This window comes from Halarchaeum rubridurum (assembly GCF_014647115.1).
GTDB lineage: Archaea > Halobacteriota > Halobacteria > Halobacteriales > Halobacteriaceae > Halarchaeum > Halarchaeum rubridurum.
This window is the reverse complement of the sequence record NZ_BMOO01000005.1, coordinates 164,219-218,526: the sequence shown is the minus strand read 5'-3', so window position 1 is coordinate 218,526 and position 54,308 is coordinate 164,219. Positions and strand designations below refer to the sequence as shown.

Below are 54,308 nucleotides of genomic sequence, written 5' to 3'. Positions count from 1 at the left end.
GGAAAGGGGGTTACCCGTCCGTAGCTCGTCGGGGGAGGCGCATCGTTCTTATTCGCGGACCGCCACGTGGGCGTATGGAGAACGTCACGGACCGGACGAGCAATCCGTTCGGGATGCACCCGGACACCGACGCGTACGTCCCCGGATACGGCGACGCGAACGCCGACTTCCACGTCGTCGGCGACCACCCGGGCGCGCACGGCGGCGCGGAGACCGGCGTGCCGTTCACCGGCACGGACGCGGCCGTCCGCCTCCAGCACGCGCTCGCCGCCGTCGGCCTCGTCGACGAACCCGGCGACGAACCCGCCGTCGACGACCTCTTCGTCTCCTACCGGCACATGGGAGTCGTCGAGGGCGACCCGAGCGCCGCCGACTACGCCGAGATGGAGCCGTTCTTCGACGCGGAGCTCCGCGCGATCACGGCCCACGTCCTCCTCCCGGTCGGGCGCGCCGCGACCGAACACGTCCTCGAACAGTACACGGCCCGCCGCGGGAAGGTCGACACGAGCGACATGGCCGCGCGCCACGGCGAGGAGGTCCACGGCAGCGGCTTCCTCGTCGTCCCCGTGCGCGACCCGCGCGAGTGGGAGGACGGCGACGACGAGGCGCTCGCCGACGCACTCGCCGACCTGCTGGCCCGCGACTACCGCCGCGAATCCGACCTCGGGCGCTTTCTCACCGGTCCCGACCCCTACCTCGTTCGGTAGGCCCGACCGGCCGGTTTTTTGTGCCACCCCGGCGGAGGGGATGGCGTGAAACGCGGGTACGCCGCGCTCTGTCTCGCCGTCGGCTGTGCGATGGCCGGCGGTCTCGCACTCGACGCCGGCGGCGCGTTCGCGAGCGCGCTCGCCTACGGCTACACCACCGGCGAACTCGTCGGGCGCGCGTTCCTCGCGTGCGCCGTCGTCGCCGGCTGTTACGGCGCGTACGTCCTCGTCGGCTCCTTCCTCGTCCGCCGCACGGCCGACAAGGTCGAGCGACACAAGCTCCGGTCCGTCCTGCGGTTGTGCGCCGTCCTCGTCGGGACGGTCGCGGTGCTCGGCGTCGTCACGGACCGCTGGGTGCCGGCGCTCGTCTCGCTCGGTGTCGCCGGCTTCGCCGTCACGTTCGCCCTCCAACAGCCCCTCCTCTCGCTGTTCGGCTGGGTCTACGTCATGGTGAAAGAGCCCTACGAGGTGGGGGACCGTATCGCCATCGACGGCGCGACGGGCGACGTCATCGACGTGGACGTCCTCGTCACGACGCTGTGGGAGGTCGACGGCGGGCTCGTCGCCTCGAATCAGCCCTCCGGGCGGCACATCACCGTCCCGAACAGCGTCGTGCTCGCGACGGGCGTGACGAACTTCAGCCGCGAATCGTTCCCCTACGTCTGGAACGAGGTGTCCGTCCAGGTCGCCTACGAGACGGACCTCGACTTCGCCACCGAGCAGATGCGCGCCGTCGCCGGCGAGCTGCTCGGCGACGAGATGGCGCGCGGCGTCGCGGACTACCGCGAGCAGCTCGCGGAGACACCGGTCGAACTCGAGGTGAACGAGCGCCCGAGCGTCAACGTCGAACCCGAGGGAACGTTCGTCACGCTCCGCCTCCGCTACCTCGTCCCGCCCAAGCGCGGCCAGCGGACGAAGAACGAGCTCTATCGGCGGATTCTCGAGCGGTTCAACGAACACCCGGAGCGCGTCGCGTTCCCCGTCGGTCGCAATCGCTAGGGGCTCGTCGGGGACGCGAAAGAAGGTGAGTGCGGGGTGAGGGCGGGTGGTTACCGCTTGCGGGCGGCGACGAGCGCCGCACCGGCGAGCGCGACGAGGGCGAGACCGGCACCGAAGCCGGGCGAGGAGCCGCTGCTCGTCTCCTCGCTACTCTCCTCGGTCGTGGACGTCTCCTCCGTCGTGGAGGTGGACGTCTCTTCCGTGGTCGACGTCGTGGACGTGCTCGTCTCCTCCGTCGTCGTGGAGGTGGACGTCTCCTCCGACGTCGTGGAGGTCGTCGTGGACGTGGTGTTCGTCTCGTTCTCCGTCGTCGTCGTCGTGGTCGTCTCGTTCTCCGTGGACTCGTTCTCGATGGTCAGCGACGCGACGGCCTCGCTCCCGCTGGACTGCGGGTTGATGTCGGTCGTGACGTTGTACGTGCCGACTTCGGGGTTCGTGACGTTCCCGTAGACGAGAACGACCTCGTCGCCCTCGTAGAGGCTGTAGGAACCGCCGAGGCTGAACGTGACGGTGCCGCCGTTGTTGCTGACGGAGACGCCCTCGAGGTCGTCGGAGGCGTTCACGTCGACGGCAGCGCCGGAGCTGTTCCCGTCGCGGTCGATACCGATGGCCTGCACGTCAGCCGCGCTGACGTTACTCGCGTCGGCGCTCGTGTTCGTGTAGTCGACGGCGAAGCCGTTCCAGGAGGACGTGTTGAGCGTGCTCCCGACGGTCTCGGTGACGGTGTGCGTCGAGACGTCGCCGGGCGTGCTCGGCTCCGCGGAGATGGTGGCCGTGTTCGCGGCGGCGGCGAGGCCCGAGGCCCCGACGACGACGGTGAGTGCGAGGAGCGCAGCGATCAGACTGCGCGAGATGCGACTAGTCATACTGTAAATTACGTTGAAAACCGGACGTCACAAAGTCGTTTCGAAGCTCGATGGTCGCCGCAGCGGCCGCAGCACTCAGGCCTCTTCGGAATCGCCGTCGCGCCACTCGGCCGCGAGCGCCAGCGCGTCCGCCTCCGTCTCGCATGTCTCGCGGCGGTACGCCTCGCCCGCCGGCGCCTGCCGGAGGCGGTCGTACGTCACCGCCCACGCGCCCGTCGCGGTCTCGCGGACCGACACCACCGCGTTGCCGTCGTCGCGCTCCCAGCGTTCGCCCACGTCGGGCGTCGTCTCGTGCCAGTCCATCTAGTAGCGGTACTCGGCCTCGCGCAGCTGCGTGTACTTGCCCTTCCGGTAGCGGAACTTCGCGCTCTTGTAGTTCTTGTAGAGGCGTATCCCGTCGAGCCCGACGCTCGCGTTCTTGCGCGTGACTATCTTCCCGGAGTCCGCGGATTCGAGCATCTGCCGGCAGACGCGGAAGGCGGTGTCCCAGTCGTCCGGTCCGTACTCCTCGACGACGTCGGCGATGGCGACGTTCCGCAGGATTTCGTCGCCGATGGCGTCCTTCCACGCGTCGTTGTAGGCCTCGAGTCGGTCGAGCGCGGCGAGCTCGCCCGCGAGTTTCCCGGTGCGGATGGCGACGTGGTCGCCGCCCTCGTGGAACGCCGAGGTGGTACCCATCGCGCCGCCGACGACGGCGATGCCGGCCGCGGTCGGGGAGTCTATCGGCCGCGTCGAGGAGATCGAGTACGTCTCCGTCCCCTTCGACTTCCCGTACCCCTCCTCGACGACCGGGAAGTCCGATTCGACGTCGTACTCGTCGCCGTAGAGGTCCTCCAGGAGCCGCCGGATGTACTCGCTGCCGTTCGGTATCGACTCGTCGTCCTCGCGGAGGAGGCGATAGTCGCTCGCGTCGATCCCCTCCATGTCCATCCCGATGGGCATCGTGAGCCCGACGCGCGCGACGTCGTCCGCGTTCGGGAACACCCACGGGTAGGCCGTCTCGCCCGGCATCCACCCCCACCAGAACTTGATGCTGCGCGAGTCGAGGACGCCCTCCGGGAACTTCCGGTACTCCTGGTAGGCGATGTGGTTCGTCTTCGGCGGGCTCAGGCGCTCGCTCGCCGACTCGTCGGCGGGGAGGAACCGGTCGAGGACGGGGATGGTGACGCGGCGCTGCGGGCCGTCCGCGAGGATCACGTACTCAGCCGTCCACTCCTCGCCGTTCGAGAGCGTGAGCGTGTGCTCGTGGCCGTCCGAGAGGTCCGTCTCGACGTCCGTGACGCTGTCCCCGACGCGGTAGTCCGCGCCCGCGTCCTCCGCGCGCTCGCGGAGCCAGTCGTCGAGTTTCGCGCGCTGGAACGTGAAGCCGAAGCCGTCGTACGACGACTCGATTCCGGTCCGGTCGACGGACACCGACTCCTCGGGACCGATGAACTCGGCGTCGTCGAGTTCGCACTGGACGACGCCCTCGGGGAGTTCGTCCACGTCGATGTCGGCGATGTCGACCCAGTAGTCGAGGAAGCCCGCGGCGTCGGTGGAGTCCGGTCCGAGGCGGTCCCGGTCCGCGCGCGGGACGCCGCTCTCGAAGACGACGGTCGAGGCACCCTCGGCGGCGGCGCGCTCGGCGGCCGACGTGCCGGCGGGTCCGCCGCCGACGACGGCCACGTCTACGTGGTTCATACCCACCCCCACTTCGCGCGCCGACTAAAAGGCTTCAACTCGCGGCGGGCCGCCCGCCGGTCGCCGCGGACCCACCGACCCGCGTCGAGTCAGAACCGCGCTCGACCGACCCGGCGAAAAGCGCCGCGACAGCGTGTATCGCGTATGAATCTTCTGCCCGCGGCCGAAAGGACTAATCCGACTCCCGTGGTGGGACCCGGTGTCATGTCGGCCGATACGGACGGCCTGCGCGAGGTCTTCGAGACCGTCGCGGGCACCGACGAAGTCGTCGAGGAACAGCACGAGGGAGTCGACCACGCAGCGGAGGTCCGCGACGAGAACGGCGCGGTCGCCCACGCCATCGACGACGGCCTCACCGAGGCCCTCGATGGCCAGGAGTCCGGCGGCGGCGCGTCCTTCGAGTGACCGCGCGACGGCGCGCACGACGAGAGTGCGTGACGCGCCGGTCCGTCACGGCCGCGGCGTAGCACTCATACGCGTTCGTGACCACGGTCGGATATGCGCGTCGAGAACTCCTTCATCGCGGTGGACGGCGTCGGCGAGCGCACCGAGCGGTCGCTCTGGGCGGACGGCGTCCGTCACTGGGACGACTTCGACCCCGACCACCTCGGCGAGAAGACCGGCCGCGCGGTCGACGACTACATCGCGGCCGCCCGCGAGCGCCTCGCCGCGGGCGACGCCGACTTCTTCGCGGAGACGCTCCCCGACGGCGAACTCTGGCGGACCTACGAGAACTTCGCCGAGAACGCCTGCTTCTTCGACATCGAGACGACGGGCCTCGACGCCGCGACGAACGACGTGACGACGGTGAGCTTCCACCGCGGCGGCGAGACGACGACGCTCGTCCGCGGCGACGACCTCACCGCCGCGAACGTCCGGGCGGAACTCGACGCCGCGGACCTCCTCGTCTCCTTCAACGGCAAGCGCTTCGACGCGCCCTTCATCGAGTCGAGTTTCGACCTCGACGTCACGACGCCCCACCTCGACCTCATGTACCCCTGCAAGCGCCTCGACCTCACCGGCGGGCTGAAGCAGATCGAGTCCGAACTCGGCCTCGACCGGGAGGGCGTCGAGGGCGTCGACGGGCGCGAGGCCGTCCGACTCTGGCACCGCTACGAGCGCGAGAACGACGAGGCCGCCCTCGACCGGCTCGTCGAGTACAACCGCTACGACACCGTGAACCTCCGCGCGCTCGCCGAGCGCGTCACCGCCGGCCTCCACGAGCGCGCGTTCCCGGGCGAATGAGTCGACCGTAGCGCTTTCGGCGGTAGCGTCCGTGGAGTCACAGTATGGCTGCTCGTCCGCCCCCGAGCGACGACACCGACGACGAACCGACGGTCGTAACGTTCGGCATCGCGGCCGTCGAGGAGTTCCTCGACGGCGCGGATTTCTCCTACCCGGTCGACCGGCAGACGGTCGTCGACACGACCGGCGACCCCGAGGTCCCGGTCGACACCGGCGGACGCACGCTCGCGCTCTCGACGGCGCTCGAACGCACCGAGCGGCGGCGCTACGAGTCGCGCCGCGACCTCCTGAACGCCCTCCACCCCGTCTTCGAGGAGGCGCGCCAGTCGAGCCCCGGCGGTATCGTGGGCTTCGTGCGCTCGCTCATCCCCTCGTTCTGACGCTCCGGCTCCGCACGCCCTACCCCTCGCACTCGAACCCCAGCCGAACGCCTCATCTCCCACGGACGCGTCCGGGACGGCGTGGTCGTCGTCGACATCCCCTGTCCGGTGTGTGCGCGTACCGATGCCGTCGAGAAACGCGGTCTCAACGCGTACTACTGTCGGGCGTGCGAGCGGGCGTTCGACGCGGACGCGATCCGATAGGCCGACCGTCACTCGCGGTCGTCGACGACGCGGTCGAACAGCGGCGCGACGGTGTCCGCGACGCCGTACTCGTCGAGGTGGAGGTGACAGCGCCCGCCGTCGGTCGTGACGTGCGAGAGGAAGGCGTGGAGGAACCGGAAGAGCGCGCGCTCGTCGTCCGCCCCGTCGAGCGGCGGCACCGCGTCGAGACAGACGTGGTACGCGGGCGTCTCGCCGACGGACGCGAGCGTGCTCGTCGCGTCCGAGACCGCGATACCGAGTTGCGAGGGCGTCATCCCGGCGAAGACGCCGTCCTCGTACCAGTCGTTGACGTCGACGACCGGGGTCTCGTCGAACAGCGCGCGTAGCCGATAATCGGCGTCGGTCGCGAGCGACCGGCACGTCCGCTCGTGGCGGTCGGCGTCGCGGCCGACGACGAGGACGGTGTCCGCCGAGCGCTCGGCGGGTCCACCGGCGTCGGCGACGTCGTCGTCCACGGCGGGTCGGTCCGAGGGGGGAGTCACGGTGGTGCACGTTCTCAACACGGTCCCAAAAAGAGCGGGGAAAGTCGCCGTCAGCCGTCCACGTCCCGCCCGGCGAGCCACGCCGCGAGGCCGTCCGGGCCCGCCGTCTCCGCGTGCGAGACGTAGTACGTCGCGCAGGCGTTGGCGAGCGTCAGCGCCTCGCCGAGCGTCCAGTCGGCCGCGAGCGCGTACGCCAACCCCGCGCTGAAGCGGTCGCCGCCTCCCGTGTAGCGGCGCGCGTCGACCGCGAGGTTCGGACACCGCGTCGTCCCTTCCGCGTCGCGCGCCACGGCCGCGTCCACCCCGTGCAACACCGCGAGGGAGAGGTCACCGCGCTCTCGGACGCGTTCGAGACGCGCGGCGTCGCTCACCTCCCCGTCCGTGCCGGCCGCGTCCGACTCACCGCCGAGCGCGTCCGCGAGGAAGTCGAGCTCGTCGTCGTTGACGCTCAACGCGACGTCGAACCCGTCGAGTGCCGCGAGCGCGTCGAGGAACGGCCCGACGGCGTCGCGCTCGCACACCGTCACGTCGCCGGGGTCGAGGACGAGCCACCGGCGGCCGTCCGCGCGCGGCGTCAGCGTGCCGGCGCCGTCGCCTCCGCACGCGTCGACCTCGGTGTCGTCGCTCGTCTCACCCGTTCCACCACCATCGCCGCTATACGCCGTTCCGTCGCCACCGTCGCCACGCTCCGCCCCGCGTTCGCGCTCCGCGAGCGCCCGCAGCGCCGCCGTCCCGTTCGCGGTCGACGCCCAGTTCGTCCACACGACCGCGTCCGCCTCGAACGGGCCCGTCTCCGCGTCCGCGTCGGCGACGGCGTCGAGGGCGTCGAGACACCAGTCGGCGACGTCCGGCGACTCCTCCGTGAACATCACGGCGTCGTCGTCGAACTCGAAGACGGCGACGTCCGCCGGGCGACCCATCGAGCGCGTCCGGAACGGGAGGCCGTCGAAGACCGCGTGGTCGAGGTGGCCGTAGAGCGTCGTCGTCGCGCCGAGCGCGTGGAGCTGTCGCGCGGCGTTCACCGCCTGGCCGCCGGGAGCCGTCCCCTCGTGGTCGACGAGGAACGACTTCGCGTGCCCCGTGGCGATACGCCGGCCGAGGTCCCGGCGCGTCTCGACGTCCCCCGCGGCGTCCTCGACCGCGTACCGACGGTCGACGCTCCCGTCCGGCAGGCACGTCACCGAGACGTCCGCCGCGCGACCGAGCGCGTCCGCGATGTCCTCCATCTCCACTTACTCCGCCCGCTCCGCGATGGCCTCGGCGGCCTCGACGAACCCGCCCGCGTACGACGCCTCGGTCACGTTGTCGGCCGCGGCGAGCGCGTGCTCGTCCGCGTTCGACACCGCGTAGCTCGTCCCCACCTCCTCGAACATGTGCGCGTCGTTGCGCGAGTCGCCGACCGCCGCGAAGTCGGTCACGTCGTAACCGAGTCGGTCCGCGACGTCGCGCAGCGCACGGCCCTTGCTGATATTCGGGGCCTTCACGTGGTAGGCGTAGCCCGTGTCGACGACTTCGAGTCCCTCGGCCTCCGCGAGGCGTCGCAGGGGGGCGAGCGGCCGGTCGCGGCTCACCGCGACCTCCGTCTCCCGCCACCGGTTCGTCAGGTCGACGCCGCCCCACCCGAGGTCGTACCCCTCGTCGCGGTAGGCGTCCGCGACGCGCTGTGCGCCCGCGCGGTCCCCGTGCACGACGAGGTCGTCGCCGACGAGCGAGACGCCGCCGTTCTCCGCGATTACCGCGCGCTCGATGGCGAGGAAGTGCGCGAGCGCCACCGGGTACGGGAACGCCTTCCCGGTCGCCACGACGACCGGCGACGCCCACGCCTGCAGGACGTCGAACACCCGCGGGTCGATAGCGCCCGCCCCATCCGTCAGCGTGCCGTCGATGTCGACGGCGAGGGGTGGAACCATGCCCGGAGGAGGGGCCCGCGGCGACAAAACCCCCGCGGATGCGCCGACGAGCGAGCGCGCTCACGTCCCGTTCGCGTGTCTGCGGCGACGAAGTCGCCGCGTTACTCGCGGCTCCCGGTTCGCCGCTCGTTCGTTCGGCGACTCCCTATCGGTCGTCCCTGCTCACGGGTCGCGTCGCTCCCCGTTCGCGTGTCCGCGGCGACGAAGCCGCCGCGTTACTCGCGGCTCCGGTTCGCCGCTCGTTCGTTCGGCGACTCCCTATCGGTCGTCGCCTACTCCCCTTTCTCGAACGCCGCCGCCCGCAGCTCCTCGTCGCGGTCCGTCTCGACGTCGAGCGCCGGCACGGACGTCGGTTCGTTCTCCTCGTCGACGGCGACGTAGACGAAGGAGGACTCCGTCGTCTGCTCGCGCTCGCCCGTCCGGGGGTCCTCGCCGAACGCCTGCAGGCGGACCTTCAGGCTCGTCGAACCGACGTCGTAGACGTACGCGCGGATGACGACGATGTCGCCGACGGGCACCGGCCGGATGAAGTTCATCCGGTCGATGCTCGCCGTCAGACACGACTCGCCGGCGTGGCGCATCGCGCTCATCGCGCCCACCTCGTCCATCCACTTCATCACGTTCCCGCCGTGGACGGCGTCGTAGTTGTTCGCGTGGTTCGGCTGCACGCGGTTCCGGTTCTCGATGTAGGTCTCGGAGACGGTCGCCATACACCCGCTGCGTGATGCACCCCCAAAAGCCGGCCGCCGCCGGTCAGATTCGCCACCCGCGCGGCGTGTCGTTCAGCCGCTCGCACCCCGACTCGGTGACGACGACGAGGTCCTCGATTCGGACGCCCCACGCGTCCTCGACGTAGATGCCGGGCTCGACGCTGAACACCATCCCGGCCTCCAGGGGCGTCTCGTTCCCGGCGACGATGGTCGGTGGCTCGTGGACGTCGAGACCGACGCCGTGGCCGGTGCGGTGGAGGAACGCGTCGCCGTAGCCCGCGGCCGCGATGACGTCGCGCGCCGCGGCGTCGACCTCGCCCGCCGGCACGCCGGGTTCGACGGCGTCCACGGCCGCGCGCTGGGCCGCCACGACCGCCTCGTGCGCCGCGGCGTACCCCTCCGGCGGGTCGCCCGCGAAGACGACCGTCCGGGTCTGGTCGCTCGGATACCCATCCATCAGCGTCCCGAAGTCGAGCGTGACCGGGTCGCCCGCCTCGATAATCCGCTCGCCGGGCTCGTGGTGCGGATTCGCGGCGTTCGGCCCCGACGCGACGATGGTCGGGAACGCCGTCCCGGTCCCGCCGTGCGCGTCGAGGCGCGTCTCGATCCGGCGCGCGAGCTCGCGCTCGGTGTCGCCGACGACGTCGTCGCCCCACTCGCGGACGTCGCGCATCGCTCGGTCGGCGGCGCGCCCCGCACGCCGCAGGGCGTCGATTTCGGCGTCGTCCTTCCGGGCGCGCAGCGGCCCGAGCACCGCGTCGGCGAGGCCGAACGTGCAGTCCGGCCGGAGCGTCTGGAGGTCGAGGACGAAGCGGGCGGCCATCTCGGGGTCGAGCAACACCTCGCCGCCCGCGACGCCGCAGTCCGCGAGCGCGTCGTCGACGACGGCGAGGGGGTCGTCCGCGTCGCCCCACGTCCGCACGTCGGCGACGGCCGCGTCGGCCCGTGCGCGCGCCCCGTCGAGTTCGGGGACGACGAGGACGGGGTCGCCTTCCGCCGGGACGAACAGGAAGGCGTGGCGCTCGCCGGCGTCGGCCGCGTAGTCGACGAGGTAGGCGGTGTTCGCGCCCGGCGTGAGCGCGAGCGCCGCCGCCCCGCGCTCGCGGAGGGCGACCCGCGCGGCACGTATCCGGTGGTCATTGGACGCTCGCATACGCCGCGCTTGGACGGGCGCGGACAAGAACCCTCGACTCGCCGGCGACTCGCGTCCCGCGACGCACGCCGCGCACCCGCGACGCACACGCTCGCCCGTGACGAGTCCGCGCCCGGTCGTCCCGTCGCTCGTCGCGCGTCGCGCGAACCGCCCGACGGCGCGCGCCCCGTCGCGTCCCATCTTAATTCAAGCAGGGAATCCCGGCCTTTAGGCCGGGAGGGAATGCGACTATCAAATGTACAACTGCCGTCGGTGGCCGGGTCGAACCCCCAACCGAAAGTCATAGTGTGTTCAAGCACCTATTAGCAGGTAACGCGGGCTGTGCCTGCGTCGGCCGACGTGGTTTCGCTGAACTATACTCGTCCGGTCCCCCGCCGGATGACCGCTTGGGTGAGAGCCGTCCCGAGAAACCGGACGGCAATGACACGCTTGCGGATGGGAGTGCCCGTGACAGCACTGCAGGGCACTCCGGGCCAAGGCAGGGACCCTGCCGTCTGAGGCTCGGAACGACGCGCCCTGAAACCTCTCTCGGCACCGTGCCGGGGTTCTCACTGTGTGGGAAGCCCCGCCGTTCACGGCGGGCGAGGATGTCACCACGCTTTTGCTCCCGCCGGACCCACTCCGCCGTAATGCGTTCCACCCTCAGCTCCCGGGTCTTCGAGGCGGTCGGGTCGCGCTCGCGCGAGTTCCTCGGCGGCGTCGTCGGCTGCGTCGGGCTCCTCCACTTCGTCGCGTGGGTCTCGGTCGGCGACGGCGTCGGGTCGCGCGCCGCGCTCGAAGCCGGCGACCTCGCCCTCGCCGGCACCGGCCTCGTCGGCTACGCGAGCGCCCACCCCGCGTACGTCCTCGCGTTCGTCGCCGGCATCGCCGTCCTCCTCTCCGCCCGGCAGTGAGCGACGAGCGCGGGTGGCGCGGCGTCCTCGTCGTCGCGCTCTGGCAGGTCGTCGCCAGCCTCTGCTACTACTCCGCGTTCCCCGCGACCGACGCCTTCCAGACCGCGTTCTCCCTCTCCGGCGTCGAAGTCGGGTTGGTCATCACGACGCTCACGCTCGGCTACACGCTGATGCTCTTCCCCGCGGGCGCGCTCGTCGACGCCTACGGCGACCGCCCCGCGATGGTCGGCGGCCTCGCCGGCCTCGCCCTCGGGGCCTTCGGCGTCTCCTTCGCCACGAGCTACGCGACGCTGCTCGTCGCCGTCTTCGTCCTCGGGGCGGCGTACGCGACCGCGATGCCGTCGACGAACGTCGCGGTCGCCGAGCGCGCCCCCCGCGGGTCGTACAACCTCGCCGTCGGCATCAAGCAGGTCGGCGTCACGCTCGGCTCCGCGCTCGCGGCGTTCGTCGTCGCCGGCCTCGCCGCCTACGCTCTCGGCTGGCAGCTCGGCTTCCTCGTCGCCGCGGCCGCCGCGGGCGTCGTCGGCGTCGGCTTCCTTCTTTCCTACGAGGGCAGCGGCGGCACCGGCTCCCTCTCCTTCCCCGACGTCGGCGCGCTCTGGGGGAACCGGCCCCTGATGGCGCTCGCCGCCGGCGGCTTCTTCGTCGGGGCCGCCGTCTTCACCACGACGGGCTACGCCGTCCCCTACCTGGAGGCCGACACGACCGCGACGGCCGCCGTCGCCAGCGTCGTCCTCGGCGTCACCCAGCTCACGGGGAGCGTCGGCCGGATCGGCGCGGGCGCGCTCGCCGACCGCGTGCGCGGGACGGCCGCCACGGCCTCCATCCGCGTCCTCGCCGCCCAGTCCGGCCTCGGCGCGGTGACGATGGCCGCCATCCCGTTCCTGGCGATGCCGGGCGCGGCCGTCGGCTTCGCCGTCCTCGGCCTCGGCATCCTCGGCGTCACCGGCCTCTACCACGGCGCGCTCGTCGCGCTCGCCGGCGAGGGCGAATCCGGCGCGGCCACCGCCGCCGGTCAGACGACCATCAACTTCGGCGGTCTCGTCGTCCCGCCCGCCTTCGGTTATCTCGCCGACACCGCGGGCTACGCCGCCGGCTGGGACCTCCTCGCCGTCTGCATCGCCCTCGGCGTCGCCTGCGCGCTCGTCGCCGGCCGCCTCGCGCTCGCGGCCGAGTGACGGGCCCGCGAGCCGCGCGACTTTTGCGCGTCGCCCCCGTCCGCTCGGGTGTGACACCCACGACCACCGGGACGTACCGCGTCCGCTCGCGGGCGGCCGACGGACGCCTCCGCTGCGTCTCCCTCGACGACGGCGAGGCGGTCGACGTCGCGTCCGCCGAGGGCCTGCGCCCCGGCTACCGCTTCGACGGCGACCTCGCGTGGGACGACGGGACGGCGCGCGTCGTCGATTACGAAATCACGGACCGCACGCTCTTCGCGTACGCGGACGGCGTCGCCAACCTCTTCGAGGCCGCCCTCGACACGTGGGAGGACGCCCGCCGCGAGAACAGCGGCGTCAACGCCCGCCCGACCTACGACCAGTCGGGCGAGCCCAACGGCGCGGTCTACACCTTCGCCGAGCAGGCCGGCGAGCGCGACGTCTACGCCGAACTCCGCGACGGCACCGCGCCGCTCGAACCACTCATCGCGCGCTTCCGCGACGGCGAGGCGGGCTTCGACGCCCCGAACGAGGTCTTCGTCCTCCGGCCCGCCACCCACGGCTTCGTCCTCGTCTACCTCGTCGCCGAGAAGGGCGGCGTCCTCGCCGACACCGTCCGCGACACCTACGGTTGTCCGCGGCCGGACGACCCCGAATCCTGAGGCCCGGCGAGGCGCACGAGGTCCGCGAGCGTCCGGTTCACCGGCGCGGGGAGGTCGTGCTCGACCGCACGCGCGACCACCGCGCCGTGGAGCGCCTCGACCTCCGTCTCCCGCCCCGCCTCGAGGTCCTGGCGCATCGAGGAGACGTTCGATGCCGTCCGCTCGGCGACCGTCACGGTCTCCTCGACCGGGTCGTCGACGGCGACGCCCTCCGCGCGGGCGACGCGCGCGGCCTCCGTGACGGCGCGTTTGAGAAGTCGTCGTCCAGAGTCGCGCTCGGCGAGCGCGCCGTTCTCGACGCGTGCGAGCGCCGTCGCCGCGTTGATGCCGACGTTCACGAGCACCTTGTGCCAGAGCGCCGTCCGCGGCGCCGCGACGACCTCGGTGTCGACGCCCGCCGCGGAGAGCGTCCCCGCGAGGCACGCGGGCGCGTCGTCGCTCGGCCCGCACCACCGCCCGAGTCGGGTGTCGCCGACGCCCGCGTGCCGGACGAGCCCCGGTTTCTCGACGAACGCACCGTGGCTCGTCGTCCCCGCCAGCACGGAGTCGAAGCGGGCCGCGAGCGCCTCGGCGTTCCCGAGGCCGTTCTGGAGCGTGGCGACGTGTGCGCCCGCGAGCGCATCGCGCCACTCGTCGGCCGCGTCCGCGGTCGCGTGGCTCTTCACGAAGACGAGCGCGGCGTCGAGCGCCGGCGCCTCCGCGGGGTCGGTGACGACGTCGATGTCCACGACCTCGCGCTCCCCGTCGGCGCGCTCGATCCGCAGGCCGCGCTCGCGGACCGCCGCGACGTGGTCGCCGCCGTGCGCGAGCAGCGTCGTCTCGACGTCGGCCGCCGCGAGCAGGCCCGCGAACAGCGATCCCATCGACCCCGCGCCGAGCACCCCGACGTGCATACCCGTCCCCTCGCGGCGTCGGCCGGTGAGCCTTGCGGTGTCCGCGCGTCCCGGCGCGCCCCGGCACGGGGCGGTCGCGGGACCGTCACGGAACCCCGTGGGGGCGCCCTCGGGGCGGGAAGCTATTTCCCGCCGGGTCGACAACGGGACGCACGAATGGACGACCGACGCGGCGACGACCGGGGCCAGCTCATCCTCATCGCCGGCGTCGGCATCGCGGTGGCGCTCGTCGCGCTCGCGCTCGTCCTCAACAGCCTCGTCTTCACGCAGTACCTCGCCACGAAACCGACCGCGGACGGGGGCGACGCCATCGCCTACGAGCACGCCGTCGAGGACGGCGTTCGCGGACTGGTGTCGGCGGCGAATGTGCGTGATTATGGGGCAGAAGCACCCGTTACCGTCCGCAAAGGGACACACTCACTCTCCGATCTCCTCACCCAGCAGTATGGCGCGTACGGAACACTCGTCAACGCAACGGTACACGTCACACCCGGAACGAGTGTCCATCAAGCTCAGAATCGAAGCTTTACTAATAAAGCTCACGAGGGGAACTGGCCGCTATTCTCGAATGCCCTCGACGTCCGTGGGTTCCGGATGAACGTCAGCACGGTGGACGCCGACAGCGTATCCCGCGCGTTCGCCCTCAATGTCGCGCTCGAAAGCGGCATCGTACAGCCTGTCGCGATCTACGCGAACGCGTCCGGGGACGGGATCGTCGTCAACGACACGCTAGTCGGGAAGACGTGTCGCGCGGGCGAACCGACGACGATCGACTTCGCGAACGGGACTGTTGGCGGCGACGACTGTCCGGCGCTGGACTTCCTCAACGGGGCGAACATCACGCGCGTGACCGTCGAGAACGGGAGTCGCGCGAGTGGTCGGTACGTCGTGGTAGTAAAGCGGGCGGACGGAACGGCCGTTACGTCCACGTCTAACTATTACGAGACACCGAATCGCTCACCGTACGCCGTGTCGGCCGTCTACGCGGCGACGGTGAACGCGGCGTATGTCTCGCCAGACGTGACGTATCGGACGGACATCCACATAGAACCGAAGGCATTCGGGACTGTGACGGCCAGCTACCACGCGGACGACGAACCTGACGGCGGTGGCACCGACGACATCCGCTACGGCGTCATTCCGAAGACCGGAGGACTAGTCTTCACTGATAGCACTGCGTCGACGAACCTCTCAGTTGTGTCCGCCACTGGCCGTATAACGCGCCTCCCGCCAACGACCGCCACGGTCATCGGGCCGCAGGAGTACGACTTCACCGGCGATGGTTATCTCGACGTTCCGTACACGGACGGCAGCGGCACCATCTACCTCGCAAACGAGAGCGGATCAATGCGACTACCGGTATCGAACGCCGAGGACTCCTCATCCCTCCTCGCCGTCGGGAGCTGGAACGGGAGTGCTCCTTCGATATTTTACGCCGGCGGCGACAAGGTTCACCGGATTAACCCCGGAACGGGAGTAGCACACACTCTCTTCAGTGACTATGACACCGACAGTATTTCGGCTATCGCTGGCGTCGGCGATATCGATGCCGATGGAGAACCGGAGTTCGTCTACCTCGACGGGAGTAGTACCATCTCATATCGTGAGACGAACCCGGCCGACCAAGAGACGAACGGCGAAGTGCAGGGCATCGGGGGATACGGTGTCGGAGCACCGGCCGACTTCGCGAACGATAGCACCGCTGCCGTCGTTCCGTACGTCGACTCGTCCGGCTACGTCTCGTACGTCAATGCGAATATCGATTCGCAAAAGCTGCTTACCGATATGAAAGCCGCAAAAGTACCGCTCACGACGTACGACGTCGACGGCGACGAGGAGTTAGAGATAGTCTTCGTCCGTTACAGCGACAATCAACTGTGGTACGTCGACAACGTTGTCGATGCGCCGACCCCGAAACAGTTTGAGAACGCTACCGGCGGCGCAATAGTCGTGGATAAGGATACAGGGGTCGCTTGAACGGCAAGCCGAAGCCGGTTTACTATATCGGCGTCGCCTAAAACGCCCTACCCCTCGATCTCGCGGAACGCGTCCTCGAAGTCCTGCATCTCCATCAGCTCCTCGTCAACCACGTCCTCCAACTCCGTCTTCCGGTCCGCGAGTCGCTGGTACTCGTCGCTCTCCGAGCGCTCCTCGGGGGAGAGTTCGGCCTCCAAGGTGGCGACCTTCTCGGAGACGGCGAAGTACTCCTGTACGTCGTCGTCGTAGTCGGCGCGCGCGAGGAGGCGCTCAACGACGTCAACGACGTCCTCGCGGGTGACGGGCTTCACGAGGTACTCGTCGAAGCCCATGTCGACGATGTCGACGTCGGGTTCGACGGCGGTGAGCATGGAGACCCGAACGTCGTAGCCGGCCTCGCGGATACGGTCGAGCACCTCGCCGCCGGACATGTCGGGCATGCGGCGATCAAGGAGCACGACATCGACGGCGTCGTCGATGGTTTCCAGGGCGCTCTCGCCGTCGTATGCGGTGCGGACGTCGTAGTCGTCGCGGAGCCAGATGGCGTAGGTGTCGGCGAGATCCTGATCGTCGTCGACGGCGAGGACGGTGGGGAGACCGCGCTCGTCCGCATCGGAGGCGTCGCCGTGGCCCGGATCGTCGTCGGATGGCATAGTGAGGGGGGAGTGGGGGAGGTCGCGTTGGGGCTAGTACGTCCGCCCGGCAGTATAGTCTTATGGCTTTCCCGCCGCGGTTTCACGCTGCCCGCGTGTGCGCGGCGGGAGACGTCGAGCGCGGCCGCGGGTGTGTCCGGACACGGAGGCGGGGAACGGGGTGAGTCCCGAGCCGTCAGGCGTCGGCGCGTTCGAGCGTGACTTCGAAGACGGCCCCGCGCGGGTCGTTGTCGCGGACGGTTATCTCCCCGCCGTAGCGCTCGACGGCCTCGGCCACGAGGTAGAGCCCGAAGCCGTCCCCGGGGTTTTGCAGGCCCTCCATCCCCTTCTCGAAGATGCGTTCCTTCTCGGCGTCCGGGACCCCCGGCCCGTCGTCGCGGACGGCCACGGTCACCGTCTCGGGGTCGACCGACGCCGCCACCCGGACCGTCGGGTGCTCGCGGTCGTTGTGCTGGACGGCGTTCGTCAGGAGGTTCGCGAGCACCTCCCCGAGGAGGTCGTCGGCGAGGACGTCGAGCGCCGGGAGGTCGCCCTCGACGGCGATGTCCGCCCCCGGGTAGTCCCCGCGCACCCGCTCGACCTCGTCGGCGAGGACGTCGTCGAGCGCGACCGGGCGGAGGTCGGGGTCGTCGGCGACGACAGCGTTCGTGAACGAGCGCATCGTCTCGACGCGGGTAATCATCTCCTCGACGCGCGCCGCGGCCGTCCGCCGGTGCTCCGCGTACGCGTCCTCGACGTGTCCGTCGAGCAGGTCGAGGCGGCCCCGGACGACGTTCATCCCGTTCAGGAGGGTGTGACGGAGCACGCGGTTGACGAACTCCAGGCGCTCGCGTTCCGCGCGGACCTCGCGGTCGCGGGCGATGCGCGCGAGCGTCTCCGCGGCGTGCGTCCCGAGGAGGTCGCCGACGCGCCGGTCGCGGTCGTCGAACGACCCCGTCGTGCCGAGTTGGACGACGCCGCGGTCGCCGATGGGGATGGTGAGCACCGCCCGGTCGTCGGCGGTCGTGACGACCGAGCGCTCCCGGGCGACGGCGTCCTCCAGCGCCCCGATGGCGTCGGCGGCGACGACGTCCCCGTCCGTCTCCCGCGAGGCGACGACGTCGCCGTCGACGACGACGCACGCGACCTCGCTGTCGAACGTCTCGGTCGCGGCGTCCAACACGACGTCCGCGACGGCGGCCGCGTCGTCGACGTCCGCGAGGTCGGAGACGACGCGGTGGAGGTACTCGACACGGTTCCGGTCCGCGATTTCCTCGTGGAGGCGCTTGCGGTCCGTGATGTCCGTGTAGACGGCGTACGCCTCCCCGGGCGGGTCGAGGGGAACGAGCCGGAGCAGGAAGCGCCGGGGGCCGTCGGCGGTGTCGCGCGTGACCTCGGTCTCGAAGGACTCGCCGTTGCGGACGCGGCGCTCGAAGTCCGGGACGCGCGTCTCGCCCTCGCCGCCGGGAACGATGAGGTCGGCGAGCGGCCGGCCGACGACGTCGGCCTCGTCGTAGCCGAAGGTCTCCTCGAAGGCCTCGTTGGCGGCCCGCGCGACGGGTCCCCGCTCCCGGTAGGCGACGTGGAGGACGCAGTCGGTCGTCCCCTCGAAGAGCGCCGCGAGGTGTTCGCGCTCGGCCCCCGCCTCGTCGGTGGCGGCCGCGTCGGCGTCGGCCCCGTCGGCACGACGCCCCCGGCGGACGTCGTAGACGCCGGCGAGCAGACCGCCGACGCCCGCGGCCGCGACGGCGTTGGCGGTAATCGCGTACGGGCGCACGCCGTCCGCGGCGAGGCGGCCGAGGCCGAACAGCCACGCGTGGAGGGCGGCGACGACCGCGACGGCACCGAGACACCAGCCCACGACCCGGCGGCTCTCCCCGGGGCGCGTCCCCCCGGCGGCGAGCCAGTACGCGACCGCGACGAGGAGGACACCGCAGAGCGTCGGGAGGGCGTTCTCGGCGAGTGTCGGGAGCGCGGCCGCTCCGCGACCGGCGAAGAGGACGAGGTCGACGACCGGGACGGCGAGCGCGACGAACCCGGCGATTCCGAGGGCGAGCGGGCCGAGGCGGTCGATCACCCGTCGGCGCGGCTTCATACTCACTCGCCTCGCCGAACGCTCCAAAAGGTTGTGGCACCCCGGGCGTCACAGCGTTAACTCGGGTCCGTGGCAATACTGGAAGAAGCCGGTGGTTTATAGGGAGCACGCCGCGGAATGGCGTACCATGGACTTACACGGACGGAGCGTTCGGCAGGACGTCCGCGAACTGGGGGAGCTGCTCGGCGACGCCGTCGAGCGCCACGCCTCGCCGGCGGCGTTCGATGCCGTCGAGGACGCCCGGACGGCGGCGATCGACTATCGACGCGGCGACGCCGCGAGCCGGGAGGCCCTCCAGCGGCTCGTCGAGGCGAACGACGAGGCCGTCAACGCCTCGGTCGCCCGCGCGTTCACCACCTACTTCGAGCTCGTGAACCTCGCGGAGGAGCGCGAGCGCGTCCGCTCGCTCCGCGAGGGCGAGGACGCGGGGACGCTCGCCGACGGCCTCCCCGCGGCCGTCGAGACCCTCGCCGAGCGGGGCGCGAGCGCGGACGACGTCGCCGACGTCCTCGACGCGGTCCGTGTCGTCCCGACCTTCACCGCCCACCCGACGGAGGCCCGCCGCAAGACCGTGAAGGCGACGCTCGTGCGCGTGACGGACCTCCTCGAAGAACTCGACCAGCACCGCCTCACCGAGCGCGAGCAGGCGAACAAGCTCGCGCGCCTCGACGCGCTCGTCGAGAGCCTCTGGACGACCAAGCAGGTGCGCGACAGACGCCCCGAGCCCTTCGACGAGGCCCGGAACGTCCACTGGTACCTCGCCAACGCCATCTTCGACCAGATTCCCGAGGTGTACGACCGCCTGGAGAACGCCCTCGCCGAACAGTACGACGACCCGCCCGCCGTCCCCGAAATCCTCGACTTCCGCTCGTGGGCGGGGAGCGACCGCGACGGCAACCCCTACGTCACCCCGGAGGTGACGAGCAAGACCCTCGAGCGCCAGCGCCACATCGTCGTCGAGAAGTACCGCGAGGCGCTCGACGACGTCTCCGGCGTGCTCAGCCAGGACGCCTCGCGGATGGACCTAGAGCAGGTCGAAGAGTCGCTCAACCGCGACGCCGAACGCGTGCCGTCGCTCGTCTCGGAGACCCGCGAGCGCTACCCGGACGAACCGCTGCGTCAGAAGGTGCTCGTCATGTGGCGTCGCCTCGCGCGCATCCGCGACGTCCGTCCCGGCGGCTACGACGACGCTGATGAGTTCCTCGCGGACATCGACGTCGTCGAGGACGCCCTGCGCGCGAACGGCGCGGACCGCATCGCCGACGAGTACCTCGACCCCCTCGAACGGCAGGTCCGTACCTTCCGCTTCCACCTCGCCAGCCTCGACCTCCGCGACCACCAGGAGATGCACACCGGGACGCTGGAGGAGACCCTCGAACGCGAGGGCGTCGACTACGCGGGGATGGACGAGGACGAGCGCGTCGAGTTCCTCACCGAGGCGATGCTCCAGGAGGAGGCCGTCCTCGACCTCGCGGACACGGAGGGACTCTCCGAGGAGGCGACGCGCGTCTGCTCGCGCTTCGACGCGCTCGGCGACTGGCACGACGAGTACGGCGAGGCCGCCATCGACACCTACTGCATCAGCATGACCGAGCGCCCGAGCCACGTCCTCGAAGTGCTCTTCTTCGCGGACCAGGCGGGCGTCGTCGACCTCCCCGGGCACTGCGGGCTCGACGTCGTCCCGCTGCTCGAAACGGAGTCCGCGCTCGGGAACGCCCGCGAGACGATGGAGACCCTCTTCGACAACGAGGCCTACAGCGCCGCCGTCGACGCCCGCGGGAACGTCCAGGAGGTCATGTTGGGGTATTCGGACTCGAACAAGGAGAACGGCTTTTTGGCCGCGAACTGGGCGCTCAACGAGGCCCAGCGGAAGCTCGCCGACATCACGGACGACCTCGGCGTCGAGCTTCGGCTCTTCCACGGTCGGGGCGGCTCGATCTCCCGCGGCGGCGGCCCGATGAACGAGGCCCTCCTCGCCCTCCCGCCCGAGACGGTCACTGGCGAGGTGAAGTTCACCCAGCAGGGCGAGTCCATCGCGGACACCTACGGCAACCCCTACATCGCCGAGCGGAACCTCGAACAGATGCTGAACGCCCAGCTCCGCGCGCGCTACGACGCGGTCTCGCGGGGCGAGCGCGACGTCGCGAGCGACCGGGGCGACGACATCGACCCGGAGTGGGTCGAGGCGATGGAGACGATGGCGCCCGCGGCCCGCGAGGCCTACCGGGGCCTCCTCGACACCGAGGGGTTCGTCTCCTACTTCGAGCAGGCGACCCCGATAACCGTCATCGAGGAGCTGAACATGGGTTCGCGGCCGGCGAGTCGCTCCGCGGAGCGCAGCGTCGAGGACCTGCGCGCCATCCCGTGGGTGTTCTCGTGGACCCAATCTCGCTGCGTCGTCCCCGGGTGGTTCGGCCTCGGTACCGGCATCGAGGCCTACCTCGACGACGGGGGTGACGTCGAGACGCTGCGGGAGATGTACGAGGCGTGGCCCTTCTTCCGCACGACAATCGACAACGCCTCGATGGCGCTCGCGCGCACCGAGATGGAGGTCGCCGCTGAGTACGCCGCGCTCGCCGACCCCGACCTCCGCGAGCGCATCTTCCCCACCATCGAGACCGAGTACGGGCGCGCGAGCGACGCCGTCCTCGACGTGCTGGAGTCCGAGGAGCTCGTCGGGCGCGACTGGCTCGCCGAGAGCCTCGAACGCCGCAACCCCTACGTCGACCCGCTCAACGCCCTCCAGGTCTCGCTCCTCCGACGGACCCACCGCACCGACGAGGCCGAGCGGACCCTGCGGCTCACCGTGAAGGGCATCGCGGCCGGGATGAAGAACACGGGGTAGGCGGAACCGAGCGAAGCGAGGTTCCGCCGAACGGCGAGCGGGACGGCACGACCCGCGAGCGGAACCGAGCGAAGCGAGGGTCCGCCGAACGGCGAGCGCGTGGAAAGATGCTCGGGCGCGTGTGACTCCGTCCCGCGGTTCTCGGCGTTATGGCCCGGGTTCCGCCGGTCTTAATCCGGGCCGTCGCCTCCATTCGGACACGAATGCCACCAGCCATCCGCGTCGAGGGTCTGGAGAAGGACTACGGCGACGTCCAGGCGCTCGACGGTCTCGACCTCACGGTCCCCGAGGGGTCGTTCTTCGGCCTCCTCGGGCCGAACGGCGCGGGGAAGACGACCTTCATCAACGTCCTCGTCGGCCTCGTCCGCAAGACCGGCGGCCGCGCGGAAGTGTTCGGTAACGACGTCGAGGCGGACTATCAGGGCGCACGCGACGCCATCGGGCTCGCCCCACAGGAGTTCAACGTCGACCGGTTCTTCCCCATCGAGGAGGTCCTCCACCACAAGGCCGGCTACCACGGCGTCCCCGAGGCCGAAGCCGAGGAGCGCGCCGTCGAGGCGCTCAAGCGCGTCGGTATCTACGACAAGCGCGACGTCCGCTTCGACTGGCTCTCCGGCGGGATGAAGCGCCGCTTCATGCTCGCGCGCGCCCTCGTCACGGACCCCGACCTCCTCATCCTCGACGAGCCCACGGCGGGCGTCGACGTGGAGTTGCGCCACGACCTCTGGGAGGTCATCACCGACCTGAACGACGAGGGGACGACGATTCTCCTCACCACCCACTACATCGAGGAGGCCGAACGACTCTGCGACGAGGTGGCGATAATCGACTCCGGGCGGAAGGTGACGGTGGCGACGCCGGACGAGCTCACGGAGAAGGGCAGCGACACCCTCACCGTCTACTGCGAGCGCGACGTCGGGGACGCCCCGGCGTTCGACGACGAGCGGGTCGAGAGCGTGACGGTCGAGGGCGACGCGCTCCGCGTCCGCGCGACGAGCGCGAGCGAGGTCGTCCCGAGCGTCCTCCGGCAACTCGAAGCCGCGGGCCACACCCCCCTCGACATCGACATCGAGCGCACCTCGCTCGAGGAGGTGTTCGTCGACCTGACGCGCCGCGAGGAGGGCGCGGACGACGGAGCGACGAGCAGGTCGAGCGATGGCGCGGGGAGCGGTAATGGAGACGCGGACGCGGACGGTGACGGCGACGGCGACGAGCGCGTCGCCGCGGAGGCGAGCCGATGAGCGAGAGCGGCCTCCTCTCCACGGGGACGAAGACGCTCACGAAGCGCGAGATACTGCGCTTCCTCCGGCGTCCCTGGAACACCTTCCTCCCGCCGTTCATCACGAACGTCCTCTACTTCTCCGTCTTCGGCGTCATCCTCGGCGCGCGTATCCAGGAGATACGCGGCGTCCCCTACATCCAGTTCATCCTCCCCGGCCTCGTCGTCCTCGGGGCCATCGGGAACGCCTTCGAGAACGCCTCGTTCTCCATCTTCCACGGCCGGTGGAACGAGTACATCCACGAGCCGCTGACGTCGCCGCTCTCCTATCGCTCGATGGTGTTCAGCTACGTCGCGTCGTCGGCGCTGCGCGGCATCATCATCGGCGTCCTCATCGCGGTCATCGGCGCGGTCTTCACGCCCGTCCACTCGCTCGCCCACCCGGTCTACGCCGTCGTCTTCCTGCTCGTGATCGCCACGCTGTTCGCGGGCCTCGGCGTCGTCGGCGGCCTCGTCGCCGAGGACTTCGACCACCTCACGGTCCTCAATCAGTTCATCCTCCGGCCGCTCGTCTTCTTCGGCGGCGTCTTCTACTCCCTCGACGCCCTCAGCGGCGCGGCGCTCACCGCCTCCTACCTCAACCCGATGGTCTACATGGTCAACGGCGTCCGCTACGGCGTCCTCGGGGTGTCCGACATCCCGGTGAACGAGGCCCTCGGCGTCCTCGTCGGCCTCACCGCCGTCGTCCTCGCCGTCGACGTCGCGCTCTTCAAGCGCGGCTACGGCCTCACCGACTGAAGCCCGGCGCGACGCGCACCCGCACGGGCCCGTCGGTATCTCCGTCGCTTTCGGTCCCGTCGCCCGCTCTCGCGTCCCCCTCCCCTTTCGTCGTGTCTCCCCGCCCTTTCGTTTCGCCGTCCGCGTCGTTTGCGAGCGTCACGTCCACCCCGAACGTTTCGAGCAGGGCCGCGTGCGTCTCCAGGTGCGCGGTCCGTTCGGGCGCGACGTACTCGCCGCCCGCGAGCGCCGCGAACGGGAGGAGCTGGTCCGCGAGGTGCGTATCGACGCTCGCCGCCGTCGCCTCGAAGGCCTCGAAGGCGGCGACGGCCTCGCGGGCGACGTCGTCTGCGGGTTTCCCGCGCTCCCCGAGCGCCGAGAAGCCCGCGCGGACCCCCGCGTACCGGGCGACGAGCGTCACGACCGACCCGGGCGAGTCCGCCGGCACGTACGCGACCGACGTCTCGCCGTCGCCGGGGAGGGCGTCGCGCGCCGCGTCCGCCTGCCGCTCGGCCACGTCGGCGTCCGCGAGCGACTCGCTCGCCACCGAGCGGACGTCGATTCCCCGACGCGCGCCGCGCGCCGAAAGCGAGAGCGAATCGAGGTCGGACGGCCGGAGCGTGAGCGTCACCGCGCCGCCGCCCGCGGGGTAGAAGCCGCGGCGCTCGCAGGTGAGCGAGGCGTCGAGGCCGTGCGCACGCAGGAGCGGGAGTTTCACGCACCGGAGGTAGTCGAGCGGCGGGGCCCAGCGGACGTCCGTCCCGCCGGTGACGGTCAACCGGAAGGGGTCGTCGAGGCGCGCGGCCAGCGGGAGGACGGCGTCGACGACGAGCGGGACGCTGCCCGCGGTCCCGATCTCGACGCGCGCGTCGCCGCCCGCGACGGGACCGGGGTCGATGGCGACGCGCTCGGACCCGACGCGCGCGCCGTCGAGGTCGGCGTCCGTGATCGCGGCGAGGGCGTCGAGTGCGGCGACGTGCTGGCGCTTCAGGCCGGGGGTCTCGCGGGCGGCGCGAACGTCCGTCACCGCGACGGCCTCGCCGGTCAGGCAGGCGAACGCGGCGGCGCTGCGGACGAGCTGGCCGCCGCCGCGGGCGCCGGATATCGAGCGCACGGGACGGGCATCGCGCGGCCGGGACAAAAACGCGCCGCTACCGTACGCCTTACCGCGCCGGACGCACTACGGGGGGTATGCCCGAGTCCGACTTCGACGAGCGCGCGTGGCGCGAGCGTATCGCCGAGTACCGCGCGGAGAAGGACGAGTTCCTCGCCGACCACCCCCAGTCGCCGATCCCGCCGGGGGAGCGCGAGGCCTTCGACGGCCTCGACTACTACGCGCCCGACCCGCGCTATCGCGTCGTCGCGCGCATCCAGGTGCCGAGCGAGGTCGAGGAGGTCGAGCTGGCGACGACGGCCGGCCCGGACCGGACATACGAGCGCGTCGCGACGGTGGGGTTCACGCTCGCGGACGAGCACCACGTCCTCGAAGCGTACGCCGCGCCCGCACAGGAGGGCCTCTTCGTGCCCTTCACCGACCCGACGAACGGCGAGGCGACGTACGAACGCGGGCGCTACCTCGAACTCGACGTCGAGACGTTCGAGACGGGCGACGACGTCGTCATCGACTTCAACACCGCGTACAGCCCCTTCTGCGCGTACGACGACGGGTTCGCGTGCGTCGTCCCCCCGGGGGGGAACCACGTGAGCGTCCCCGTCGAGGCGGGCGAACGAATCCGGGAGTAGAGCGAGAACGCCGTCGCTACGGGGCGTGTCGTCGAAGCGCGAAAAGTCGCAACCGAACCGTTGCACCGAAGCGTCACACGGCGCGGGGTCGTGTCACGGACACCGGAGTGGAGTGACCCGCTTACGCCGCGTTCTCGGCGGCCTCGAGGAGCTCCTGGTAGCGGTTGCGGATGGTGACCTCGGAGACGTCCGTCACGTCGCTGACCTGGCTCTGCGTGACCTTCTGGTTGGCGAGCAGGCTCGCGGCGTAGATCGCGGCGGCGGCGAGGCCGACCGGCGACTTGCCGCTGGTGACCCCCTTCTCGCCGGCGGTCTGGAGCAGGTCGCGGGCCTGGCGTTCGACCTCGTCCGAGAGGTCGAGTTCGCTGACGAAACGCGGGACGTAGCTCGCGGGGTCGGCGGGGGCGACTTCGAGGTTGAGCTCGCGGACGATGTAGCGGTAGGTCCGCTTGAACTCCATGTCGTCGATGCGCGAGACGGTGGCGACCTCGTCGAGCGAGCGCGGGGTCTGCATCTGACGCGCCGCCGCGTAGAGTGCGGCGGTGGCGACGCCCTCGATGGAGCGCCCGGGGAGGAGGTCCTCGTCGAGCGCGCGGCGATAGATGACCGACGCCGTCTCACGGACCTCCTTGGGAAGACCGAGGGCGCTCGCCATGCGCTCGATCTCGCCGAGCGCCTGCTTGAGGTTCCGCTCCTTGCTGTTGCGGGTGCGGAAGCGCTCGTTCCAGGTGCGCAGACGCTGCATCTTCTGACGCTGGCGGCTCGACAGCGAGTTGCCGTAGGCGTCCTTGTTCTGCCAGCCGATGTTCGTCGAGAGCCCCTTGTCGTGCATCATGTTCGTGGTGGGGGCCCCGACGCGCGATTTCTGGTCCTTCTCCTGGCTGTTGAACGCCCGCCATTCGGGCCCGCGGTCGATGCCGTCCTCCTCGACGACGAGGCCGCAGTCGGCGCAGACGGTCTCGCCGTGGGACTCGTCGGTGTGAAGGGTGCCGCCACACTCCGGACAGACGTCGACGTCGGTCCGCTCGTCGGTCGTCTCCTCCGTCGTGCGCTCTGTTCGCTGACTGTCGCTGGTGTACGTGCGGATCGTGGTGTCACTCATGATGGGGATACTCCGGACCCGGTGGAGGAAGAATGTATAAGTCCCTCCGACCGGTGCTTCCTAACCATACATAAGGTAGAAACGTACTTAAACCTGTCGGTGGTGACTCCCGATCTTGGTAGACACTAACAACCCATACAGAGCCGTTACCGTCGTATACTGGCCGTTTTGCCGGCCGGCACCCGATGCTATGTGAATCGGCAAGTTTATGTGTTATGTGTGGCAGCGCATCCCATAGCCGGCTGACACGCGGGGGAACGTTTAGGTCGGTCAAAGCGGAAACCGGGACACCGTAAATGAGTCGCGCGGGAGCGTCGAAGACGGGGTCGCAACGCCGGCCGAGGGACCGCGGTGACGACACGGGCGGAGACGGCGAGGCGGGGGAGTGGCCGTGACCGCCGACTCGTCGTACCGGCCCGCCGACCCGACGGTCCTCGCAGTCGACGACCTGGAGGAGTACCTCCAGCTCTACGAGGCCCAGCTCGGGGACGACTACCGCGTCCGGACCGCCTCGAACGCACCGGACGCCCTCGACGTCGTCGACGACGACGTGGACGTCGTCCTCCTCGACCGCGACATGCCGGAGATGTCCGGCGACGAGGCGCTCTCGCGCATCCGCGAGGCCGGCCACGACTGCCGGGTGGCGATGGTGACCGCCGTCGAGCCCGACCGGGACATCGTCGACATGGGCTTCGACGCCTACCTCGTCAAACCCGTCTCGCGGGACCGCCTCCGCGGGACGGTCGAGCGCCTCCTGCGTCGCACCCGCTACGACGACGAGCTCGCGGAGCTCTACGACCTCTGCGCGAAGCGGGCGACGCTCGCCGGCCCGGAGGCGGACGAAGCGGCGCGCGAGGACCTCGTCGCGGAGATCGGCGAGCGACGGCGCGCCCTCGACGCCGTCGCGGCCGAGTTCACCCCGGACGACTACCGGGCGACCTTCCGCGACATCCCCGACTTCTGAGCGCTCACCCGTCGAGGTCGCGCGCGATGCTCGCCAACCCCTCGTCGGGCGCGTCCGTCGCCGCGTAGGTCGCGCGCTCGCCCGGCGCGCGCACCCCGTACTTGTAGTCGGGCGTCACGACGTCGAGGTGGACCGTCCGCCCGTAGTCCAGGTCGAGCCCCTGGAGCCACGCGCGCAGGTGGTTCTCGCCCTCGCCGGGCGTCCGCGCGAGCCGCGGCGACTCGAACGCCCCGCGGAGCACCGCGTTCCCCGAGGCGTCCGCCTCGATTCGCGCGCGGTACTCGGTGTCGTCGACGACGAGGCGGACCACCTCGCCCGTCGGCACCGCGTCGGGGTCGGCGACGCGCAGTTGGGGGCGGTTCGTCGATCCGTAGCGTTCGAGGACGGTGTCGAGCGTGCGGACGCCCTCGCTGGTGACGCGTTCGGCCATGGGGAGGGGTAGGACGCCCGCCCCGAAGAACGGTTCGGCGTCGACGTTCAGGTGTTCGCCACCCGGCCGGCGGCGGTGCGGATGGCGGCGTAGCCGGCGACCCCGAGGACGAGCGCGCCCGCGAGCGTGAGCCACGTCGCGAGCGTCGGCGAGCCGATGGCGAGTTTGGCGACGACGTTCTGCGGGCTCTCGGGGAGGAGGCTCGCCGCGCCGAACGCCCCGAGCGCGCCGAAGGAGTAGACGAGCTGGGCCTCGCGGTGTTTCGGGACGGCGAGCGCCGCGGCGATGCCGCCGACGACGAGGAGGCCCGTGAGCGCCGTGACGAAGCCGAGCGCCGCGACGGGGCCGTGAATCGGCGTGCCGTTGAGCGCGAGGAACGCGAACCAACACGCGACCTGCGCGGGCGCGATGGCGACGAACGCGAGCGCCTTCCCGTCGACGATTTCGGGGACGGAGAGCGGCGCGCTCCGCAGGAGGTCCCACGTCTTGCGCTCGCGCTCCTCGGCGACGCTGTCGGCGGCGATGGAGCCGCTGATGAACGCCGGGAGGAAGACGAGCGCCGGGATGAGAACCGTGTACGTGAAGCCGTGGTACGTGCTGCCGCCGCGCTCTGGCGGGAGGTCGAGCGGCTGGTAGTCGAGGCGCGTCGAGAGCGCCGCGCGGCGCTGGCGCTCGTAGCGCGAGAGCGCGGTCTTCAGCCGGCTCACGACGACCGTGGTGGCGAACGAGCCGTCGGGGACGGTCGCGTCGACGTGCGTGCGCCCGCTGTCGAGGCGGTCGGCGACGAGGACGGCGTCGACCTCGCCGTCCTGGAAGCCCGCGCGGGCCGCCGACTCGCGCTCGTAGTAGGTCGCGTGCATCGCGTCGCCGCGCTCGACGACGGGGCCGAGGTCGCCGGCGGCGTCGCCCGTCACGCCGACGTCGACGGCGACGGCGCCGCCCGCGGCCCCGGGCGCGTAGAGGCTCACGAGGCCGACGACGAGGACGGAGGAGAACGCCGCGACGAACAGCTGGATGGCGAGCGCGAGCACGATTGTCTTCTCGCGACGCAGCGAGGCGAGTTCGCGGCGCGCGAGGACGAGGCGGCTATCCAAGGGTGCTCACCACCGTGTAGTTGTAGCCGAGGTGGAGGAGGACCGCCCCGGCGAGGGCGAGCGCGTACCCCCTGGCGCTCCGGCGCGCCCCGAGCGCCGACACCGAGGCGGTGACGACGTGCAAGAGGAGCGGGGCGACGAGGAGCGCGAGCGACCCCGCGCCGAGCTCCGCGTTGCCGAACGCCGCGCCGCCGACGGTGAGGTCGGGGAGGCCGACGAGGCGCGTCAGGAGGAGCAGTTTCTCGCCGAGGAAGAAGCCGACGCCGGAGGCGACGCCGAGCGCGAGCGCCGTCCGCGTCGAGCGCTCGAAGCGGGCGTTCGCGAACCCCGCGTAGACGTGGACGCTCTTCGCAACCTCCTCGATGACGGCGACGAGCGCGAGGACGAGCGGCACGGCGAGGTCGGGCGGCGCGACGAACAGCGCCGCGACGGCGAACAGCTCGGCGATGAGAACGAAGGGGACGAGCGCCACGGTGAGCAGACCGACGCGCCGGACGGACGAGAGCGGCGCGGCGAGCGCGTCGAGGGCCTTCGCCGGGAGGCGCTTCTGCGTGAAGAGGTCCTCCTCGCGGTAGACGCCGAGGCCGAGGCCGTAGCAGACGACGGCGGCGGTGGCGACCGGGACGGTGGCGAGGAGGAAGCCCCCGAGTTGGAAGGGGTCGCCGCGGATGTCGCGGACGACGACGGAGAGCGGGCTGATGGCCGCGATGGGGTGGACCTCGGTGAAGACGGCGGGGACGAAGGCGTAGGCCATCAGGACGACCGTCACGGTGACCGTGACGAACGTGAGCTCCTTGTAGGAGCGCGCGAAGAGCGCGCCGAGGAAGGTGACGCCGAGGAAGAGTCCGGCGAGCGGGAGGACGGCGAGGACGGCCGGGACGCCCGCCCCGACCGCGTACGCGATGGGGACGGTGACGAGCGCGGCCGCCGCGAGGTAGGGGAGGGCCTTCCCGACGACGATGTCGGCGCGCGTCGCCGGCGAGACGAGCAGGGGTTCGCCCCGGCGGTCGATCCGCTCGTCGAGCACGCTCGACCCGTAGGACTGGATGACGACGTTCAGCGGGAGGACGAAGACGAACGCGAGCAACAGCGACTCCAGCGGGAACGGCGGCGTGAGCCCGCCGGGCGTGTTCGCGGGTGCGCTCGCGTCGCCGCCGGCGCTCGGCGTCGCCTCGGGGGCGGACGCACCGTTCCCGGCCCCGCTCCCGGTCGTCGTGCCGGACTCGGTCGCACCGGTGTCGCCGTCGGTGGTCGCACCACCATCGTCCGCGCCCGCGCCGGCCCCGTCGTCGCTCGTCCCGTCGCTCGCGGTGCCGCCGTCGGAGCCGCCGACGACGCGCGTGCCGCGCTCGACGTACGAGACGTCGACCGTCACGGGGAAGGCCGCGGCGACGTCGCGCTCGGTCGCCATCAGCCGGTCGTTGTACGCTTCGGTGGCGCTCCGCAGGGTGGCGAGCGCGGCGCGGCCCTTCTCGCTGTCGGCGACGACGAAGCCGCCGGTGCCGACGACGGCGACGTCCGCGCGGCCGCGCTCGACGGCGTCCGCGCCCGGCGGGACGACGCTGAGCCGGTCGTTCGCGGCGACGGGCGCGTGGTAGGGGTTCGCGTCGTCGACCGCGACGCGGTAGACGCCCTCGCCGGGCGTCGGCGCGTACAACACGAGCGCGGGGGCGACGAGGGCGACGACCAGGACCGTGCAGGCGAGGAGGATCGCGGTGCGGCGGTCGACCGTCCCGGCGTTGCGCCCGGCCTCCCAGCGCGCGATTCGGAGGACGCGTCGCGGGTTCACTCCGCGCCCCCGGTGACGGCGAGGAAGACGTCCTCCAGCGTCGATTCGCGCGTCCGGATGTCGACGACGTCGCCGCCGGCCGCCCGGGCGCGCTCGCGGACGTCGTCGACGGCGGCCATCGAGTCGACGCGCACCCGATAGCGCGCCCGGTCCCCGCGTTCCGCCTCGACGCGCTCCGCGCCCGGCACCTCGACGTCCGTGAAGGCGCGGTACTCGACGCGGCCGTGCGCGCTGCGTATCTCGTCGAGCGTCCCCTTGGCGGCTATCCGGCCGTCGGAGACGATGGCGACGCGGTCGCAGACGGATTCGACGTGGTGGAGGTCGTGGGCGCTGAAGACGATGGTCTTGCCCTGCGCGGCGAGGTCGCGCGTGAACTCGATGACGACGTTCGTCGTCGTCGGGTCGAGCCCGGAGGCGGGTTCGTCGTAGACGAGGACGTCCGGGTCGTTGACGAGCGAGCGCGCGATGGCGACCTTCCGCTTCATCCCCTTCGAGAAGTCCCCGACGGGCCGGTCGCGCGCGTCGAGGTCGAGGCGGTCGAGCGCGGCGGCGATCCGCTCGTCCGCCGTCTCCCGGTCGACGTCGTAGAGGTCGGCGAAGAAACGGAGATAGGAGCGCGGCGTCATGTCCTCGTAGAGCGGGGACTCCTCGGGGAGGAAGCCGAGCGTCCGGCGCATCTCGGGGTCGCCGGCGTCGTAGCCGTTCACGACCACCTCGCCCGACGTGGGTTCGAGCAGGCCGGCGAGGGTCTTGAGCGTCGACGTCTTGCCCGCGCCGTTCGGGCCGACGAGGCCGAACACCTCGCCGTCGGCGACCTCGAAGTCGATGCCGCGGACGGCCTCGACGTCGCCGTAGGTTTTCGTGAGACCGGAGACGGAGAGCACGTACGTCCGCGCGGCCGGCACCGACAAGGGCGTTACGGCGACCGCGGCGTCGCGGGCGTCGGGGCGAGCGGGGTGGGCGCGACCGGTGGACCGTAGTGCCTCGCGCTCACACGCCCCCGACGATGTCCTCGCTCCCCTTCGATTGGTCGCCGAGCGGCGAGTCGGAAGTCGGCTTTCGCGGCTACGGGACGCGCGTCCGGCGGCTCGTCGGGCGGTCGGTCGTCCTCGCGGCGGGCGTCGTCGCCTTCGGCCTCTCGGTCGGGTTGACCTTCGTCGCGTACCTCACGGGCGCCGTCGCGGCGGGCCGGACCCGCCTGCTGTTCGCGCTCTACGTCGTGCTCGCGACCGTCTGGTACGCGCTGACGCTCGTCTGGGGGAACGTCGAGCAGCGTCGGACACGGCGCGCCGACGCCGCCCCCGAAATCGTCCTCGAAACGCGCGGCGGCGCGGTCGTCGCCAGCAACGTCGGGGCCGGTCCCGCCATCGACGCGCGCATCGCGGTCGCGGTGGACGGCGAGCGCGTGTACGACGAGCTCCGGCCCGTGCTGCGGTCGGGCGAACACCTGACGGTCGTGCCGGGCGGGGTGGACGACGACGCGACGGTCGACCTCGGCGTCTGGTCGGCGACGCGGCTCGCGGACGTCGAGTACCGCGTCGAGCGGACGTACGAGGCCGCGACGCTCCGGACGTAGGCGCCGGCGTCGACGTCAGCGTCGCGTCCGGCGGTCAGCGCAGGGTCCGGGCGGAGGCGGCGACGCGGTCGAGACGCTCGCGCGCCCACGCGAGGGCGTCGCGGTTGTCGTTGACGAGGAGGAGCGAGACGCCGCGTTCGCCGCAGACGAGGGCGACGATTCGCCTGCCGTCCGGGAGGTAACAGAGGACGAGGCCGAAGGGGTAGGTCGGTGCGGCCTCGAAGAGCGCGACCGTCTCCGAGGCGAGGATGGCCTCGACGGGCTCGCGGAAGTCGACGAAGAGGGCGTCGAGGACGTCGGGGACGACGTAGGCGTCGAGGACGAGGCCCGCGCCGACGCGCCGACGGAGCGTGTCCATCACCTCGGGGAGGACGCGCGTGGCGTACAGTTCGACGTGGACCGACTCCGCGAGGAGGTCGGTCAGCACGGAGACGGGGCGGTGTGGGGTCTCGGGGTCGGCGTCGACGACTTCGGCACCGCGGACGACGTCGAGCGTGACGGAGGCGGTGGCGGGGAGGGTGGAGAGAGCCGCGGCACCCGCGAGCGCGTCGACGTCGGCGCGGAAGGTGTCGTGTGCGGCGAGCCCGAGTCGCCCGACGAGCGTGAGCGCGACGGTGCCGTCGCGGCGCTCGACGGCCCCGACCGTTTCGAGGTCGCGGACCGCGCGGTCGACGGTGGAGCGCGAGACGTCGTGTGCGTCGGCGAGCACGCGCTTCGAGACCGCGCCGTCGGCCAGCGTCCGGAGGAACGGCGCACGGTCGACGAGGAGGCGTGCGAACCGTTCGGGGTCGCCGGCCATACGCTCCGGTGGTGCGTTCGCGGCGTATAAGCGCGTTGGTACGATTGAGGCAGGCCGTTCGCATATAAGTACAAACAAGATTTATCACCGAGTATTGTTCTCCGCGAGTCGCCGCAACAGGTGGGTTAAACACCGGGCCGACCCACTCGGTACGTGCCGGTGGCTTCCACCGGTTGTGCCTCTGAGTCGCGCCGCGGTCACCGCACGGTGGCCGTCGGGGCGACCTTCGAGACGGAGTTCGGCGGCTTTTTTACCGGCGTCACGGCAGTAGAGGTATGAGCGATAGCGCCCTCCGGGAGGGCGTCCGCGCGCTCCGGCACGGCGGGCCGGGCGTCGTGTTGGAACTCCTCTCCCGGGCGTACTACACCTACGGCCGCCGCACGGACGGCGTCGACGTCCTCGGACGCGACTGGGACGTCCTCGTCGTGCTCGACGCCTGTCGGGCGGACCTGATGTCGGCCGTCGAGGACGACCACGAGTGGCTGGAGCGTCGGGGGACCGTGGAATCGGCCGGCGCGACGTCGAGCGAGTGGCTCACGAACACGTTCGGCGCGGCGTCGCGGGAGACGCTCGGCGAGGTCGGTTACGTCACGGGCAACCCGTACTCCGACGAGTACGTCGCACACGACGCGTTCGCGTTCGTCGACGAGGTCTGGGAGTACGGCTGGGACGACGACCTCGGCACCGTCCCCGCGCGCCCGATAACCGACCGGGCGATCACCGCCGGCCGCGAGCGCGACGCCGAACGCCTCGTCGTCCACTACATGCAACCGCACTTCCCGTCGGTGCCCCGCGGCGAGGGCGACGGCGTCTCGCTGGAGCGCTTCGGCCGCGAGTCGCTCTCCGTCTGGGAGGAACTGCGATACGGGCGACGCGACCCCGCGGACGTCTGGGCGGCCTACGTCGAGAACCTCGAATACGTCCTGGAGGAGGTGCGCCTGCTCACCCGGAACCTCGACGCCGAGCGCGTCGCCGTCACCGCGGACCACGGCAACGCGCTCGGCGAACGCCACCTCTACGGACACGTCGGGGGCGCCTCGACGCCGGAGCTCCGCGAGGTCCCGTGGTGCGTGACGGACGCGACCGACACGGGCGACTACCGGCCGGCGACCGACCACGCGACCGACGGCGGGGAAGCCGCGGCGGACGACGTCGCCGCCCGCCTCGAAGCGCTCGGCTATCGCTGAGCGTGAGGAACACCTCACGGAGCCACGCCGAGCGTCGCCCCGCTACGCCTCGGTGAGCACGGCGCGGCCCGTCGCGACGAGGTATGCGCTCGCGCCGCCGCCGATCGACGTCATGAGGAGGAAGCCGCCGACGCGGTGGACGGTGACGACCGCGGTTATCGTCGCGGCGGGCAGCGACGTCGCCACGGTGAGCAACAGGACGTGGACGGCCTCGATTGCACCGAGGCCGCCGGGCGTCGGCGTCGCGCTCGCCACCGTCCCGAGCGGGACGACGAACAGCGCGACGTAGAACGGAATCGTGACGCCAAAGGCCCGGAAGGCGACCCAGAGGCCGAGGGACTGAAAGAGCCACCCGGCCGCCGAACAACAGACCGCGAGCGCGAGCCGACGCGGGCTGGTCGCCACGCGCTCGACGGCGCCGAAAAAGCCCTCGACGCGGCGTTCGAGGCCGTCGGGCGTCGGCACGGGGAGCCACGGGACCGCGCTCAGCCGCGCGAGCGCCGGACCGAGGACCGCGACGAGGCCGGTTTCGAGCCGATAGCGGTAGCGCCAGCCGAGCACGAACGCGGCGGGCGCGAGGACGGCGAGCGCGAGGACGACCGTCGCCAGCGACCCGAGGCGACCCGGGAGGCCGGCGGTCGTCGCGTAGTAGGCGACGCCGAGGAGCGCGAACAGCACGGACGGGACGAAGTTGAGCGCGTCCGTGCTGGCGATGGCGGCCAGCCCGCGCTCGTATTCGACGTCCGCGACGGAGGAGATGACGAGCGCGGTTATCGGTTCGCCGCCGGCCTGCCCGAACGGCGTGACGTTGTTGGCGAACGACGCGGCCGCGTAGACGAGGACGGAGTCGCCGTAGGGGAGCGTCGGGCCGACCGCGCCGACGACGAGGCGGAGGACGAGCGCCCACGCGCCGAGCCACGCGAGCGCCGTCACGCCGACGAGCGCGATCAGGCCGAGGTCGGCGTCCGCGAGTTCCGCGGCGACCGCCCCCGCACCGACGTACCAGAAGAGGCCGGCGAGGACGAGCGCCGCGACGAGGAAGCCGACGACGGCCGCACGGCGGCGGGTGTCGAGCATGCCCGCCCTTCGGGGATGGGGGACGTGAAACTCACGGCTCGGCGGCGTGCGCCGGATTGTGTATAGCGTCTAGCGGTTTACGACCGCGATAAGTGGGCGGCGCGCGTCGGCCCACACATGGCCGACACCTTCGAGTACGGCGGTGGCCGCGTGCCGCCCGGCGAGGTCCGACACACGCGCTACGCGATCAGCGAGACGTTCCTCGGCGACCCCATCCGCGTGCCGGTGACGGTCGTGAACGGCGAGCGCGACGGCCCGAGCGTCTTCGTCTCCGCGGCCGTCCACGGCGACGAGCTCAACGGCGTGAAGGTCGCCCACGACGTCGCCGCGCGATACGACCCGAGCGACCTCGCGGGGACGCTCCTCGTCGTCCACGTGGTGAACCCGCCGGGCTACCTCGCCCAACAGCGCTACCTGCCGATATACGACCAGGACCTGAACCGCTCCTTTCCCGGCAACGAGCGCTCGACCCCCGCCCAGCGCATCGCCAACGAACTCTACACGGGGCTCTTCTCGTGGTGCGACTACGGCGTCGACCTCCACACGTCCACGCGCGGGCGGACCACGATGTTCCACGTCCGCGCGCAGACGGAGCACGACGGCGCGGCCCGCCTCGCGGAGGCGTTCGGTGCGAACGTCGTGCTCGCGGGCATCGGCGAGGAGGACAACTCCATCCGGTCCTCCTGCACGAACCGGGGGACGCCGACCATCACCGTCGAGATGGGGGAGGCCCACCGCTTCCAGCGCCCGCACGTCGAGCGCGCGAGCGCCGGCATCGAGAGCGTCCTCACCGACCTCGGGATGTACGACGGCGAGCGCCTCTCGCCGACGTGGCGACGCGTCGTCAACGCGCGCACGGAGAAGGCGTGGGTGCGCTCGGACGCCGGCGGCCTCGTCGACCTCCACGTCGAGCGCGCGAGCGTCGTCGAGGGCGGCGAGGCCATCTGCACCGTCCACGACCACTTCGGCACCGAGGAACACGTCGTTCGCGCGCCCTTCACCGGCCTCGTCGTCGGCCTCCTCCAGAACCCGGTCGCCCAGCCCGGCCACCCGGTCTGTCACCTCGTCAGCGTCGACGAGGAGACCCGCGCGGCCATCGAGGCCGCGAGCTAAACCGACTTGAGGAGGTCGGGCCGGTCGTTCGCCGGGTCGTTCACCGCCCGCGAGACGGGGCGTGCGACGAGCCCGGCGTCGTTCTCGCGCTCCAAGACGTCCTCGTACGACGGGGAGAGCCACCGCGACTCCGCCTCGGGCGCGAGGATGACGGATTCGCGGTGGTGGTAGTCGGCGACGGTGCCGGTGGCGTCACGCGTCAGAACCGCGAAGGAGCGCACGGGGTCGGCCTCGCGCTCCGGCGCGGCGTCCGAACCGAAGGCGTCGAGGCCCGTCTGCTTCGTCTCGGGTTCGTACGTCGCCCAGATGCCCGCCATGGCGAACGGCTCGCCGTCCGGCCGGTGGAAGTAGTAGGGGCGTTTCGTTCCGTCCTCCTCGCGCCACTCGTAGAAGCCGTCGCAGGGGACGAGACAGCGCCGCTCCGCGAGGCTCTCCGCGAACGTCGGTTTCTCGTGTGCCGTCTCGACGCGGGCGTTGATCGGCCCCGGGCTCGCGTCGTCCGCCCACGGCGGCACGAGCCCCCACTGGAAGGCTTGGAGGACGCTGGGGTCGTCGTCCGCGATTACGGGGGGCGACTGCGACGGCGCGGCGTTGTACGTCGGCTCGTAGCCCGCCGTCTCGACGTCGAAGCGCCGGGCGAGCGTCTCGGGGTCGCTGAACAGGGCGTAGCGGCCGCACATGCGTGGAACGTGGCGACGCGGGTCCTTAACGACCGCTGTCGCGGAGCCGCGCGCCGCCGGTCATATACTGCATTTGGCGATACGAAATCGCCGTCGTGGAGTTGCGAATGAGAGTTCTCGTGTTCACGAGATCGGTCAGTTTTGCGGTGCCTTAGTCGAATCAACCAGTAAAAATAGGCGATTCAGCCGTAGAATAACGGCGTCACCTCTCAAAAGTTGTCATTGAATGATAAAACTCAACAACTAGAATAGCGACGCCTCTCCGAGGGGCAAACCCGGAACGAATCTACAGGGCTCGTTTGCTGTGAGTATCAACGCTACGAGAAGGTTATTAAACTCCCCAATAGAAATAGTAACTTCTAATATCTAGGTAGATATTTTTGTTAACACCGAATGGTCTCAGTATCACGACGCGAGATGATAGCGGCGACAGGAGCGGGGATTACGGCGCTCGCGGGATGCGTGAGCGGTGGGACGTCCTCGGGCGGAGGCACGGAATCGATGCACGTCGGGTGGGTGCCGATCTACTCGAATATGCAGTATTTCGTAATGACCCAGCGGGGGTACTACGACGGCCTCGACGCGGAGGTGTCGACGACGAAGTTCGCCTCGGGCCCCGCTGCAGTGAAAGCGTTCGCCGCCGGCGATATCGACGTTGGACTCTTCGGCGTCACCCCCTCGATGGTCCTCACCGACAAGGGTGTGAACGCCGACGTTCTCGCGGCGAACTCCCGGAACGGCTTCGAGATGGTCGCGACCGACGACTTCGCCGACCGCTACGACGAACAGGGCGCGGACGCCTTCGAGCGCTACGCGGACGACCGCGGGTCGAAGCCCGTCTGGGGGACCGCGCCCGACGGCTCCGTCCCCGACACCCTCACGCGGTACTGGCTGGAGAAGGACCTCGACGCCGGGCAGACCGAGGACCTCGTCGACAAACCGAAGGTCCCCCCGGCGAAGGCCCCGCAAACGGCGCAGTCCAGAGACATCACGGGGACGACCGTGCAGGAGCCGTACGCCACGCTCGTCGCGGGCATCGACGGCTACCGACAGATCGAGTGGTCCGGGAACGTCCTCCCCGGCCACCCCGTCACCGTCTCCTTCGTCTCGAACCGCGTCTCCGACTCGCTCAAACGCGACTTCGTCGAACAGCACGTGCGGGCGACGAACGCGATCCGTGACGACCCAGCGAGTGCGGCGACGGACGCCGCCGCCGTCCTCGACCTCGACGCGGACCTCGCGGAACGCGCGATGGCGTCGAAGGCGTCCGACTTCCTCGCGAACCCCCACGACATCGCCGACCAGTCGGTGGCGATGTCGACGTTCGTCGCCGACGTCGGGAACATCAGCGGGGAGATGAGCGCGGACGAACTGTTCGACTTCTCCGTCTACGACGACGTCGCATGAGCTTCGGAACCCGCCTCTCGTTCGACTTCGAACCCGACGTCGGCCGCGACGAGTCGGTTAACCGCGTCGCCTGCGCTATCGCCGGGGTCGTCGGTTTCCTCGCGGTCTGGACGGCCGCCGCGTCGGTCGTCCACCCCGACTACCTCCTCCCCGGCCCGCTGACCGTCCTTGGCGCGCTCGCGACCGAGTTCACGACCGACGCGCCCCTCGCCGTTCCCGGGATCGGCGGCGCGGTCGACCTCCCGCGCGCGCTGACGCGACTCGCGCAGACGCTCTTCCACCTCGTCCCCGGGCTCCTCGCCGGCGCGTTCGTCGGAGTCGCCACCGGCCTGCTCGTCGGCTACTCGCCGCGCGTCGACGCCACTGTCACTCCCGTCATTCGCGTCCTCCGCCCCATTCCGGAACTCGCGTGGATCGCGTTCGCGATCGTCTGGCTCGGCATCGGACACGCCGGCGCGGCGTTCATCGTCGGCGTCGGCGCGCTCTGGATCAACTACTACGCCGCCTACTCCGGCGTGGACGGCGTCCACGAGGGCTACAAGGAGGTCGGGGCCACGCTCGGCGTCCGGACGCACGCCGGGATGCTCCGCCACGTCGTCCTCCCCGCCGCGCTCCCATCGGTCGTCAACGGCTTCCGCACGAGCATCGGTCGGTGTCTCATGATCGTCGTCGGCGCGGAGCTCTTCGGCGCGCCCGGCGTCGGCTACGAGATAATCAACGCGTCGAACAACCTCGACATGGCCCGGAGCATGGCGTACATGCTCGTCATCAGCGCAGTCTACATCTGCGTCGACTCGACGTACGCCGCGGCCGAACGGAGGTGGCTCGCGTGGCGGCCATGACCGGGAGTGATGGCGGAGCCGACGCCGACGATGCGGCGGCAACCGACGATACGGCGGCGGTCCGCGTCGACGGCGTGTCGAAGCGATACGAGGGCCGGCAGACCACGCAGCCGCTCCGCGACGTCTCGCTCGCGGTCGAGCGTGGCGAGTTCGTCTGCCTCGTCGGCCCCTCGGGCTGCGGGAAGACGACGCTCCTCCGCCTCCTCGCCGGCCTAGAATCCCCGACAGACGGAACGATCAGTGTCGGCGGGTCGCGCGTGACCGGACCCGGCGTCGACCGCGGCATGGTCTTCCAGGAGTACAACCTCTTCCCGTGGAAGACGGTCGAGGAGAACGTCCGGTTCGGCCTCGACCGCCCGGTCTGCGACTGCGCGGACTGCGCGGCGCGCGTCGCGGACCTCGTCGAACTCGTCGGCCTCGGCGGCTTCGAGGACGCCTACCCGAAGGAGCTCTCCGGCGGGATGAAACAGCGCGTCGCCGTCGCCCGCGCGCTCGCCGTGGACCCGGAGGTCCTCCTGATGGACGAGCCGTTCGGCAGCATCGACGCGCAGACCCGCGACCGCCTGCAGGCCGAACTCCTCGACATCTGGCGGGAGACGGGCAAGACCGTGGTGTTCGTCACCCACGAGATCGAGGAGGCCGTGACGCTCGCCGACCGCGTCGTCGTCCTCGGCGCCGGCTCGGACGGCGTCGTCGGCGACTTCGACGTCGATATCTCGCGACCGCGCGAACGCACCGACCCGGAATTCGCGGCTGCGGTCGAGGGTGTTCGAGCCCGTATTGAATAGTTAGACCGACCATTTTCCAACGAGTTCGGACTAGACTAAATGCTACTGATTAATTCGATCTCTGACTGCACTAACGAGAACTCGTGAAAGATTCGTATCGTTCGTAACTTCCGGGCGTCGCGCGCGAGACCATCCGGTCGGCGGAGGCGCGCGAAGAAGTGCGAGGGGGTGAGAGAGGGTAGGTGCGCTTACTCCTCGCGGACCGTCAGGACGGGCACGTCGGCGCTCCGGACGGTTCGTTCGGTGACGCTCCCGAGGAGGACGCGGTCGAGACCGCTCCGGCCGGTCGTCCCCATGACGACGGCGTCGGCGTCCACGGTGTCGACGCGCGCGGTGATAGCCTCGGGCGGCGAACCGCGCGCGACGTGGCCGCGGGCTTCGATACCGAGTCCTTCGGCCCGCGCGACGACGTCGCCGACGGCCTCGTCGGCCTGCGCTTCGAGTTCGTCGAGAATCACGGTCGAGCGGGTGTCGAGGCCGAGCGACGCCTCGTTCACGACGGAGAGGACGTCGACGGCGGCGTCCATCGACTCGGCGAGGTCGAGGGCGTGGTCGACGGCCGCGTTCGCGGTCGCGCTCCCGTCCGTCGGGACGAGCAGGCGCTCGTAGGGGAAGTCGTAGCGCTCGTCGCGGCTCCGCGCGGTGAGCACCGGGACGTCGGCGTCGCGGACGACGGACTCCGTGACACTCCCGAGGAAGAAGCGCGAGACGCCGGTGCGGCCGTGCGTGGGCATGACGACGAGGTCGTGGTCGCCCTCGGCGGCCTGCTCGACGATGGCCTCGGCGGGTCGGCCCTGGACGACCGCGGTCCGATAGTCGACGCCGTGGGAGTCGAGAGCTTCCCCGGCCTCCGCGACGACCTCCTCGCCGTAGCGGACGAGCGCGTCGATCACGTCGTCGCCGAGGACGGTGACGCTGTCCCGCGTCGTGTCCGCGACGTAGAGGAGTTCGACGGTCGCGTCGGCCCACTGGGCGAGTTCCGCGGCGTGGCGCTGGACGATCTCCGCGTGGTCGCTCCCGTCGACGGGGAGGAGTATCGAGTCGTACATACGTTCGTGGGTAGGGTTGACAGACCCTAAACCGTTCCCCCGGAATCGGGCGGCGTGACCGGCGTATCGCGCGGCAGGGACATCGCGTGGCGGTCTGTCCGGCACCCGAGAGCGAACGAGACGGCTATACGGCGCGCCCACGTACCGCCGGGCGTGCAGTTCGTCGGCTACCGTCCGCGCGACCAGCACGGCCCCGCGAGCCTCCTGCTCGCCGACGACGGCGCGGTGACGCGCGTCGCCCTCGACCCCGGACGCGACCTCGCGTACGCGCTCGGCGAGCGGCGCTGTGCGGGGACGGTCACGGACGACGGCCACGTCGCGTGCGCGAACGCCGACGCGCCCTACTGCCCCCAGCACACCTCGACGTGGGTGTGCGCGAAGTGTCGCGGCGACTGCCTCAAGGCGGAGATGGACTGCCACGAGGCGCACGCGCTCTACCTCGCGGGGTTCGCGCCCGACGTCGTGAAGGTCGGCGTGACGCGCGCGTGGCGACTCGAAACCCGCCTGCGCGAGCAGGGCGCGGACCGAGCCGCGCACCTCGACACCGTCGAGAACGGCCGGATCGCCCGCGAGCGCGAGGCGGGCCTCGCCGGGCGCTTCCCGGACCGCGTCCGCGTCCCGACGAAGGTCGACGGCCTCGCCGCGGCGATGGACGAGGGCGCGTGGCGCGACGCGCTCGCCGACTTCGACCCGCTCGACACCTACGCCTTCGACTACGGACTCGCCCTCGACAGCCGACCCGTTCCAGAGGTGCTCGCTTCGGGGACGGTCGTCGGCGCGCGGGGGCGCGTGCTCTGCCTCGAACGCGCGGGGACGGTGTACGCGGTCGACCTCCGCGACCTCGTCGGCCACGAAGTCCGAGAAGAGGACGAGGAGCGCGACCTCCAGGCGAGCCTCGGAGCGTTCGCCTGAGCACCCGAAGACACTTATCGGGCGGGTGAGAGTTCCCGGCCGTGAACGTCGAACGAGCCCTCCTCGCCGCGGCCGCGGCGCTCGTCGCGCTCGCCGTCGTCGCGGCGTTCGCCGTCCCCGGTGCCGTCGCGCCCCCCGAGCCGGACCGGCCCCCGTCGTACGTGGCGTACACGGAGATGACCGTCTCGCCGTCGCACGTCGCGGGCGACACCGCCACACTCGACGTGACGAACTACCTCACGCACGGGGGCGGCCCCGCGCGGAACGTCACCGTCCGCACGCGCGCCGTCGACACCGAGACCGGTTTCGTCGAGACGAGCGAGCGCGCGTCGCTCGGGACGCTCAGCGGCGACGGCGAACACGAGACGACGCTGTCCCTCGCGGTCGCCCGCGAGGGCGGCTACCGCCTCGAAACCGCGGTGTACGAGAACGGGAGTCGCGTCGCCGCGGGCCACCGAACCGTGCGCGGCGTCGGCGCGCTCGTCCCCGACTACGCGCGCAGTTCCGTGCGCTTCCACGACTTCGAGGGCGACGCGATGCCGACGGTGCGCGTCGGCGTGCGCGAGACCGGCGCGGACCGGACGACGCTCGACGTCGCGGCGTACGTGACGAACGCGGGCGGGGAGAGCGAACCCGTGCGCGTCGAGTACGTCGCCCGGCAGGCCGAGTCGAACCTCGTCGCGGACCGCGCGACCGTGGACGTCGCGGACGTGGCGTCGGGGCGGACGGTGACGCCGGACGCGACGCTCGACGTCCCCGCGGGCTACAACTACTACGTCGACGCGGTCCTCTGGAAGGACGGCGTGCTCATCGACACGACGACCGCCGCGGCGAACCTCGACCCGTCGCGTTCCATCAGCGTGAACGAGACCCGCGAGGACGTCGCGCTCGACGTCGGCGATTTCGAGGGCGGAAGCGGCGGCGGCCCGCCGACGACCACGTCGACGCGGTCGGGAAGCTCGCCCGGCTTCGGCGTCCCCGCGGCGCTCGCGGCGCTCGGAGCCGTCGCCCTCCTCGCACGGCGGTGGTCGGCGTGAGCGACGACCGGAGTCCCGAGGCGACCGGCGAACCGGAGGGAGAGCGCGACGCGAACGCGGCGGCGCGAACGGAAGAAAGCGAGGACACCGACGCGGAGGAGACAGCCATGAACGCGAACACCGGAACGGGGACCGAGGCGAGTGGGGACGCGACCGCCGCACCGGAGTCCACCGGGGGTGAGCGCACCGCGGGGACCGACGACGACTCGCTGCGTCGCTGGGCGCGGTTGCTCGGCATCGGCATCGCGGGGCTCGTCGCGCTCGTCGCGTGCGTCTCGCTCTACGGCGCTATCGGCACGCTCATCTCCCAGTGGGTCGAGCCACGCTACCGACCGCTGTACGAGGCGGCGTTCGACCTCGTCGTCCTCCTGCTCGCGGCGGCCGTCGTCGCCCGCCTCGCGCGCGGGACGGACGCGTTCTGAGGGCGGGGCGCGAGGACACAGGGCTTTTCACGCCGTCACGCGAAACGGCGGGCATGGCAGACGACGAACCCACCGAGGACGAGGGAGAGGAGGAGACGAAGTCCTTCCGCGAGCGCGTCGAGGAGATTCGCGCGGAGCGAGAGGAGCGCGAGGACGGCGAGGGCGCCTCCCGCCGCGAGGAACTCGAAGAGCGGATGGGCGGCGAGGGCGGCCCCGGCGGCATGGGCGGCGGTGGCGGCGGCAACCCGTTCGCGCAGATGATGGGCGGTATGATGGGCGGCGGCGGCCCCGGCGGCATGGGCGGCGGTCCCGGTGGCCGCGGTCCCGGCGGTCGCGGCGAGGAGGGCGACTCGGGCGCGCAGAAGAAGATCGGCCGCGAACTCGAGGAGCTCCGCAAGGAGGTCGAGCGCACGAACAACAAGCTCGACCGCATCGCGAACGCGCTCGAAGACCGCGACTAACTAGTCGAGCAGGCGGCCGTAGACCGCCGCGAGACGCTCGACGGCCCGCGAAACACTCACTTCTTCACGCCTGTCGAGACACGTCGCCGCGAGCGCCTCGCGTTCGTCGAGCGCGCGCCGAATCGCGTCGCGGAACGCCGCGACGTCGCCGGCCGGGTAGTGATAGCCCGTCTCGCCGTCGTCGACGGTCTCGGTGAGCGCGCCGGCGTCCGCACCGACGACCGGCGTCCCGCAGGCGTTCGCCTCCAGAGCGACGAGCCCCTGCGTCTCGACGGGGCTCGGGAACGCGAAGACGTCGAGCGCGCTGTAGAACGCGGGGAGTTCCTCGCGGGGGAGGAAGCCGAGGAAGCGCGCGTCGACGCCGCGCTCGCGGGCGCGGGCCGCGAGGTCGTCGCGGGCGGGCCCGTCGCCGCCGAGGACGAGCGTCGCGTCGAGGGCGGCGGCGGCGTCCACGAGGTCCGCGAGGCGCTTCTCGTAGCCGTGCCGGCCGGTGTAGCCGACGAGCGGCCCGCTCCCGAGGTCGTGGCGCGCGCGGAAGTCCGCGACGGCGTCGTCGCCCGCGGGCGCGAAGAAATCGACGTCGACGCCGTTCGGGAGCGCCTCGGCCGGCGCCGAGACGCCGAGGTCGCGGACGCGCTCGCGGGTGCGCTCGCTCGGCGCGAGCACGAGGTCCGCGCGGTCGAGGAACCACCGCTCCCACGCGGCGCTGACGCGCTCCAGGGGCGAGACGAGCGCGTCGGGTGCGACGTACTCGACGTACTCGCTCGTCGGCGTGTGGTAGGAGACGACGAAGGGTGCGTCGTGACGGCGGGCGTAGCGGTAGCCCGCGACGCCGACCGCGAACGGCGAGTGGGCGTGGACGACGTCGGGCGTCACGACGCCGCGCGGGACGTGCGGGGCGGCGAGGCGGTACCCCTCGTAGAAGGGGAAGTCGACGCTGGCGACGGGGTGTTCGCCGGGGTCGGGGTCGTAGTCGGCGTCAGGGTAGACGACGTCCATCCGGCCGCCCCGGGCCTGCCAGCGCTCGCGCCACGTGCGGACGGTGTACGTCGCGCCGTTGACCGTCGGGAGGTAGGTGTCGGTGAACGCCGCGACGGCGGGGAGGTCGGGGTCGGCCATTCAGGTCGCCCCGACGAGGTCGTGGTAGATGCCGGCGAGCTCCTCGCCGACGCGGTCCAGCGAGTGTTCGCGCGCCGTCTCGCGGGCGTTCGCGCCGAGTTCGGCGCGGAGTTCGGGGTCGGCCGCGAGGCGCTCGATGGCGTCGACGTACTCGGCCTCGTCCGCGCAGAGGAGACAGTCCTCGCCGTCCGTGAAGTACTCGCGGAAGACCGGGAGGTCGCTGAGGATACAGGCCTTCCCGCAGGCCATCGCCTCCAGGGCGACGAGCCCCTGCGTCTCGCTCTTCGTCGGGAAGATGAAGATGTCGCCCGCGCCGAACGCGCCGCGTTTGTCGTCGACCCACCCCGTGAACGTGACGCTCTCCGGGGGGTCGTTCACCCAGCGCTTGACCGACTCGGAGGCGTGTGGGCCGGTGTCGTACGGGCCGAACCAGACGAACTCGTAGTCGGTGCGCCCCGCGAGCTCGCAGAACGTCGTGAGCCCCTTGCGCTCGAAGACGTTGCCGACCGTGAAGACGACCGTTCCCTCCAGGTCGAAGCGCTCCCGGTAGGGGTCGCGGTACTCGTCAACCCCGTCGAGGGAGTCGAGGTCGACGCCGTTCGTCAGCACGTCCACGGGGGCGTCGATGGGGTAGGTTTCGAGGCGCTCCTTCGCGTACCGCGAGGGCGCGATGACGAGGTCGGCGAGCGAGTAGAACCACCGGAGGTAGCGCTCCAGGGGGTCGGCGAGGAGTTCGACGCCGCGCCAGCTCCCCATCGTGTTCTCGCGGAGCGTGTGCGCGTGGAGGACGAGCGGGGTGTCGGTGCGGCGGGCGTGGCGCGCGACGGCGACCGACCCCGGTCCGAAGAGGTGGCAGTGCGCGAGGTCGACGTCAGCGAAGACGCCGTCGCCGCGCGCGAGCGAGACGGCGGTGTCGAGGGGGCCGTCGCCCGCCCACGGCCGCGTTCGGACCGCGACGTCGGTCGGGGCGAGCGCGGCGTGCTGCTGGCGTGCGGCGGTGGCGATCCCGCTGCGTTCGAGCGGGCCCGCCAGCTCCAGGTAGTTGAGCGCGCGCATCGGGTGGCGTCGATGGTCCGGGGGCGAAAAGGTGTATCGAAACGCTTTGCCCCGTCGGGCCCCGAGGAGGCGTGTGAGCGGAATCGCCGCGGAGCGAATCGACCGGTTGGCGTCGCTGGCGGCGGCCGCCGCGCGCGACGGCGAGGGCGACCGCGCGCGCGAGTACGTCCGGCTCGCCCGCCGGATCGCCGAACGCAACCGCCTGCGCCTCCCGCGCGAACTCGTCCGGTTCACCTGCGACGACTGCGACGCCTACCTCGTCCCGGGTCGGAACGCCCGCACCCGGTTGCGGGACGGCCACGTCGTCACGACGTGCGACTGCGGCGCGCAGGCGCGCCACCCCTACTGAGCCCCGGTCGGGGACAATAGATTCAAACCGTCGCCGCGAGTTAGCGGGGACGTATGGCTGATCTACGCACGAAGGCCCACGAGGCGGACGTGACCGTCTGGGTCGGAAAGGGGGGCGTCGAGGCGGTCGTGGACGAGCTCGACGACCAGCTCGCGGACCGCGACGTCGTGAAAGTGAAGTTCCTCCGCTCGTCGCGCGGCGGGACGACGACCGAGGAGCTCGCGGAGGAGCTGTGCGACGCCGTGAACGCCGACCTCGTGGAGACGCGGGGGAACACGGCGGTGTACACGCGATGAGCGCCCTCCCGCTGCAGGCCGGCGGGGCGAGCGGCTTCGTCGGGAGCTGGCTCCAGGGCGCGGGGCTCGCGCCGAGCTACGCGGCGGCCATCGGCGCGGCCGTCACGTTCGTCGTCGTCGCCGTCGGCCTCTACGTCCTCGGGAAGGTGACGGTCGCGCCGGTCGCGAGCCGCGTGATGGACCGGCGCGGGCTCGACAGGCACGCGAAGAGCCCGCTCCAGAAGGTGGTCTCCATCGGGATCGTCGCCGTCGCCATCGGCGTCGCGTTCGCCTTTGCGGGCTACGGCAACATCCTGACGGCGCTGGCGACGGTCGCCGCGGCCGCGACGCTCGCCATCGGGTTCGCCATGCAGGACGTCCTGGCGAACTTCGTCGCGGGCGTCTTCATCTACACGGACAAGCCGTTCCGCATCGGCGACTGGATCGAGTGGGACGGCAACTCGGGCGTCGTCGAGGACATCAGCCTCCGCGTCACCCGCGTTCGCACCTTCGACAACGAACTCCTCACCGTCCCGAACTCGAACCTCACGGACGGCGTCATCAAGAACCCGGTCGCCAAGGACAAACTCCGCGTCCAGTTCCTCTTCGGCATCGGCTACGACGACGACATCGACAAGGCGACCGAGATAATCGTCGAGGAGGCCGAGAAGCACGACGGCATCATGGACGATCCGGGCGTCTCGGTGCGTCTCACCGAACTCGGTGACTCCTACGTCGGCCTGAAGAGTCGCTTTTGGATCGCGGACCCCTCGCGCGCGGACTTCGTGCAGACCCGCGGCGAGTACGTCCAGAACGTGAAGGAGCGCTTCGACGCGGAGGGAATCGACATCCCGTACCCGACGCGCACCCTCGAAGGCGAACTCGACGTCGCGGGCGACCTCGCCGCCGGCCACCGCGAGTAGCGCGAGCGGTACTACGGCGCCCGCTCGCGCGTTTCGGACTCCTCGGCGCGGAACTCGAAGCGCGCGCCGCCGGCCGCACTCTCCGTCAGCGTGACCGTCCAGCCGTGCGTGTCGGCGATCTCGGCGACGATCCGCAGACCGATTCCGGCACCGTCCACGTCGCCCGACACGCCCGCCTCGAAGACGCGTTCGCGTCGCTCGGCCGGGATGCCGGGGCCGTCGTCGGCGACGTAGAAGCCGTCCGCAAGCGCGCCGACGGTGATCGTCACGGCTGTCGCGCGCTCGTCCTCTGCGGGCGTTGAACCGTGTTCGACGCTGTCCGCAGCTTCTTGCTGCGGGCCAGTCGAGCCGTGTTCGACGCTGTCCGCAGCTTCTTGCTGCAGGTCAGTCGAGCCGTGTTCGACGCTGTCCGCAGCTTCTTGCTGCGGGCCAGTCGAGCCGTGTTCGACGCTGTCTGCAGCTTCTTGCTGCGGGCCAGTCGAGCCGTGTTCGACGCTGTCCGCGGACTCGCTCCGCAGGCCAGTCGAGCTATGCTCGACGCTGTTGCGAAAGAGGTGCTCGAAGAGCTGTTGGAGTTGGGTGGGGTCGGCGCGGAGTTCGTGGTCGACGAGGGCGCGGTCGAGCGTCGCCCCGCGGGCGTCGACGGTCACCCACGCCGCGGTGGCGACCTCACCGACTGGGACGGGGTCGGGGTCGGTGAGCGCGCCGTCGTCGCGGGCCCGGGTGTCGAGGTTGTCGACGAGCGCCTCCATTCGGTCGAGTGCGCCGTCGAGCAAGCCTATCTCCGCGCGGTCGTCGACGTCCGCCGCGAGCCGATTGATACAGCCCTGCGCGTCGTCGAGCGGGTCGCGGAGGTCGTCGGTGACGACGGCCGCGAACGCGTCGAGGTAGTCGTCCCGGGCCGCCATCGCGGCTTCGCGGCGTTCGTCCTCGCGGCGGTCCGTGACCGCCACGAAGTGGTAGGCGTCGCCGTCGACGCTCCGGTGCGTCGTGACCGTCGTGACGGGCACCGACCGGCCATCGACCTCGTGCGTCGCCTCCGCGCGTCGCGTCCCCGCCTCGTCGACGGCGTTCCAGTGCGCCGCGAAGCGCTCCGGGTCGAGCGCGTGGTCGATCCGCCACAGCGCCGTCCCGACGAGCGCCGAGGTATCGACGTCGAACAGCGCGGCGTACGCGTCGCTGACGGAGACGAGGTATCCGTGCTCGTCGTAGACGACGACACCGACCCCGACGGCTGCGACCACGTCCTCGAAGAACGCGGGCGCGAACGACTCGGTCATCGAGCACCACCCATAGGTCGCCCCCTACGCGGTCGCGCGGTATAAGCGGCGTGAGAGCGACGCGTCCCTGAGGGGCGACGGCCACGAGGTACTTGTGACGGCCAGGAGACGTGGGCAGTATGTTGACGCGCCCGCTCGTCCGATTCGTCGCCCTCACCGTCTACGCCGGCGCGTCGGTCGCGGGTGCGTGGTACGTCTACCGGGACGCGGCCGGGCGCGACATCGGGGCGACGGGTCAACGGTGGGCGGCGCTCACGCTCTGTCTCGGACCGGCGGCGGTGCTCGCGGTGGCGTACTACCGGCTCTGGCTCTTGGAGCAGTGAGGACGGAGAATGACGTATGAATGGTGAACGGGCCGAGGTCGCCCGACCGTTCCGGGCCGGATAGTCCCGGTCGCCTCCTCCACCCCGCGACCCTTCGAGCGACGGACGTCCGGTGCTCCGCTGCTCACTTCCGTGCCTGACGGGGTCGCACCGACGAATCGCGCCGCGACGCCCCTGCAGGCGCGCGAACGACGAGCCGTCGCCCCCGAAGGACGAGGTTTCTCTGTCGGCTTCCGGGGTCCGACCCGGGCGGGTCGGACTTCCTCGGTGTTCGGCCCCCGCTGATGACCGTGTCGCGGGCGAGGGGCGGGGCCAAACCGCCCGGCCTAGTTCACTCCACTCTAACCGGGTGGGACGTAAGGGCCTTTCGTTACCCCGGTGGGGAAGGCCTTTGCTCCCCGCCGACCGAAGGGAGCCCATGGGACTTACGAGCACGGCGAACACGGTGAGCAAGCTCTCGGACCTCGCGGAGAAACTCTACAAGCGCGTCGAGGCCATCCGCAAGCAGGTCGAGAAGATGAGCGAGACCGTCGGCGACACGAACGAGCGCGTCGCGCGACTGGAGGACGAACTCGCCGAACAGCGCGCGCTCGTCGAGGCGCTCGCCGCGGAGAACGGCGTCGACGTCGAGGCCACCCTCGCGGACCTCGACGACCCGGGGGCGGACGCGGAGACGGACGACGCCGACGCGTAGGCCCCGTCTCGCGCGTCCGTTCGGGGCCCGTTCGCGCGCCTCAGTGCCTCAGCGCTTCAAACGACCGTGTTCGACTTTCATGCAGCGGTCCTGGACGACGGTGAGCCCCGCGTCCGTCGCGCGCGCCGCCGCGTCGTCGTCGCGGATGCCGAGCTGCGTCCAGACCGCCTTCACGTCGTCGCGTTCGATGGCTTCGGCGACGATCCCCGCGACCTCCCCGCTCGGCCGGAAGACATCTACGACGTCGACTTCCTCCTCAACGTCCGCGAGCGTATCGTAGGCGCGCTCGCCGAGCACCTCGTCGGTCGTCGGGTTCACCGGCACGATGTGGTAGCCGTGGCGCTGGAGGTAGTTCGGGACGTCGTGGGCGGCCTTCCCGGGCGTCCCCGAGCAGCCGACGACCGCGATGGTCTCGTAGTCGAGGACGCGTTCGAGCGTCTCGTCGTCGGGGTCGGTCATGTGTGCCCGCAGGGCCGCCACCGACAAAAAGCCGCCGCGCCGCTCAGGCGAACGCGCGCCCGACGACGAACGCCGCCGCCGCGAGGAACATCCCGTACTTCAGGAGCGACTGCGCGCGTGCCGGGTCGTCGAACGCCGCGTACCCCGCGTACGCCATCACGACGTCCGCGGGCACGACGACCGCGAGGTACGCGACGCCGAAGAGGTCGCGGAGGTACGGCACCGGGCTGGCGAGCACCGCGACGGCGAGCACCGCGGCCGCCAGCCAGCACGCCGCGCGCTCTCCGACCGCGATGGGGAGCGTGTTCAGCCCCTCCTCGCGGTCGCCCGCGACGTCCTCGACGTCCTTGATGACCTCGCGCGCGAGCGTCGAGAGCGCCGCGAGCGCGAACAGGACGACCGCCGCGAGGGGGCGGCCGACCGCGGCCGCACCGAAGAGGAACGTGCTCCCGCCGAGGTACGCGACGACGGCGTTCCCCGCCCCCGGGAGGCCCTTGAACACCTTCGTGTAGGCGACGAGTGCGAGGAGATTCACCACCGCGACCACGATAGCGAACGCGGGGAGAGTGAGCGCGAGGACGGTCGCACCCGCGAAGAGGACGCCGCTGAAGGCGAGCGCGCCCCGGGGCGTCACCGCGCCGCGCGGAATCGGCCGCTCCGGGTCGTTGATCGCGTCGATGTCCCGGTCGAAGTAGTCGTTGATCGCGTTCCCCGCCGCCGTCGCGAACACCGTCGCCACCGCGGCGACGAGCGCCGCGAGCGCGAACGGCCGCCCCGCGACGTACGCCCCGATGAGCGTCAACACGCCCGAGACGACCGCGTTCGCCGGCCGGCAGAGTTCGAGGAGCCCGCGCAACCGCGCGCCGAGAGTCATGGCCGAGCAGTCGCGCGCCGCCCCCAAGAAACGCCCGTGTCGCGACCGGCCCGCGAACCGCGGGACTTAAGCGCCACCACCGGGAACGAAGGAGCGCGGGCGTTTAGCTCAGCTTGGACAGAGCACTTGGCTTCGGACCAAGACGCCGCGGGTTCAAATCCTGCAACGCCCACTCCCAGACGGCCTGCTTCGCAGCCAAACCGATTCCGGCGTTTCAGACCTCTATTCTCCGATAGACGGCGCTTTAGCTTCGTTCGAGAACGACGTATGTTCTGATCCAAACACGGTAGCTTGCGCTCCCTCTCTCAGTCTGGCGATTACGTTCGCAAACACTATTGCCATGATCGTCTCTCACACCGCCCATCACGCACTCGTTCCAGGGCACAAACCGACCGGCTCGGCGACGGAGGTCACCCCCCTCCTTCGACGTCGGCGCGGGGGAGGGTGACGGTGAAGGTGGTGCCGTCGGGGCCGGTCTCGGTGAGTGCGACGTCGCCGTCGTAGCGCTCGGCGAGGTGGCGGACGAGGTAGAGGCCGAGGCCGTGCGTGCTGCCGGTGTTGTCGCTTCGCTCGAAGAGGTCGTCGCGCTCGTCGTCGGGGATGCCGGGGCCGTCGTCGCGGACGGTGACGGCGACTTCGTCGGAGCGCTCGGTGACGGTGACGTCGATGGTGACGTCGTCGGTGTCGCTGTGTTCGACGGCGTTGTCGAGGATGTTTGAGAAGATTCGGGGGAGGAGGTCGTCGGCGTAGACGGCGGCGTCGGCGGGGAGGTCGGCCTCGACGTGGACGCGCTCGGGGCGGTCGCGGACGTCCGCGATGGCGTCCCGAACGACGGGGACGAGGTCGACGGTGGCGAGTTCGTCGGGTTCCTCGGTGGCGTGGATGAGGACGCGGACGTCCTCGATGACCTCGGCCATCTCGTCGCTCTTGCGCTGGATGACGTCGAGGCGCTCGCGGAGTTCGGGGTCCTCGACGTCCCGTGCGACGAGCGCGGCGTATCCGCCGATGACGTTGGTCTTGTTGAGCACCTCGTGGCGGAGGAGGCCGTTGAGGTAGTCGAACCACTGCTGTTGGCGTTCGGCGTACTCGGCGCGTGCGAGGGCGCGTTCGGCGCGGCGGGCGCGCTGGATGGAGCGGGCCTCGACGATGCCGAGGAGGAGGCCGCCGAGCGCGCCGAAGGTCGCGGTGCCGCGCGCCCACGCGACGTTCGCGCGGAGCGTCGGGGCGGGGGAGACGGCGATGATGGCGAGGTTGATGGCGAGGAAGCCGACGAGGCCGCCGAGACACCAGCGCGCGATTCGCGGGTAGAGGTCGGTGGCGTAGTCCCGAGTCGTGACCCAGCGGCCGCCGTACGCGAGCGCGGCCGCGAGGGCCAGCGTGATGAGGAACTCGCCGACGAGCTGGCGCAGGGGCGTGGTGCCGAGCAGCCCGAAGGCGAGCCACTCGACGACGAGCGCGACGACGGCGAGTGCGCCGAGCGCGACGAGGCCGTACGGGACCAGTCGGGCCGTCCGGTTCGCCGCGTCCACGTCGCGTTCACCCCCGTCCATGGTCCGTCCGGGATGAAGAACCCTGAAGTATATAACGTCGGGGGCTCCTCGACCGCGAGCCGGGCGACGCGGAACGCGGCGGAACGGCCACGTCCCTTTTGCCGCCGCGTCGGTAAGCCGGAGGCATGAGCGAGGACTACGAGCCGGCGTCGCCGGACGAGACGCCGTCTGAGGGGGCGTCGTCGCTGTCGCGGCGCGAGTACGTGCTCGGTGCGGGTGGCCTCGGCGCGCTCGCGCTCGGCGGCGGGAGCCTCTTCGAGTTGACGAACCAGGACGCGCCGAGCGGGTCGCGCCCGGACTCGTACGTCGTCCAGCAGGGCTACCTCCGCTGGGAGGTCGCGCCGCTCTCGCACGGCGGTCAGACGATAGAGGACTTCTACAACTACCGGGCGTCGTCGGCGAACCCGCCGGTCGACCTCACGGAGGAGCCGGGGGCGTCGCGGCTCTTCGTCTACGACGGGCCCGTGGGGTCGTCGCTCGTCTTCCTCCACGGGAGCCCACGCGCCGACCACGGCGGGACGGCGTTCCTGAAGTTCTCGGGGCTCTCGCGCTCGAAGGGCGAGTGGGCGGTCCGGGACGACCCGATGGGGAGCGACGACGACTTCGAGAAGTGGGAGGGCGGCAACGCGAAGGTGAAGTGGGAGTGGGGCGCTGGCGAGACGGACGGCGGCGCGTTCTGGGGCGTCGGCGACGGGAGTTCGACTATCACGGTCACGCCGAAGACCCTCCGAAACGTCGACGCGTGGCGCTTCGTGAGCGACGACGGCGACGCGACGACGTCGGTCGACCTCTCGACGGCGAAGCCCGTGAAGATTCGGCCGGCGGGGAAGCGCAGCGTGAAGCGCGCGAACGTCGAGATAATGCCCTCAGACACCCCGAACACCTTCGACCCGTACGAGAAGGGCGACATCAACGTCGTCATCCGCTCGCCGCCGGAGGGCGCGGACGGGAGCGAGTGGGTCGAACCGAGCGACGTCGACCCGGGGAACTACTCCGTCTACTTCGGGTCGCGGGACTACCTCGCCGGCCAGAACGGCGCGTCGCCCCAGAAGTACATCCGCCGGGGTGGCGACCTCTACCTGAAGTACAAGACGAAGGCAGCGAACTTCTCGCTCGATTCGGCGTACGGCTACCTCGTCGGGAAGACGGGGTCGTACACGTGGTTCCGCGGGAAGGACGCGGTCCGGCCGGGGGACTTCGAGAACGCGACGTCGGGCCCGTCGCTCACCGTCACGGACACGAACGTGGACCCGTCAGGCGGCGACGCCGAGCACCTCGTGAAGGAGTACGTCGAGTTCACGAACGAAGGTGCTGAATCGCTCGACATGGGCGGCTACACTGTCGCCGACACCGAGGGGTGGGAGTTCCACTTCCCGAAGACGTTCACGCTTGACGCCGGCGCGTCCGTCCGCCTCCACACCGGGTCG

Annotated in this window: 58 protein-coding genes, 1 tRNA gene and 1 other RNA gene (1 of these 60 cut by a window edge); 32 read left to right on the top strand and 28 right to left on the bottom strand. The window is 71.0% G+C overall.

Annotated elements, in window-relative coordinates; genetic code table 11:
* Positions 1-74 precede the first annotated feature (74 nt).
* Both IEX84_RS11905 and IEX84_RS11900 read left to right on the top strand, forming a co-directional pair.
* Entirely contained in the window at positions 75-707 is a 633-nt protein-coding gene (locus tag IEX84_RS11905; protein ID WP_188872800.1) for a uracil-DNA glycosylase family protein, read from the top strand.
* A 90-nt stretch (positions 708-797) separates the two neighbouring features.
* Entirely contained in the window at positions 798-1,706 is a 909-nt protein-coding gene (locus IEX84_RS11900) for a mechanosensitive ion channel family protein (RefSeq protein ID WP_209590405.1), read from the top strand.
* A 50-nt stretch (positions 1,707-1,756) separates the two neighbouring features.
* Here the strand turns inward: IEX84_RS11900 and IEX84_RS11895 are convergent, their stop codons facing one another.
* The 3 genes from IEX84_RS11895 to IEX84_RS11885 form a co-directional block, all read right to left on the bottom strand.
* Positions 1,757-2,572: a PGF-CTERM sorting domain-containing protein gene (locus IEX84_RS11895; protein ID WP_188872798.1), complete on the bottom strand. Its 816-nt coding sequence runs from the start codon at positions 2,570-2,572 to the stop codon at positions 1,757-1,759.
* Positions 2,573-2,647: 75 nt separating this feature from the next.
* Positions 2,648-2,875 (bottom strand): DUF7543 family protein, encoded by a 228-nt coding sequence (locus IEX84_RS11890; RefSeq protein WP_188872797.1) that lies wholly within the window; start codon positions 2,873-2,875, stop codon positions 2,648-2,650.
* A complete protein-coding gene (locus IEX84_RS11885; protein WP_188872796.1) occupies positions 2,876-4,252 on the bottom strand; it encodes an NAD(P)/FAD-dependent oxidoreductase in 1,377 nt (458 codons plus the stop codon). It lies immediately after the preceding gene.
* Positions 4,253-4,456: 204 nt separating this feature from the next.
* Between IEX84_RS11885 and IEX84_RS11880 the strand changes: the two genes are divergently transcribed.
* From IEX84_RS11880 to IEX84_RS14775, 4 genes are all read left to right on the top strand, one after another.
* Positions 4,457-4,657, top strand: coding sequence for a hypothetical protein (locus IEX84_RS11880; protein WP_188872795.1), 201 nt, complete (start codon positions 4,457-4,459; stop codon positions 4,655-4,657).
* Positions 4,658-4,750: 93 nt separating this feature from the next.
* Positions 4,751-5,497, top strand: a complete 747-nt coding sequence (locus IEX84_RS11875) for a ribonuclease H-like domain-containing protein (protein ID WP_188872794.1) — start codon at positions 4,751-4,753, stop codon at positions 5,495-5,497.
* A 44-nt stretch (positions 5,498-5,541) separates the two neighbouring features.
* Positions 5,542-5,877: a DUF5789 family protein gene (locus tag IEX84_RS11870; RefSeq protein ID WP_188872793.1), complete on the top strand. Its 336-nt coding sequence runs from the start codon at positions 5,542-5,544 to the stop codon at positions 5,875-5,877.
* An 81-nt stretch (positions 5,878-5,958) separates the two neighbouring features.
* Positions 5,959-6,081, top strand: coding sequence for a hypothetical protein (locus tag IEX84_RS14775; protein WP_268237663.1), 123 nt, complete (start codon positions 5,959-5,961; stop codon positions 6,079-6,081).
* A gap of 8 nt (positions 6,082-6,089) precedes the next feature.
* On the opposite strand, the gene IEX84_RS11865 is transcribed toward IEX84_RS14775, so the two are convergent.
* From IEX84_RS11865 to IEX84_RS11845, 5 genes are all read right to left on the bottom strand, one after another.
* On the bottom strand, positions 6,090-6,557 hold the full coding sequence (locus tag IEX84_RS11865) for a DUF7504 family protein (RefSeq protein WP_188872792.1): 468 nt from the start codon (positions 6,555-6,557) through the stop codon (positions 6,090-6,092).
* Positions 6,558-6,634: 77 nt separating this feature from the next.
* Positions 6,635-7,810, bottom strand: a complete 1,176-nt coding sequence (locus tag IEX84_RS11860; protein ID WP_188872791.1) for a PfkB family carbohydrate kinase — start codon at positions 7,808-7,810, stop codon at positions 6,635-6,637.
* A gap of 6 nt (positions 7,811-7,816) precedes the next feature.
* Positions 7,817-8,494 carry a phosphoglycolate phosphatase gene (locus IEX84_RS11855; protein ID WP_188872790.1) on the bottom strand — a complete coding sequence of 226 codons (678 nt, stop codon included), beginning with the start codon at positions 8,492-8,494 and terminating at the stop codon, positions 7,817-7,819.
* A gap of 272 nt (positions 8,495-8,766) precedes the next feature.
* Positions 8,767-9,204 carry an acyl-CoA thioesterase gene (locus IEX84_RS11850; protein WP_188872789.1) on the bottom strand — a complete coding sequence of 146 codons (438 nt, stop codon included), beginning with the start codon at positions 9,202-9,204 and terminating at the stop codon, positions 8,767-8,769.
* Between the two features lie 43 nt (positions 9,205-9,247).
* Positions 9,248-10,357, bottom strand: coding sequence for a M24 family metallopeptidase (locus IEX84_RS11845; RefSeq protein WP_188872788.1), 1,110 nt, complete (start codon positions 10,355-10,357; stop codon positions 9,248-9,250).
* A gap of 629 nt (positions 10,358-10,986) precedes the next feature.
* Here IEX84_RS11845 and IEX84_RS11840 point away from each other — a divergent pair.
* The 3 genes from IEX84_RS11840 to IEX84_RS11830 are packed head-to-tail and all read left to right on the top strand — an operon-like array spanning position 10,987 to position 13,069.
* The gene (locus IEX84_RS11840) at positions 10,987-11,250 is read left to right on the top strand and encodes a hypothetical protein (protein ID WP_188872787.1); all 264 of its coding nucleotides are present in this window, start codon (positions 10,987-10,989) and stop codon (positions 11,248-11,250) included.
* A complete protein-coding gene (locus IEX84_RS11835) occupies positions 11,247-12,428 on the top strand; it encodes an MFS transporter (protein ID WP_188872786.1) in 1,182 nt (393 codons plus the stop codon). Before IEX84_RS11840 ends, IEX84_RS11835 begins: the two co-directional genes overlap by 4 nt.
* 50 nt (positions 12,429-12,478) lie before the next feature.
* A complete protein-coding gene (locus IEX84_RS11830; RefSeq protein ID WP_188872785.1) occupies positions 12,479-13,069 on the top strand; it encodes a DUF6663 family protein in 591 nt (196 codons plus the stop codon).
* Here the strand turns inward: IEX84_RS11830 and IEX84_RS11825 are convergent.
* Positions 13,033-13,962, bottom strand: a complete 930-nt coding sequence (locus tag IEX84_RS11825; RefSeq protein WP_188872784.1) for a ketopantoate reductase family protein — start codon at positions 13,960-13,962, stop codon at positions 13,033-13,035. The genes IEX84_RS11830 and IEX84_RS11825 overlap by 37 nt on opposite strands.
* A gap of 156 nt (positions 13,963-14,118) precedes the next feature.
* On the opposite strand from IEX84_RS11825, the gene IEX84_RS11820 reads away from it, so the two are divergent.
* On the top strand, positions 14,119-15,939 hold the full coding sequence (locus IEX84_RS11820; protein WP_188872783.1) for a DUF7261 family protein: 1,821 nt from the start codon (positions 14,119-14,121) through the stop codon (positions 15,937-15,939).
* Between the two features lie 47 nt (positions 15,940-15,986).
* Here the strand turns inward: IEX84_RS11820 and IEX84_RS11815 are convergent, their stop codons facing one another.
* Together IEX84_RS11815 and IEX84_RS11810 are read right to left on the bottom strand one after the other, a co-directional pair.
* Positions 15,987-16,592: a response regulator gene (locus IEX84_RS11815; protein WP_188872782.1), complete on the bottom strand. Its 606-nt coding sequence runs from the start codon at positions 16,590-16,592 to the stop codon at positions 15,987-15,989.
* A gap of 175 nt (positions 16,593-16,767) precedes the next feature.
* Positions 16,768-18,666 (bottom strand): sensor histidine kinase, encoded by a 1,899-nt coding sequence (locus tag IEX84_RS11810; protein WP_188872781.1) that lies wholly within the window; start codon positions 18,664-18,666, stop codon positions 16,768-16,770.
* A 127-nt stretch (positions 18,667-18,793) separates the two neighbouring features.
* On the opposite strand from IEX84_RS11810, the gene ppc reads away from it, so the two are divergent.
* The 3 genes from ppc (at position 18,794) to IEX84_RS11795 (ending at position 23,528) form a co-directional block, all read left to right on the top strand.
* Entirely contained in the window at positions 18,794-21,511 is a 2,718-nt protein-coding gene (gene ppc / locus IEX84_RS11805) for a phosphoenolpyruvate carboxylase (protein ID WP_188872780.1), read from the top strand.
* Between the two features lie 203 nt (positions 21,512-21,714).
* Positions 21,715-22,752 carry an ABC transporter ATP-binding protein gene (locus IEX84_RS11800; protein WP_188872779.1) on the top strand — a complete coding sequence of 346 codons (1,038 nt, stop codon included), beginning with the start codon at positions 21,715-21,717 and terminating at the stop codon, positions 22,750-22,752.
* Positions 22,749-23,528 (top strand): ABC transporter permease, encoded by a 780-nt coding sequence (locus IEX84_RS11795; protein WP_188872778.1) that lies wholly within the window; start codon positions 22,749-22,751, stop codon positions 23,526-23,528. Before IEX84_RS11800 ends, IEX84_RS11795 begins: the two co-directional genes overlap by 4 nt.
* Here IEX84_RS11795 and rtcA read toward each other — a convergent pair.
* Complete coding sequence (gene rtcA, locus IEX84_RS11790) at positions 23,518-24,621, bottom strand: RNA 3'-terminal phosphate cyclase (RefSeq protein WP_188872777.1); 1,104 nt, start codon at positions 24,619-24,621, stop codon at positions 23,518-23,520. The two genes, IEX84_RS11795 and rtcA, sit on opposite strands and share 11 nt — an antisense overlap.
* Before the next feature lie 77 nt (positions 24,622-24,698).
* On the opposite strand from rtcA, the gene IEX84_RS11785 reads away from it, so the two are divergent.
* Positions 24,699-25,250, top strand: coding sequence for a DUF1684 domain-containing protein (locus IEX84_RS11785; protein WP_188872776.1), 552 nt, complete (start codon positions 24,699-24,701; stop codon positions 25,248-25,250).
* Between the two features lie 121 nt (positions 25,251-25,371).
* On the opposite strand, the gene IEX84_RS11780 is transcribed toward IEX84_RS11785, so the two are convergent.
* Complete coding sequence (locus tag IEX84_RS11780) at positions 25,372-26,352, bottom strand: transcription initiation factor IIB (protein WP_188872775.1); 981 nt, start codon at positions 26,350-26,352, stop codon at positions 25,372-25,374.
* A gap of 391 nt (positions 26,353-26,743) precedes the next feature.
* On the opposite strand from IEX84_RS11780, the gene IEX84_RS11775 reads away from it, so the two are divergent.
* Positions 26,744-27,316, top strand: a complete 573-nt coding sequence (locus tag IEX84_RS11775; RefSeq protein ID WP_188872774.1) for a response regulator transcription factor — start codon at positions 26,744-26,746, stop codon at positions 27,314-27,316.
* A 4-nt stretch (positions 27,317-27,320) separates the two neighbouring features.
* Here IEX84_RS11775 and IEX84_RS11770 read toward each other — a convergent pair whose 3' ends face one another.
* Genes IEX84_RS11770 through IEX84_RS11755 form a run of 4 tightly spaced genes read right to left on the bottom strand, consistent with a single transcriptional unit; the run spans position 27,321 to position 31,513 of the window.
* Complete coding sequence (locus IEX84_RS11770; RefSeq protein WP_188872773.1) at positions 27,321-27,746, bottom strand: DUF7112 family protein; 426 nt, start codon at positions 27,744-27,746, stop codon at positions 27,321-27,323.
* Positions 27,747-27,793: 47 nt separating this feature from the next.
* The gene (locus tag IEX84_RS11765) at positions 27,794-28,840 is read right to left on the bottom strand and encodes an ABC transporter permease (protein ID WP_188872772.1); all 1,047 of its coding nucleotides are present in this window, start codon (positions 28,838-28,840) and stop codon (positions 27,794-27,796) included.
* A complete protein-coding gene (locus IEX84_RS11760; protein ID WP_188872771.1) occupies positions 28,833-30,629 on the bottom strand; it encodes an ABC transporter permease in 1,797 nt (598 codons plus the stop codon). Before IEX84_RS11760 ends, IEX84_RS11765 begins: the two co-directional genes overlap by 8 nt.
* A complete protein-coding gene (locus IEX84_RS11755; RefSeq protein WP_188872770.1) occupies positions 30,626-31,513 on the bottom strand; it encodes an ABC transporter ATP-binding protein in 888 nt (295 codons plus the stop codon). The genes IEX84_RS11760 and IEX84_RS11755 overlap by 4 nt, the downstream gene beginning before the upstream one ends.
* Positions 31,514-31,635: 122 nt before the next feature.
* Between IEX84_RS11755 and IEX84_RS11750 the strand changes: the two genes are divergently transcribed.
* Positions 31,636-32,205: a hypothetical protein gene (locus IEX84_RS11750; RefSeq protein ID WP_188872769.1), complete on the top strand. Its 570-nt coding sequence runs from the start codon at positions 31,636-31,638 to the stop codon at positions 32,203-32,205.
* A 34-nt stretch (positions 32,206-32,239) separates the two neighbouring features.
* On the opposite strand, the gene IEX84_RS11745 is transcribed toward IEX84_RS11750, so the two are convergent.
* On the bottom strand, positions 32,240-33,004 hold the full coding sequence (locus tag IEX84_RS11745) for a helix-turn-helix transcriptional regulator (RefSeq protein WP_188872768.1): 765 nt from the start codon (positions 33,002-33,004) through the stop codon (positions 32,240-32,242).
* Positions 33,005-33,279: 275 nt separating this feature from the next.
* Here IEX84_RS11745 and IEX84_RS11740 point away from each other — a divergent pair, with 275 nt between their 5' ends.
* Complete coding sequence (locus IEX84_RS11740; protein ID WP_188872767.1) at positions 33,280-34,191, top strand: alkaline phosphatase family protein; 912 nt, start codon at positions 33,280-33,282, stop codon at positions 34,189-34,191.
* Positions 34,192-34,233: 42 nt separating this feature from the next.
* Here the strand turns inward: IEX84_RS11740 and IEX84_RS11735 are convergent, their stop codons facing one another.
* A complete protein-coding gene (locus tag IEX84_RS11735) occupies positions 34,234-35,268 on the bottom strand; it encodes a lysylphosphatidylglycerol synthase transmembrane domain-containing protein (RefSeq protein ID WP_188872766.1) in 1,035 nt (344 codons plus the stop codon).
* 117 nt (positions 35,269-35,385) lie between these two features.
* On the opposite strand from IEX84_RS11735, the gene IEX84_RS11730 reads away from it, so the two are divergent.
* Positions 35,386-36,381, top strand: coding sequence for a succinylglutamate desuccinylase/aspartoacylase family protein (locus tag IEX84_RS11730; protein ID WP_188872765.1), 996 nt, complete (start codon positions 35,386-35,388; stop codon positions 36,379-36,381).
* Here IEX84_RS11730 and IEX84_RS11725 read toward each other — a convergent pair.
* The gene (locus tag IEX84_RS11725) at positions 36,378-37,061 is read right to left on the bottom strand and encodes an SOS response-associated peptidase (RefSeq protein ID WP_188872764.1); all 684 of its coding nucleotides are present in this window, start codon (positions 37,059-37,061) and stop codon (positions 36,378-36,380) included. The genes IEX84_RS11730 and IEX84_RS11725 overlap by 4 nt on opposite strands.
* 393 nt (positions 37,062-37,454) lie before the next feature.
* On the opposite strand from IEX84_RS11725, the gene IEX84_RS11720 reads away from it, so the two are divergent.
* From IEX84_RS11720 to IEX84_RS11710, 3 genes are read left to right on the top strand one after another with little or no spacing between them, the layout of a single operon-like run.
* A complete protein-coding gene (locus IEX84_RS11720) occupies positions 37,455-38,468 on the top strand; it encodes an ABC transporter substrate-binding protein (protein ID WP_188872763.1) in 1,014 nt (337 codons plus the stop codon).
* Positions 38,465-39,310 (top strand): ABC transporter permease, encoded by an 846-nt coding sequence (locus IEX84_RS11715; protein ID WP_188872762.1) that lies wholly within the window; start codon positions 38,465-38,467, stop codon positions 39,308-39,310. The genes IEX84_RS11720 and IEX84_RS11715 overlap by 4 nt, the downstream gene beginning before the upstream one ends.
* Positions 39,307-40,098 (top strand): ABC transporter ATP-binding protein, encoded by a 792-nt coding sequence (locus IEX84_RS11710; RefSeq protein ID WP_188872910.1) that lies wholly within the window; start codon positions 39,307-39,309, stop codon positions 40,096-40,098. Before IEX84_RS11715 ends, IEX84_RS11710 begins: the two co-directional genes overlap by 4 nt.
* A 188-nt stretch (positions 40,099-40,286) precedes the next feature.
* Here the strand turns inward: IEX84_RS11710 and IEX84_RS11705 are convergent, their stop codons facing one another.
* Entirely contained in the window at positions 40,287-41,147 is an 861-nt protein-coding gene (locus IEX84_RS11705) for a universal stress protein (RefSeq protein ID WP_188872761.1), read from the bottom strand.
* Positions 41,148-41,300: 153 nt separating this feature from the next.
* Here IEX84_RS11705 and IEX84_RS11700 point away from each other — a divergent pair, with 153 nt between their 5' ends.
* From IEX84_RS11700 to IEX84_RS11685, 4 genes are read left to right on the top strand one after another with little or no spacing between them, the layout of a single operon-like run.
* Positions 41,301-42,059, top strand: a complete 759-nt coding sequence (locus tag IEX84_RS11700; protein ID WP_188872760.1) for a DUF2797 domain-containing protein — start codon at positions 41,301-41,303, stop codon at positions 42,057-42,059.
* A gap of 41 nt (positions 42,060-42,100) precedes the next feature.
* Entirely contained in the window at positions 42,101-43,096 is a 996-nt protein-coding gene (locus IEX84_RS11695) for a DUF7490 domain-containing protein (protein WP_188872759.1), read from the top strand.
* Positions 43,093-43,518, top strand: coding sequence for a hypothetical protein (locus tag IEX84_RS11690; protein WP_188872758.1), 426 nt, complete (start codon positions 43,093-43,095; stop codon positions 43,516-43,518). Before IEX84_RS11695 ends, IEX84_RS11690 begins: the two co-directional genes overlap by 4 nt.
* A 53-nt stretch (positions 43,519-43,571) precedes the next feature.
* Positions 43,572-43,979 carry a hypothetical protein gene (locus IEX84_RS11685; RefSeq protein ID WP_188872757.1) on the top strand — a complete coding sequence of 136 codons (408 nt, stop codon included), beginning with the start codon at positions 43,572-43,574 and terminating at the stop codon, positions 43,977-43,979.
* Here IEX84_RS11685 and IEX84_RS11680 read toward each other — a convergent pair whose 3' ends face one another.
* On the bottom strand, positions 43,980-45,098 hold the full coding sequence (locus IEX84_RS11680; RefSeq protein WP_188872756.1) for a glycosyltransferase: 1,119 nt from the start codon (positions 45,096-45,098) through the stop codon (positions 43,980-43,982).
* Positions 45,099-46,154 carry a glycosyltransferase family 4 protein gene (locus tag IEX84_RS11675; protein ID WP_188872755.1) on the bottom strand — a complete coding sequence of 352 codons (1,056 nt, stop codon included), beginning with the start codon at positions 46,152-46,154 and terminating at the stop codon, positions 45,099-45,101.
* A gap of 73 nt (positions 46,155-46,227) precedes the next feature.
* On the opposite strand from IEX84_RS11675, the gene IEX84_RS11670 reads away from it, so the two are divergent.
* From IEX84_RS11670 to IEX84_RS11660, 3 genes are read left to right on the top strand one after another with little or no spacing between them, the layout of a single operon-like run.
* Positions 46,228-46,503, top strand: coding sequence for a ribonuclease P protein component 4 (locus IEX84_RS11670; RefSeq protein WP_188872754.1), 276 nt, complete (start codon positions 46,228-46,230; stop codon positions 46,501-46,503).
* A gap of 53 nt (positions 46,504-46,556) precedes the next feature.
* Entirely contained in the window at positions 46,557-46,799 is a 243-nt protein-coding gene (locus IEX84_RS11665) for a YhbY family RNA-binding protein (RefSeq protein ID WP_188872753.1), read from the top strand.
* Positions 46,796-47,701: a mechanosensitive ion channel family protein gene (locus IEX84_RS11660; RefSeq protein ID WP_188872752.1), complete on the top strand. Its 906-nt coding sequence runs from the start codon at positions 46,796-46,798 to the stop codon at positions 47,699-47,701. The genes IEX84_RS11665 and IEX84_RS11660 overlap by 4 nt, the downstream gene beginning before the upstream one ends.
* Before the next feature lie 11 nt (positions 47,702-47,712).
* Here IEX84_RS11660 and IEX84_RS11655 read toward each other — a convergent pair whose 3' ends face one another.
* Positions 47,713-48,981, bottom strand: a complete 1,269-nt coding sequence (locus IEX84_RS11655; RefSeq protein WP_188872751.1) for a sensor histidine kinase — start codon at positions 48,979-48,981, stop codon at positions 47,713-47,715.
* A gap of 119 nt (positions 48,982-49,100) precedes the next feature.
* On the opposite strand from IEX84_RS11655, the gene IEX84_RS11650 reads away from it, so the two are divergent.
* Positions 49,101-49,304, top strand: a complete 204-nt coding sequence (locus IEX84_RS11650; protein WP_188872750.1) for a hypothetical protein — start codon at positions 49,101-49,103, stop codon at positions 49,302-49,304.
* Positions 49,305-49,325: 21 nt separating this feature from the next.
* On the opposite strand, the gene ffs is transcribed toward IEX84_RS11650, so the two are convergent.
* Positions 49,326-49,641, bottom strand: an RNA gene (gene ffs / locus IEX84_RS11645) — signal recognition particle sRNA.
* A gap of 81 nt (positions 49,642-49,722) precedes the next feature.
* On the opposite strand from ffs, the gene IEX84_RS11640 reads away from it, so the two are divergent.
* Positions 49,723-49,998, top strand: coding sequence for a DUF5798 family protein (locus tag IEX84_RS11640; RefSeq protein ID WP_188872749.1), 276 nt, complete (start codon positions 49,723-49,725; stop codon positions 49,996-49,998).
* A 48-nt stretch (positions 49,999-50,046) separates the two neighbouring features.
* Here IEX84_RS11640 and IEX84_RS11635 read toward each other — a convergent pair whose 3' ends face one another.
* Both IEX84_RS11635 and IEX84_RS11630 read right to left on the bottom strand, forming a co-directional pair.
* Positions 50,047-50,457, bottom strand: a complete 411-nt coding sequence (locus tag IEX84_RS11635) for a CoA-binding protein (protein WP_188872748.1) — start codon at positions 50,455-50,457, stop codon at positions 50,047-50,049.
* A gap of 43 nt (positions 50,458-50,500) precedes the next feature.
* Positions 50,501-51,331, bottom strand: coding sequence for a geranylgeranylglycerol-phosphate geranylgeranyltransferase (locus IEX84_RS11630; protein ID WP_188872747.1), 831 nt, complete (start codon positions 51,329-51,331; stop codon positions 50,501-50,503).
* A gap of 97 nt (positions 51,332-51,428) precedes the next feature.
* Between IEX84_RS11630 and IEX84_RS11625 the strand changes: the two genes are divergently transcribed.
* Positions 51,429-51,503 (top strand) — tRNA-Arg (locus IEX84_RS11625).
* Positions 51,504-51,741: 238 nt separating this feature from the next.
* Here IEX84_RS11625 and IEX84_RS11620 read toward each other — a convergent pair.
* A complete protein-coding gene (locus tag IEX84_RS11620; RefSeq protein ID WP_188872746.1) occupies positions 51,742-52,881 on the bottom strand; it encodes a sensor histidine kinase in 1,140 nt (379 codons plus the stop codon).
* A 125-nt stretch (positions 52,882-53,006) separates the two neighbouring features.
* Here IEX84_RS11620 and IEX84_RS11615 point away from each other — a divergent pair, with 125 nt between their 5' ends.
* Positions 53,007-54,308 carry the 5' portion of a lamin tail domain-containing protein gene (locus IEX84_RS11615; RefSeq protein WP_188872745.1) on the top strand. Its footprint extends 120 nt past the window's final position, so the window shows 1,302 of its 1,422 coding nt (coding positions 1-1,302); the start codon lies at positions 53,007-53,009; its stop codon lies beyond the right edge, outside the window.

Bases quoted from the DNA above. Each gene is read 5' to 3' on its own strand.
- IEX84_RS11905 (WP_188872800.1), top strand. From the start codon at position 75: ATGGAGAACGTCACGGACCGGACGAGCAATCCGTTCGGGATGCACCCG.
- IEX84_RS11900 (WP_209590405.1), top strand. From the start codon at position 798: ATGGCCGGCGGTCTCGCACTCGACGCCGGCGGCGCGTTCGCGAGCGCG.
- IEX84_RS11895 (WP_188872798.1), bottom strand. From the start codon at position 2,572: ATGACTAGTCGCATCTCGCGCAGTCTGATCGCTGCGCTCCTCGCACTC.
- IEX84_RS11890 (WP_188872797.1), bottom strand. From the start codon at position 2,875: ATGGACTGGCACGAGACGACGCCCGACGTGGGCGAACGCTGGGAGCGC.
- IEX84_RS11885 (WP_188872796.1), bottom strand. From the start codon at position 4,252: ATGAACCACGTAGACGTGGCCGTCGTCGGCGGCGGACCCGCCGGCACG.
- IEX84_RS11880 (WP_188872795.1), top strand. From the start codon at position 4,457: ATGTCGGCCGATACGGACGGCCTGCGCGAGGTCTTCGAGACCGTCGCG.
- IEX84_RS11875 (WP_188872794.1), top strand. From the start codon at position 4,751: ATGCGCGTCGAGAACTCCTTCATCGCGGTGGACGGCGTCGGCGAGCGC.
- IEX84_RS11870 (WP_188872793.1), top strand. From the start codon at position 5,542: ATGGCTGCTCGTCCGCCCCCGAGCGACGACACCGACGACGAACCGACG.
- IEX84_RS11860 (WP_188872791.1), bottom strand. From the start codon at position 7,810: ATGGAGGACATCGCGGACGCGCTCGGTCGCGCGGCGGACGTCTCGGTG.
- IEX84_RS11855 (WP_188872790.1), bottom strand. From the start codon at position 8,494: ATGGTTCCACCCCTCGCCGTCGACATCGACGGCACGCTGACGGATGGG.
- IEX84_RS11850 (WP_188872789.1), bottom strand. From the start codon at position 9,204: ATGGCGACCGTCTCCGAGACCTACATCGAGAACCGGAACCGCGTGCAG.
- IEX84_RS11845 (WP_188872788.1), bottom strand. From the start codon at position 10,357: ATGCGAGCGTCCAATGACCACCGGATACGTGCCGCGCGGGTCGCCCTC.
- IEX84_RS11840 (WP_188872787.1), top strand. From the start codon at position 10,987: ATGCGTTCCACCCTCAGCTCCCGGGTCTTCGAGGCGGTCGGGTCGCGC.
- IEX84_RS11825 (WP_188872784.1), bottom strand. From the start codon at position 13,962: ATGCACGTCGGGGTGCTCGGCGCGGGGTCGATGGGATCGCTGTTCGCG.
- IEX84_RS11820 (WP_188872783.1), top strand. From the start codon at position 14,119: ATGGACGACCGACGCGGCGACGACCGGGGCCAGCTCATCCTCATCGCC.
- IEX84_RS11815 (WP_188872782.1), bottom strand. From the start codon at position 16,592: ATGCCATCCGACGACGATCCGGGCCACGGCGACGCCTCCGATGCGGAC.
- IEX84_RS11810 (WP_188872781.1), bottom strand. From the start codon at position 18,666: ATGAAGCCGCGCCGACGGGTGATCGACCGCCTCGGCCCGCTCGCCCTC.
- ppc (WP_188872780.1), top strand. From the start codon at position 18,794: ATGGACTTACACGGACGGAGCGTTCGGCAGGACGTCCGCGAACTGGGG.
- IEX84_RS11800 (WP_188872779.1), top strand. From the start codon at position 21,715: ATGCCACCAGCCATCCGCGTCGAGGGTCTGGAGAAGGACTACGGCGAC.
- IEX84_RS11795 (WP_188872778.1), top strand. From the start codon at position 22,749: ATGAGCGAGAGCGGCCTCCTCTCCACGGGGACGAAGACGCTCACGAAG.
- IEX84_RS11785 (WP_188872776.1), top strand. From the start codon at position 24,699: ATGCCCGAGTCCGACTTCGACGAGCGCGCGTGGCGCGAGCGTATCGCC.
- IEX84_RS11780 (WP_188872775.1), bottom strand. From the start codon at position 26,352: ATGAGTGACACCACGATCCGCACGTACACCAGCGACAGTCAGCGAACA.
- IEX84_RS11770 (WP_188872773.1), bottom strand. From the start codon at position 27,746: ATGGCCGAACGCGTCACCAGCGAGGGCGTCCGCACGCTCGACACCGTC.
- IEX84_RS11750 (WP_188872769.1), top strand. From the start codon at position 31,636: ATGTCCTCGCTCCCCTTCGATTGGTCGCCGAGCGGCGAGTCGGAAGTC.
- IEX84_RS11745 (WP_188872768.1), bottom strand. From the start codon at position 33,004: ATGGCCGGCGACCCCGAACGGTTCGCACGCCTCCTCGTCGACCGTGCG.
- IEX84_RS11740 (WP_188872767.1), top strand. From the start codon at position 33,280: ATGAGCGATAGCGCCCTCCGGGAGGGCGTCCGCGCGCTCCGGCACGGC.
- IEX84_RS11735 (WP_188872766.1), bottom strand. From the start codon at position 35,268: ATGCTCGACACCCGCCGCCGTGCGGCCGTCGTCGGCTTCCTCGTCGCG.
- IEX84_RS11730 (WP_188872765.1), top strand. From the start codon at position 35,386: ATGGCCGACACCTTCGAGTACGGCGGTGGCCGCGTGCCGCCCGGCGAG.
- IEX84_RS11725 (WP_188872764.1), bottom strand. From the start codon at position 37,061: ATGTGCGGCCGCTACGCCCTGTTCAGCGACCCCGAGACGCTCGCCCGG.
- IEX84_RS11720 (WP_188872763.1), top strand. From the start codon at position 37,455: ATGGTCTCAGTATCACGACGCGAGATGATAGCGGCGACAGGAGCGGGG.
- IEX84_RS11715 (WP_188872762.1), top strand. From the start codon at position 38,465: ATGAGCTTCGGAACCCGCCTCTCGTTCGACTTCGAACCCGACGTCGGC.
- IEX84_RS11710 (WP_188872910.1), top strand. From the start codon at position 39,307: ATGACCGGGAGTGATGGCGGAGCCGACGCCGACGATGCGGCGGCAACC.
- IEX84_RS11705 (WP_188872761.1), bottom strand. From the start codon at position 41,147: ATGTACGACTCGATACTCCTCCCCGTCGACGGGAGCGACCACGCGGAG.
- IEX84_RS11685 (WP_188872757.1), top strand. From the start codon at position 43,572: ATGGCAGACGACGAACCCACCGAGGACGAGGGAGAGGAGGAGACGAAG.
- IEX84_RS11680 (WP_188872756.1), bottom strand. From the start codon at position 45,098: ATGGCCGACCCCGACCTCCCCGCCGTCGCGGCGTTCACCGACACCTAC.
- IEX84_RS11675 (WP_188872755.1), bottom strand. From the start codon at position 46,154: ATGCGCGCGCTCAACTACCTGGAGCTGGCGGGCCCGCTCGAACGCAGC.
- IEX84_RS11665 (WP_188872753.1), top strand. From the start codon at position 46,557: ATGGCTGATCTACGCACGAAGGCCCACGAGGCGGACGTGACCGTCTGG.
- IEX84_RS11660 (WP_188872752.1), top strand. From the start codon at position 46,796: ATGAGCGCCCTCCCGCTGCAGGCCGGCGGGGCGAGCGGCTTCGTCGGG.
- IEX84_RS11655 (WP_188872751.1), bottom strand. From the start codon at position 48,981: ATGACCGAGTCGTTCGCGCCCGCGTTCTTCGAGGACGTGGTCGCAGCC.
- IEX84_RS11650 (WP_188872750.1), top strand. From the start codon at position 49,101: ATGTTGACGCGCCCGCTCGTCCGATTCGTCGCCCTCACCGTCTACGCC.
- IEX84_RS11640 (WP_188872749.1), top strand. From the start codon at position 49,723: ATGGGACTTACGAGCACGGCGAACACGGTGAGCAAGCTCTCGGACCTC.
- IEX84_RS11635 (WP_188872748.1), bottom strand. From the start codon at position 50,457: ATGACCGACCCCGACGACGAGACGCTCGAACGCGTCCTCGACTACGAG.
- IEX84_RS11630 (WP_188872747.1), bottom strand. From the start codon at position 51,331: ATGACTCTCGGCGCGCGGTTGCGCGGGCTCCTCGAACTCTGCCGGCCG.
- IEX84_RS11620 (WP_188872746.1), bottom strand. From the start codon at position 52,881: ATGGACGGGGGTGAACGCGACGTGGACGCGGCGAACCGGACGGCCCGA.